This window comes from Enterococcus sp. 3G1_DIV0629 (assembly GCF_002141285.1).
GTDB lineage: Bacteria > Bacillota > Bacilli > Lactobacillales > Enterococcaceae > Enterococcus_B > Enterococcus_B lactis.
Window position 1 is genome coordinate 1 of the sequence record NZ_NGLI01000005.1, and the last position, 57,671, is coordinate 57,671.

A 57,671-nucleotide genomic window follows, 5' to 3' on the forward strand; every position below is an offset into this window, starting at 1 on the left:
ACCCGCTTTTAGTTTTTATGGGCCTATAGCTCAGCTGGTTAGAGCGCACGCCTGATAAGCGTGAGGTCGATGGTTCGAGTCCATTTAGGCCCATTTATTTTATTGGCCCGTTGGTCAAGCGGTTAAGACACCGCCCTTTCACGGCGGTAACACGGGTTCGAATCCCGTACGGGTCATGGAAGATACTTGATGAGTATCTTTTTCTTTTTATCTGAAAGAATGATTTTAAAAGGCTTAGCAGAGTTATCTTTATAGATGATTGTGCTAAGCTTTTTTGGATAAATCTAATGTAAAATATTTATATTTTTTAAGCAAAAAAATGAAAAAATACGAGCAGAAAACTGTTTTATCTGCTATACTTGGTTCGTTGCAAGTTCCCGAAAGGATCCGCAGGACGGAGATGCCTTGTAACCGAATTTAACTAGGGGGAATCATTATAATGGTAGAAAGACACTTATTTACATCAGAATCTGTTTCTGAAGGACATCCAGATAAAATCGCTGACCAAATCAGTGATGCAATCTTGGATGCAATTTTAGAACAAGACCCAACAGCACGAGTAGCGTGTGAAACATCTGTAACAACTGGGCTTGTTTTAGTATTTGGAGAAATATCTACGACGGCATATGTAGATATTCAAAAAGTCGTACGGGAAACAATAAAAGAAATTGGTTATACACGTGCAAAATTCGGATTTGATGGAGATACAGCAGCTGTATTGGTTGCGATTGATGAACAATCTCCTGATATTGCTCAAGGAGTTGACGAAGCACTTGAGATCCGGGATGAAGATAAAAAAGACGTATTAGATGAAATTGGTGCTGGCGACCAAGGGTTAATGTTTGGTTTTGCTGTAGATGAAACACCGGAATTAATGCCTTTACCAATCGCTTTGAGTCATCGTCTGGTACGCCGCTTGGCAGATTTGCGTAAATCAAATGAATTAACGTATTTACGTCCAGATGCAAAATCTCAAGTCACAGTTGAATATGATGATCAAGGACAACCTGAACGCGTAGATACAATCGTTATTTCAACACAGCATGATGATGCAGTAGATAATGAAACAATTCGTCATGATGTCATCGAAAAAGTAGTGAAGGAAGTTATTCCAGCTGAATTATTAGATGATCAAACAAAATATTATATCAATCCGACTGGCCGATTTGTCATTGGTGGTCCTCAAGGGGATGCCGGATTAACAGGAAGAAAAATCATTGTTGATACGTATGGCGGTTATGCTCGTCATGGTGGCGGTGCTTTTTCTGGTAAAGATGCGACAAAAGTTGACCGTTCTGCCAGCTATGCTGCACGTTATATTGCTAAAAACATCGTTGCAGCAGGGCTTGCTCGCAAAGCAGAAGTACAGCTAGCTTATGCGATTGGTGTTGCTCAACCTGTTTCGATCTCCATCAATACTTTCGGTACTGGAACGGTTCCGGAAGAAGAACTGATTGCTGCAGTGAGAGAAAACTTCGATCTTCGGCCAGCAGGAATCATCGAGATGCTTGATTTGCGTCGTCCGATTTACAAACAAACAGCTGCTTACGGTCATTTTGGTCGTACAGATGTGGATTTGCCTTGGGAACATACGGACAAAGTAGATGCATTGAAAGCAAGTTTAGCAAAATAAGCTATATTCAGCTGGAACGATCGCCGAATGGTGGTTGTTCCAGCTTTTTTTATGGCAGTGCACCTCTTGAAAAAGATAGTGAGTATTTATCTATTTTTAGATCCTGTCATGATGAAAAAGGAGGAATAAGATGAAAAAAGAAACAAATGTTGCTTTAGTCACAGTGAGTGTTTTCATTGCAACGTTCATGACGGCTATTGAAGGAACAATCGTAACAACCGCTATGCCAACGATTGTCGGCTCATTACATGGAATGGAAATCATGAACTGGGTATTTTCAATTTATTTGCTGACAAACGCTATGCTTACTCCGATTTACGGAAAACTTGCGGATAAAGTGGGGCGGAAACCAATTTTTATTTTTGGGACATTATTGTTTATTATCGGTTCGTTATTTTGCGGTTTATCTCAAAGCATGATCGGGTTGATTGCAGCTCGTGCGATTCAAGGGATGGGCGCTGGAGCAATGATGCCAGTAGCTTTGACGATCATTGGCGATCTTTATTCTATTGAGAAGCGAGCAAAAGTTTTAGGCTTGAATAGTTCAGCTTGGGGAATTGCCAGTGTTTTTGGACCGCTTGCGGGAGGATTCATCGTTGAAACGATCAGCTGGCACTGGATCTTTTTTATCAATGTGCCGATCGGAATTCTATTAATTATTTTGATTTGTCTATATTTAAATGAACCAAAAATCATACATGAGTCTAAACCAATGGATATTTTTGGTAGTTTTAGTTTGATGGCCATGCTTGTCTCATTGCTGTTAGGGTTCCAATTATTAGGAGACGAAGGAATGAGTCCGCTTGTTTCTGCTTTGCTGCTAGGTAGTATCGTACTGTTAGGTATTTTTATTTTTGCCGAAAAAAGAGCTAAAGATCCTGTCATCATGATGCATTTATTCAAAAATCCACTATTTGTTGTGGTCAACTTGGCTGCAGCATTGGCTAGTGGTTTTTTGATGGGAATCGATGTTTATATTCCTATGTGGATGCAAGGTGTATTAGGACTGAATGCAGCAATTGGTGGGTTGGTATTAGCACCATTATCACTAGTCTGGATGGTCGGTTCTTTCCTTGCAAGCAAGTGGATGACTCAAATGAAAACTCATTGGGTCTTGAGAATTGGATTACTGATCGCAGCTATTGGGGGCGCTTGGTTGTATCTTATGCCTTTCAGAAGTAACTATTTATGGTTTTTTGCTATATCAACAATCATCGGTATAGGCTTAGGTGTGACCATGACTACCTCGACTGTCAGTGCACAAAATAGTGTATCTCGTGATCAGCTTGGTGTAGCAACTTCTTTTAATACGTTAGTTCGAACAATTGGTCAAACAGTTATGGTTTCTATTTTTGGTTTATTGATAAATGGGGTAACTAAACGAGAACTTGCAGCAGCAAATTTAACAAATGATGCAGATATCATGAACAAACTGGTGAATCCACAAACGGCTAAATATATCGATGCGGATATTCTGTTACCATTAAGAAAAATTCTTTATGATGGGTTACATTCCGTTTATCTAGTTGGCTTGTTACTCGTGATCATTGCTTTGGTCTTAACGCTTTTCGTTCATGAAAAAAGTGGTAAAATAAAACAGTAGTTTCGGTCGAGACATGTACTTTGCCGAATCATTCAAATTTAAAGTTATTCAAAAATAACTTCTTACTAAGGAAGGCGAAAATATGGCATTTATTCAAGCAAATATTTATTCGAATGTATTAGAAATGGAAGTCAATCTAAATGTGATACTCCCACAAACAACTAAAAAGGTGATTGGCACCAGTTCAGAGCAAGCGACAACGGACATACCTGTTTTATATTTACTTCATGGGATGGGTGGCAATCATAGTGTATGGGAAAGACGTACGTCGATTGAACGTTATGTAGCAGACTACGGATTAGCTGTCATCATGCCATCTACTGATCTTGGCTGGTATACAGATACGGTTTATGATATGAAATATTGGACGTTCATTGCAGAAGAGCTACCTGAGATTTGTCATGAACTATTCCCGCAATTAACAAGAAAAAGGGAAAAAACATATGCCGCTGGATTATCGATGGGCGGATATGGCGCATTAAAACTAGGCCTTGCAAAATCAGAAAATTTCGCAGCAGTAATCTCTCTTTCAGGCGCTGTTTCTGTAGGGAACCGAATGGATGACCTTTTGATGGTACGTAAAGCAGCCTTTTGGGAAGGGATCTTTGGACCATTGGATCAAATCGAAGGTTCAAAGAATGATCCGCAATATTTGTTGAAAGAATTAGTAAAAAGCGGAAAACCAGTCCCAAGGTTTTATATGGCTTGTGGGGAATCTGATTTTCTTTATCAAGCAAATCAGGAAATGGTATCTGCTATGCAGGAACAAGGCTTAGCGGTCACCTTTGAACAAGGACCTGGCGATCATAACTGGGTCTTCTGGGATCAATGGATCCAACGTGCATTGGTGTGGCTGATGGAAGAAAAGTAAAAAAGAGACTTAAAAAGATAGCTCCTATAGAGATCACTTTGTTGGTGACCTTTATAGGAGCTTTTTTTATCGATCGTTTTCTCTTCTTTTATTTTGTTGGCATAAACCTTCAATATAGGTTTGTGCACTCGTTAGAAAGAGTGCTTTTTCATTCAATTCTGCATGGGACTGCATACTTTCTTTAAATCCCTCTAATTGATTTTCAACTACATAATTACGCATAAATAGAACTGTTTCTTTCAAAAATTCATTTCCATCCATAATCTTTTGCCGAAGCTGTTGTTCATGCTGCTGATCCATTAGCTGTCCAATCAATAAATTGTGGAGAGAGGCAATGGCCTGATGACTTTGGGTGACTGAAAATCCTTCACGAACAAGTAATTGGATCATTTGTTCCAAATGTTCTAATCGACTCGGAAAAGCGGGCACAGTATTGATTTCTAATTCTGCCCCACAAGGAAAACGTGTGTAAAGGTCATAGTAATTTTCCATATATTGCAGCAATTGTTCATTCCAGGGCAAAGTTGGATCTGGAAGCGCTAGTTCTTCTTCCATTGTTTCAGCCATTTTCTGCAAGAGCTGTTGTTTATTTTTGAAATACCAATATAAAGCAGGTGCTTGAACATGAATTCTGTTTGCGATGTTTCGCATGGAAAGCTGCGAAAGAGCTTGTGTTTCAGCCAGGATATCAAAGGCGGCCTGAATGATGATTGCTTGAGAAAGCTTTATTTCCATTTTATCAACCTCGTGTATTGCATTATCTTTTTAAACATGGTAAATTGTTAGTCGGTCTAATTTTACAGTGTTAAATTAGTCCTGTCAATTTAAACAAAGGGGTGTAATCTACGAATGAAATTAATCTTACGACATGCGAAAAAATATAAAGTAGCTGTTTTTATTTCCTTGCTGTCCGTAGCAGTCATGGTTGCAGCAGCATTATGGCAACCTAAGTTACTACAGCAAGTATTGGAAGCTATTATTACAGAAGATAATGATGAAATGAAAACAATCGGTATTTACCTGATCAGTCTGGCTTTGCTAGGATTAGCCGCAGGTGTAACGAACACGATTTTCTCTGCAAAAGTAGCTCAGGGCGTAAGTGCAGATATCCGAGAAGAAGCATTTCGAAAGATCCAGACATTTTCATTTGGGAATATCGAACAGTTCTCTGCTGGGAATCTTGTTGTTCGTCTAACAAATGATATCACGCAAATCCAAAATTTAGTGATGATTTCTTTGCAATCACTTTTTCGAATTCCATTCTTATTTATTGGTGCCTTCATTTTAGCTATGATCACGATGCCACAATTGTGGTGGATCATCGTAGCGCTTATCGTTACGGTATTTCTTATCACGGCACTTTCATTTACACGGATGGGTAAGCACTTCATGATCATTCAAAAACTGATTGATCGTGTAAATAGCATTGCAAAAGAAAACTTACTAGGGATTCGTGTGGTGAAATCTTTTGTACAGGAAGAAAACCAATTGAAGACATTCAGCAAAGTAAGTGAGGACTTAACAAAACACAACATCATAGTCGGTACATTATTTTCTGTGATGATCCCGTCCTTCATGCTGGCTGCCAATTTGGCTGTGGTTGGGGCGATCTTTTTTGTGAGCGATCTTGTTAAAGATGATCCTACGTTAATTGGTGGAATTGCTTCATTCATGAATTACTTGATGCAGATCATGATGGCGATCATTATCGGTGGAATGATGATGATGATGACTTCAAGAGCAGCCGTATCGCTGAAGCGGATTGCGGAAATTTTAGATGCTGAACCAGATCTTACTTATTTAGACGTTCCAGAACAAGAGTTGACGGGTTCTGTCACTTTTGACCATGTTTCTTTTCGTTATCCTGGTGAGGATACAGATACGCTTAAAGATATCAGCTTTTCTATCAAACCTGGAGAAATGGTCGGGATCGTCGGGGCGACTGGCGCCGGGAAATCCACACTAGCACAGCTGATTCCTCGTCTGTTTGATCCAACAGAAGGAAAAGTAGAAGTAGGTGGTGTAGATCTTCGCCAAGTAAATGAAAAGAGTTTAAGACAAACGGTGTCCTTTGTTTTGCAAAAAGCAATTTTATTCTCAGGAACGATTGCTCAAAACTTGCGCCAAGGAAAAAAGAATGCAACAGAAAAAGAGATGGAACATGCTTCTTCTATTGCTCAAGCAAAAGAATTCATCGAAAAGTTATCTGATCGTTACGAAGCACCAGTAGAAGAACGAAGCAGCAATTTTTCTGGTGGACAAAAGCAGCGACTATCCATTACTCGTGGTGTTATCGGTGATCCAAAGATCTTGATTTTAGATGATAGTACGAGTGCATTGGATGCTCGCTCTGAAAAACTGGTCCGAGAAGCACTGGATCGAGATTTGAAGGGAACAACGACGATCGTCATCGCACAAAAAATTGCTTCTGTTGTCAAAGCAGACCGCATCTTAGTATTGGATGAAGGTAGATTAGTCGGCGAAGGAACCCATGAAGAATTGGTAGCTGGAAACCGTGTCTATCAGGAAATCTTTGAAACTCAAAAAGGAACGGAGGAGTAAGTATGACTGATTTAATAAAAGCAAGTAAATTTTTCTATCACTATTTGAAGCGGTACAAACTCTCCTTTTTCTTTATCTTTATCACAGTAATTATTGCTACCTATCTACAAGTAAAAGCACCTCAGTATATCGGGGAAGCTTTCCAAGAATTAGCAAATTACGTAGGTGGCTTGATGCAAGGCGTAGACGATAAAAGCAAATTTGTTTCTGTGATATGGAAACTCTTGTTGTTTTATGTATTAGCTAGTGCAGCCAACTTTATTTATAGTATTTTGTTCACTCAAGTAGTAGGAAAGTCAACGAACCGGATGCGTATCGGTTTATTCAACAAATTGGAAAAATTGACGATTCGCTTCTTTGATTCTCATCAGGATGGTGAAATTTTAAGTCGTTTTACCAGTGACTTAGATAATATTCAAAATAGTTTGAACCAAGCATTGCTTCAAGTCATCACGAATGCTGTTTTACTTGTCGGAATCTTGATTATGATGTTTCGTCAAAATGTAGAATTAGCTTGGGCTACGATTGCTTCTACTCCAGTAGCTATTTTGATAGCTGTCTTGATTATCCGAAAAGCGCGAAAATACGTGGATCTTCAGCAAGATGAAGTGGGAAAACTGAATGGCTATATGGATGAAAAAATCAGCGGACAACGTGTTATCATCACAAATGGCTTACAAGAAGAGACGATTGAAGGATTCTTAGAACATAATCAAAGTGTTCGCGAAGCAACGTTCAAAGGACAAGCATATTCTGGCCTACTATTTCCGATGATGCAAGGAATGTCACTAGTCAATACAGCAATCGTTATCTTTTTCGGCGGTTGGTTAGCATTGAATGGCGATTTGGAACGTTCGGTGGCGTTAGGCTTAGTTGTGACATTTGTCCAATATTCACAACAATACTACCAACCATTGATGCAGATTTCTTCTGGGTACAGCATGATCCAATTAGCAATCACAGGGGCAAGACGATTAAATGAAATGTTTGATGAAAAAGATGAAGTCAAACCAGAAAACGGTAAAGCATTTGATGGAGTGGAACAAGGACTTGCCTTGCAACACGTAGATTTTGGTTATTCTCCAGAAAAACTAGTCTTGAAAGATGTCTCAATCAATGTGGACAAAGGAGAAATGGTTGCTCTTGTTGGACCAACCGGATCTGGGAAAACGACGATCATGAATCTGCTGAATCGTTTTTATGATGTCAATGATGGGTCAGTAGTCATCGATGGAATAGATATCCGAGAGTATGATCTAGATGCATTACGTAGACATGTAGGAATCGTTTTGCAAGAATCCGTATTGTTCTCTGGCACCATCAAAGACAATATCACATTCGGTAAACCAGATGCTTCAGATGAAGAAGTCATCAATGCAGCAAAACAAGCGAACATTCACGACTTCATCATGACGTTAGAAAAAGGGTATGATACAGAGATATCCGAAGAAAACAATTTGTTCAGTACAGGTCAAAAGCAGTTGATCAGTATTGCTCGAACGATCATCACAAATCCATCTTTATTGATTTTGGATGAAGCAACAAGTAATGTAGACACGGTAACAGAAGCAAGGATCCAAAAAGCAATGGATGAAGCAATCAAAGGAAGAACCAGCTTTGTGATTGCTCACCGGCTGAAAACGATCTTGAATGCAGATAGAATCGTTGTCTTGCGTGATGGGGAAGTCATTGAAGAAGGCAGTCATCACGAGTTATTAGCAGAAAATGGATTCTATGCGGAACTTTATCATAATCAATTTGTATTTGAATAAAGAGGTTGTGCAAAAGCTGTCCTGCATCAAGTAATAAGAACAGCCAATCAAAAACAGCTTCTCATGTTTTTGATTTGGTTGGACTTATTACCGCAGATGCAAGCTTTTGAGCACCGTGAATAAAGAGGTTGTGAAATCAACGCTCTAACCTGAGTATTAGAGAAAAAAACGCAAAACATATCATTTATGTTTTGCGTTTTTTATTTATCTTTTTTTCTCAATACAATATAAAATAGGTGGCTGGTTCTTTTGGTTGATAAACCGATAATTCAGCACATTATATGTTTCCTGTGGCAGTTTGGAACAAAAAGAGTCAACCATATCCAGTTCTTTTTCTCCGCCTTCATGACCATAGTAGACGACAAGGATCAATCGTCCGCGAGGCACAAGTCGTTTCAATATTTCTTCCATAGCTGTGCGTGTAGTCTCTGGCATAGTGATGATTGCTTTATCACTTTTTGGGAGATACCCTAGATTGAAGATCCCTGCTTTGAGATCTTGTTGTTCAGCTATCACTTCTCCTAACGTTTCGTGGCCTTGTAGAAACAATGAGACACGTTCTTCTAACTGATGCTGTTCTAGCTTTTCGCGAGTAGCATCGATTGCTTGTTGCTGGATATCAAAACTATAGACATGACCAGTTTTTCCGATGTGTTCTGCTAGAAAAACCGTATCGTGGCCATTGCCCATCGTTGCATCTACGACGTGATCTCCTGGTTGCAAGATTTCTTGCAGTAATGTATGGCTGAAATGCAAAGCAGTTTGCAACATCAGACACTCACCTTTTTCCGTACATCATATTTTCCTTGGAAGCTATCTCTGCGAAGAAGTTCTTCATCAATTGCATTCAAGACTTCCCATTTTTTCAAGCTCCACATTGGTCCAATCAAGGAATCCCACGGCGCATCCCCTGTCAAACGATGGATGATGATTTCTTTTGGTATCATTTCCAGCTGGTCGCAAATGACATTGACATAGTCAGGACGGCTCATTAATTGAAGTCGACCTTCATGATAATCTCGCAACATTCTCGTTTTGCGCATCAGATGCATCAAATGGAGCTTGATTCCTTGGATATCGGAATCTAAAATAGTGCGTCTGACATTTTCTTTCATCATTTCTAAACTTTCGCCTGGTAATCCGTTGATCAAATGCGTACAAACACGGATATTATGTTTGCGTAATTTAGCCACGCCATCTAAATAAGTTTGATAATCATGTGCTCGGTTGATCAGTTTTGAAGTTTCTTCAAAAGTTGTTTGCAATCCAAGTTCTACCCATAAATACATCCGCTCATTCAGTTCAGCAAGGTAATCAACTACTTCATCTGGCAGACAATCCGGTCGTGTACCAACTGATAATCCTACGACACCTGGTAAATTGACTACTTGCTCAAATCGTTCTTTAATTATTTCAACTGGCGCATGGGTGTTTGTAAAATTTTGGAAATAAACGATGTATTGTTGGACATGAGGCCATTTTTGATGCATCATGTCAATTTCTTTCTGGAATTGGATTGGAAGTGGGTCTTCAGGTGCAACGATCATGTCACCCGAACCAGATACACTGCAAAAAGTACATCCGCCATGGGCAACAGTCCCATCTCGATTCGGGCAGTCGAACCCTCCATCGATCGGCACCTTGAAAATTTTCCCGCCAAACTCATTTCGTAAAGCGTAATTCCAAGAATGATATCTTTTATTTCCTTCTGAATAAGGAAAAGTCATTAAAAGTCCTTCTTTCTGTAAGAGTTATCTATTTGTTTTCTTTTTTCTCTATACACTGGATAAGTCAGGCACAGCCAAGAAAGACTGAGTAAGTAGCCGCCGATGATATCAGTAGGAAAATGAACACCCAGATAAATGCGGCTTATCCCGACACTTACTATAATAAACACCATCAGTAATTGAAGCAATGTACGTAAGGTTCTTTTTTGAACAAAAGCTGGCAGCAGAAATAGGAAAGAGCCGTAAAGAATCATACTGCCTGCTGCATGTCCACTAGGGAAACTATAACTTGTTTCAACCACTAAGTGTGTCAATGAAGGGCGCTCTCGCATGAAAAATAGTTTGATCAACGGGTTGATGATTCCAGCAATTACAATAAATCCAGAAACGAACCAAAATGTTTCTGCCCTTTTTTTCTTATACCACATCCATAAAGCCGTACAAGCAAATAAAATGATGACGGTAAGAGGATTACCGAATTTAGTCATAAAGAGTTGGTAGCTGTTCAGATCAGGATAAGAAGCTCTGACAATGTCTGTAAACCACTGATCGAAACCAGAAAGCCACGACAGATGGAACTTTACGATCCAGCCCAAAATAAAAAACAGGACAAGAAAGAAGCTGCCAGTCACCTGAAATGATGTTTTATATTTCATACAATTCCTCCTTTGAAGCAATGACTTATTATAGCATTTTTGGTCCAGCGAAAAAAACGGTAAAGAGATAAAACCAATGTATGATCCCTCTTTGAATAACCAATATTCTTATAAAAAAAATAACTGTAACCGGAAAGACATTTTTTGGTAATACAAATGAAATGTTAGGAAAATAAAATCAGTGTTTTTCGAAATCCTTGTAAATAAGAACATAGACGTAGGAAGAACTTGAAAATGAACAGAAGTTGTTCATTACGGTAAATTACAATATGATTACAAAAAACAACAAAGCTCTTAAATAACTTTTAATAAATATTAAGAGAAGTTATAATTATTAATAATAGATAAATTGAAGTTGGAGGATAGAAGATGGAAAACATTGCAAGAAAAGAACGGAGACGTTTAGAACAGACCAAACGTTTTCGAAAAGCAAAACGAGGGGCAGCAATCGTGGGAACTGCGATGGTAGGCTGTTCTGTCGCTGCTCCATTAGTACAGCCGGTTCCTGTTCAAGCGGATGAAACACCTGTTCAGTTCGGCGCAAGAATCAACACAGCGGCATTTATCACAGAAATTGCTACTTATGCGCAGCCAATTGCTCAAGCTAATGATTTGTATGCATCAGTGATGATCGCACAAGCAGTTGTAGAAAGCGGTTGGGGCAGTAGTGCGTTATCGCAAGCACCTTATTACAATCTTTTTGGGATAAAAGGTAGCTATCAAGGACAAACCGTCTACATGGATACGCTTGAATTTTTAAATAATCAATGGGTAAATAAAAAGGAGCCTTTCCGACAATATCCTTCTTTTGCTGAATCGTTCAATGACAATGCCTATGTACTTAGAAATACTTCATTTGGCAACGGCTATTACTATGCCGGTACTTGGAAGAGCAACACGAAATCCTATACAGATGCGACAGCTTGTTTAACAGGTCGTTATGCAACTGACCCTGGTTATGCAAGCAAATTAAATAATATCATCACGACTTACGGATTGACCCAATATGATACACCAGCTAGCGGAAACGCGGGCGGTGGAGCCACTACAGGTGGGAATAATACTGGAAGTACAGGTAGTACTAGCGGTTCAAACAATTCTGGTAATACAAACTCAGGTTCAGCAACTTCGACCACTTATACTGTTCAATCTGGCGATTCTGTTTGGGGAATCTCCAATAAATTCGGTATTACAATGGATCAATTGATTCAATGGAACAATATCCAAAACAATTTCATTTATCCAGGACAAAAACTAACGATCAAGGGTAGCCAAGAAAATGGCTCTTCGACGAATAATTCTGGTAACAATACCAATTCTTCAGGAAATGCTGGTACATCAAACGGAGGACAAACAACCGGGGCGAAATACACTGTTCAATCTGGCGATTCTGTTTGGAAGATCTCAAATGATCACGGAATTACGATGGCTCAATTGATTGAATGGAACAATATCAAGAATAATTTTGTTTATCCAGGACAACAGCTGATCGTATCAAATGGCGGTTCTTCTAATACTGGCTCAAATACTGGCTCAAGTACTGGGAACACAAGTGGTTCAAATTCGTCTAACTCAAGTTCTTCTAATACGGCTTCAGGAACGAAATACACAGTGAAAGCCGGAGACTCTGTTTGGAGTGTCTCCAACAAATATGGAATTACGATGGCTCAACTGATTCAATGGAACAACATCCAAAATAACTTTATTTATCCAGGACAACAACTGACTGTTTCAAACAGTGGGTCAACAAACAGCGCATCAAGTAATACAGGTTCGTCAGCCAATACAAATAACAGCAGTTCAGCTAATACTGGCAGCAGTTCGTCTCAAGGCACTTATACAGTCAAGGCGGGTGAATCTGTTTGGAGCGTAGCAAATAAAAATGGCATCACGATGAATCAGCTGATCGAATGGAATAATATCAAAAACAACTTTATTTACCCAGGACAGCAATTGATTGTTAAAGGCGGCAATTCAACAAATACCAATACAGGTTCAACTACTTCGGCAGCGAAACCAAATACACCGAATACGTCTGCTACAACAAGTACATCATCCTCTGGTAATACAATGTATACCGTGAAAGCAGGCGAGTCAGTTTGGAGCGTAGCGAACAAACATCATATCACGATGGATCAGTTGATCGAATGGAATAATATCAAAAATAATTTCATCTATCCTGGACAACAAGTGATCGTGAAGAAAGGTTCGTCTCAAACAACAAACCAACAATCACCTGCTGGTTCGAAAACCTATACTGTGAAATCTGGAGAATCTGTTTGGGGCGTTGCTGACAGCCATGGTATTACAATGTCTCAACTAATCGAATGGAACAATATCAAAAACAACTTTATTTATCCAGGTCAAACATTGATTGTAGCTAAATAAAATAGCTGTTCAAAGAAATAACGATTGAATTCCACAAAAATATTTGTTACTATAAGGCTACTTAAATATGACAACACTTGAAAAGGAAGTAGTAAAAAGACTGAAGTTTCAGAGAGCACATGGTTGGTGAGAATGTGCACGGATGCTTTTGAACTCGCCTTTGAGTTGCCCTTGCTGAATATTCGAGTAAGCAAGTGGCGGTGACGGCCGTTACAACGTTCGAGGCCTTTTCATTAAGGTAAAAATAGGTGGTACCGCGTAGATTACGTCCTATAAAAAGAGCAATCTTTTTATAGGATTTTTTTATTTCTTTTGTGAAGTTTGAGAAAACAAAGTAAAAGAAAACAAAAAGAAACAGATTCTGCCGGTTTTTTTCGCTATAATAGAAACAAGCGTTTTTAATAGAACAGGAGGACAGAAAATGAGTTACAATCATAAAGAAATTGAGAAAAAATGGCAAAAATACTGGGCAAAAACGAATACCTTCAACACCCATGATGATCCTGAAAAACCAAAATTTTATGCACTAGATATGTTTCCCTATCCATCCGGACAAGGGCTCCATGTAGGGCATCCTGAAGGCTATACGGCAACGGATATCCTTTCCCGTGTGAAAAGAAGTCAAGGATACAACGTACTGCATCCAATGGGGTGGGATGCATTCGGTCTACCTGCTGAGCAATATGCGTTAGATACAGGAAACGATCCGGCTGAATTTACCCAAAAAAATATCGAAACATTCCGACGCCAAATCAATTCTTTAGGATTTAGTTATGACTGGAATCGCGAAGTGAATACAACTGATCCAGAGTATTACAAATGGACACAATGGATCTTTACGAAGCTTTATGAAAAAGGTCTGGCTTATGAAGCAGAAGTAGCGGTAAACTGGGTACCTGAATTAGGAACAGTTATTTCAAATGAAGAAGTGATCGATGGAAAAAGTGAACGTGGTGGCTATGACGTAGTCAGAAAACCAATGCGCCAATGGATGCTGAAAATCACTGCTTATGCCGATCGCTTATTGGATGATCTAGAACTAGTTGACTGGCCAGAAAGCATCAAGGAAATGCAAAGAAATTGGATCGGGCGTTCAGTGGGAGCAAATGTTGAATTTAAAGTGGCTGGTACGGATAAATCCTATACCGTGTTTACGACACGACCAGATACTCTATTCGGTGCAACTTACTCGGTTCTTGCACCTGAACTAGATCTTGTTAGAGAAATTACAACTCCTGAACAAAAAGCTGCTGTAGAAGCTTATATCGAAGAGACAGCGAAAAAATCAGATCTGAAGAGAACAGATCTTGCAAAAGAAAAAACAGGAGTATTTACTGGTGCTTACGCAATCAATCCAGTCAATGGCAAAGAAATCCCAATCTGGATCGCTGATTATGTATTAGCTTCATACGGCACAGGAGCAATCATGGCTGTTCCAGCACATGATGAACGTGACTTTGAATTCGCTCAAACTTTCGGACTAGAGATTCTTCCAGTTATTGAAGGTGGAGATGTTCAAAAAGCTGCTTACACAGAAGATGGTACGCACATCAACTCTGAATTTTTAGACGGTATGAACAAACAAGAAGCAATCGACAAAATGAATGAATGGCTAGAAGAAAATGGCTTAGGGAAAAAAGAAGTCAGCTATCGCTTACGCGACTGGCTATTCTCCCGTCAACGTTACTGGGGCGAACCAATCCCAATCATCCACTGGGAAGACGGAACAGTCACAGCTGTCCCAGAAGAAGAGCTACCATTACGTTTGCCTAAGACAAAAAATATCAAGCCAAGCGGTACTGGAGAATCTCCATTAGCAAATATTGAGGAGTGGGTCAATGTCGTTGATCCTGTAACAGGTAAAAAAGGCCGTCGCGAAACGAATACAATGCCACAATGGGCAGGAAGCTCATGGTATTACCTGCGTTATATCGACCCTCATAACAAAAAAGAACTAGCAGATTATGAAAAGTTGAAGCGTTGGCTGCCAGTTGACATCTACATTGGTGGAGCAGAACATGCGGTACTTCATTTACTATATGCACGATTCTGGCATAAGTTCTTATACGATATCGGTGTTGTTCCTACAAAAGAACCATTCCAAAAACTATACAATCAAGGAATGATCTTAGGCGAAAACAACGAAAAAATGTCAAAATCTCGCGGTAATGTAGTCAATCCTGATGATGTGGTTGAAACTTACGGTGCAGATACACTGCGCATGTACGAAATGTTCATGGGACCATTAGACGCTTCGATTGCTTGGAGCGAAAATGGCTTAGAAGGAAGTCGTAAATTCTTGGATCGTGTATGGCGTTTGATCGTTGATGAAAACAATAAAATGCGTGATCGTATCACTACATTGAATGACGGCAAACTTGATAAAGTGTACCATCAAACAGTAAAAAAAGTGACAGAAGACTATGAAAATCTTCATTTCAATACAGCAATCTCCCAATTGATGGTCTTTATCAATGAAGCCTATAAAGTGGACGCTCTGCCTTATGAATATATCGAAGGATTTGTTCAACTACTCGCACCGATTGCTCCTCACATGGGTGAAGAACTATGGTCAATCCTTGGAAATGAAGGTGGTATTTCTTACGCACCATGGCCAACATATGACGAAGCAGCACTTGTGGAAGACGAAGTAGAAGTTGTTTTCCAAGTAAACGGTAAAGTTCGTGCGAAAAGCAATGTTCCCCGAGACTTAGGGAAAGATGAGCTAGAAAAAGTAGCATTAGCTAATGAAACAGTGCAAGAATATATCGAAGGCAAAACAGTCAGAAAAATTATTGCGGTACCAAATAAGTTAGTCAATATCGTTGCTAATTAAATAACCTGATAAAAGCAGTTGGCAGAATCTCTGTCAGCTGTTTTTTTGTAAAAAATATGAATAGGGAAAATAGTTGACAAGAAAATAACAACGCCATATGATGTTCCATAGTATTTACAACCTGTCATAGTTGACTGTAAAAAATATAGAAATAAAAGTAAAAGAAAGGACGACAACAGGTGGGTTTTTATCAGTCTCTGCAACTAGATCCGTTTATTTTAAAACAAAAAATACGAGAAGCAACTTCTAGAAAAGAAAAGCGCATGTATATTTGTTCATTGTTTTTACGATCATTATTTATCGTATTATTTGCCATTTGTTTTATTATTTTCATTACAACATTGTTTGAATCGACGCATAAACCATACGCTGTGGTTTTATTCTGTATGTTGATGAGTATTCGTTTTGTTGATTTTGGTTATAAGATTTCTCATTCGATCATTAGTTTAGCAATCGTTATGCTCTCACTATTAATAGCGCCTTATGTCCAACTGATTAAATGGTCAGCTATGGGCGTGTTGATTCATTTTATTTTACTAAGTAGCATATTACTGGCAACTGCTAGTGATCCCAAAATGGGGAATGCTTCTTTGTACGGTTTTTCTTATCTTTTTATTGTTTATTCGTTACCTAAAGATTTGTTGAACAAGGATTTCTTTACACAAACAGGTAGCTTATTGTTTTTATTTTTTTGTTGGTTTTCAGTTATCCTTTATAGAAAACATCGAGAAAAGAATAGAGGCAAAAGCTTATTCAGAAAGAATTTTTTGAAAGATATTTATTCGCAACAAAAAATTTGGATGCTCAGCTATGCGTTTGGTATCAGTCTTTTGATTGTCGCAGGAGAATATGTCCCTTTTCAACGATTGATGTGGGCAGGGTTTGCATTTTCTTCTATTGTATCTAGCTATGGATTGATGTCGATTGGTTTCAAAGAACGAGCAGTAGACAGAATTATCGGCTCATTGATCGGATGTGCTTTATTTATTGGTATCAGCCAATTTATTCCATTTGCGTGGGTCGGTATATTGGGTGGACTAGCTTTAGGTATTTGTTCTACCTATAGATATAAAACAATTTTTAATTGCTTTGGTGCTTTGACAATCGCTGCAAGCTTATTTGGTGTTCCAGGAGCAGTAACGATCCGCATTTTTGAGAATATCCTTGGGGTATGTTTAGGAATCATGTATATTGGGGTGACTGAGATACTTATCCGCAAAATAAGAGAAAAACACGGTTTGAATCATTAGATGAGATCGAATAAAAAATAAGGAAAAAGTGAAGATACACATGGATGATAAATTGCTATCATTCCATGTGTATCTTTTTTTACGGAAAATCAGTGAAATGTTCTACGTTCATTATTCAAGTGATGATACACATTTTTTCCGTAATGCTACGGAAATATATATTTTGAATAGAAAACGCTTACAAGTTATGCTTGGTTTATAAAAATAAAAGGAGTGATTGATTTATGAAAAAAGCATTGATTATTTGTGCAGCAGGAATGTCATCATCGATGATGGCCTCAAAGACAACGGATTTCTTTAAGCAAAAAGGAGAAGAGGTACTCGTAGATGCAGTTTCAGCTACAGAAGGCGATAATATGATTAAGAATAGTGATTTTGATTTATTTCTGATCAGCCCGCAAACGACGATGTTTTTGGATAAATTCAAAAAATTAGGAGAATCTGTTGGAAAGCCTGTTGTTAGTATCCCTTTCCAAGCGTATGTCCCAATCCCTACAGGCATCCAGAAGTTAGCAGAGGTGATCGAAGAGAACATATGATGGAATAGGAGTGGATGATAATGAAACAGAAGGAAAAATTGCTGTTGAGATATTTGATTGATCACAGGAAGGAGTATGTCACCAGTCAACGTTTAGCTTCTGAATTGTTATTATCTGATCGGACAATCCGTAATTACTTGCAGCGGATCAAAGAGTTAGTAGAAAAAAACGGAGGTAAGATCATTGCTAAACCAGGTTATGGCTATCAACTGCACATTTTGCAGAGATTGACATTTGATCTGTTTTTGAGTCGGCAAGAAATAATACCCGGATATGCTAGAGAGCCTCAAGGATTTTATGAGTCGGAAGACCGACAAAAGTATATATTGAACCAACTGCTTTTGGAAGATGCCATTCTTTTTATGGATGATTTGGCAGAAGAGCTTTATATCAGTCGTTCTAGTTTGACAAAGGACATGCAAGAAATCAAAGAGCGATTGATTCCTTATTCACTAAAAATTGTTTCTAAGCATGGTCAAGGGATATGGATCGAAGGGGAAGAAAGAAATCGACGGCATTTTATCATGGATACTTTTTTCGGGAACCATTATGGGAATTCATTGAAAGAATATTTAGGACAAAGTCGCTTTTTCACAGACATCAGTTTTGAAGCGCTAGTGATCATCATTCTCGATGAAACAAGAGAAGCTAAGTTAAAAGTTTCTGATTTTATCATACAGAATTTGTCCTTACACTTGGCTTTGGGAATCAAACGTCTACGAGAAGGGTTTGAAATCAAGGAACTAGGTATCGAACAAGAAGTTTCTGATCGAGTAGAGTATCAAGTGGCGCAACGCATTGTTCAACGTATTGAGGTAATCGCAGATGTATCGTTTCCCCAAGAAGAAATAGCTTATTTGACTTTACACCTTATGGCTAAGTCAAATCATAGAGAAAATAAAAATGATCAGGAACTATCAAAGGAAGTAGCGATAGTTTTGAAACGATTGTCTCAGGAATTTTGTTTTTCATTAATAGAGGATCTCCAGCTTTTCAATGGACTGCTTGATCATTTGTCACCAATGATGATTCGATTGAGCCGAGGCATTCGCATTGAGAACCCATTAACTGAAGAGATAAAGAAAGAAAATCCCAAAGTTTTTGAAGCAGTAAAAACGCTTTTCAGCAACATGCCGGCTTTGAAAAACTATACCATCAATGAAGATGAATGGGCCTATTTGGCTTTGCATCTCATGGCGGCATTGGAAAAAGAAAGAGCTACGCATAAATTGCATGCGTTGATCATCTGCGCAACAGGCTATGGCAGTGCTCAATTATTAAAGAATCGTGTGATCAGCGAATTTGGAAAAAATATTACAGTGGTAAATGTAAAAGGCTATTATGAGATCAATGAAACAACTTTAAAAGGCATCGACCTGATTATTTCTTCTATTGATCTTTCGACAATGTTTTTTAAAATTCCAGTTTTACATGTCAGTATTTTTTTGAATGAAGATGATGTTCATAAAATACGAAAGGTAATTGGTGAATCCATACCCTATCATTCCTCAGATCGACCGATACCAGCATTTTCTCTACAGCAAAAAAAGCAGATTTACACCGAACAGCTGTCTGAAAAGTTTTTCAAGACTTATACGTACGAACCGAAAAAAGAAGAAGTTCTTCATGATTTGTTGCAGAAGCTGAGCATAAATGAAGAAGAAGGATATATAAGAGAAATGCGAAAGCAGATCCAGCAACGTGAAAGTATGGGACAAATCATATTCAGTGATACAGTGGCAGTCCCACATCCCGCTGTTCCAGTTGGAATCGAAACAAAGATAGCCGTTGCATTGATTCCTTCAGGGATGCAATGGAATCAGTATCAAGGAATCCATTTTGTTTTTCTAGTTTCGCCTTCTTATATCGAAAATGAAGGAATTACGGTCGTGACCAAAGCAATCGTTAGGTTAGTTGACCAGCTAAACGTGCAACAGGAAATCTTAGCTGAACCTATTTTTGAGAATTTCAGCAGTAAATTTATCAAACTGATCGAATAAGGAGGAAAACAGATGGCTGAAAAAATAAACAGTGAAACGCTACAAGTGACGTCTTTTGATATCATTTTTCATAGCGGAAATGCACGAACACTGATACATGAAGCATTTCGCTCGATGCGTAAGGAGATGTTTGAAGAAGTAGAAGAGAAGTTGCGACAAGCAAATGAAGAGATTCTTCATGCGCATCAATCACAAACTCAACTTCTGAAAGAATATGCTAGTGGGACAAAAATAGAAATGGAAATTATCATGGTCCATGCACAAGATCATCTGATGACGACGATGACATTATTGGAAGTTGCACAGGAAATGAATTATTTGTATCAAAAAAATAAATAGAAAGGAAGATTTATTGTGCAGGATACAGTAAAAAGGAAAATCGAATTAGAAAAAAAGCAACTTAGTTTGAAAAACATGTATTTCAATCGTTATCTGTTCGTACGCTATCTGACTGCCTTTTTCTTTTTCATGAACATGCAATGGATGATTCTGCTTCTATCAGCTAAAAGTTTAGGAAGCAGTTTACCAATAGTTCTACTTTTAGCTATTTTGCCTGCAGTAGGAGAACAAGTAAAGCTTTATCGAAAGCACCAAACGAATGTTCCATGGACAAAGCGGTATTTTTTGTTTCAGGGTGTCTGCAATATATTATTGATTCCAGTGTTGTTCACCTCAGGATTTACACTCTTGTATCCTTTTATGGCAAATAACAATAGAGGACAGCTATTTGTTTTCATTCTTGTTGTAAGCGGTATTTTTGTCAGTGTATTTATCCAGTATCGTTTAAAGAAAATTTCGCTCAATCATGATCAGCAGTATATCCGTATAAAACAATATGAAAAAGCGTTGTATTTAGGAAAGGAGAATAATTAATGTTTGATTTTTTGCAGAAATACCTGATGGGACCTATGGGGAAAATTGCGCAACTTAAAATCGTTCGGGCTGTCATGGCAGCGGGGATGGCTTCTATTCCTTTCACGATCGTAGGTTCGATGTTTTTGGTTTTGAATATTTTGCCATTACCGTTTCCATTTTTAGAAGGATTTTTTAATGCAACTTTTTTCAAAGTTAGTGACTTGTACATGATCGTCAATACAATGACGATGGGGATTTTATCTATTTACTTTGCCATTGTGTTTGCTTATGAATTAACGTCAATTGAACGAGATGAACAAAAGTTGAACGTTAATCCGCTCACGGGGGCATTACTATCTGTTTTTGCATTCTTTATGTGTATCCCTGAATTGATCATGACCGATGGTAAAATCAGCTTGATTGCTTCTATCAATGAGACAGAAACTGTAGTAAATGGGATACGGATAGGCTCTTTTGTCGAACGTTTAGGAACTTCAGGAATCTTTACAGCTATTATTATGTCGATCATTGCGGTCGAATTGTATTGTATGTGTGTCAAGAGAAATTGGGTCATAAAAATGCCAGATGTTGTTCCCCCAGGAGTTTCTCGTTCTTTCACCGCTCTGATCCCAACATTTGTCATTGCGTTTGTGGTGATGATCATCAATGGATTATTAGTTGCACTAGGAACGGATATTTTCAAAATGATTGCTATCCCATTTGGGTTTGTTACGCAACTGACGAATACGTGGCTTGGTGTCATGGTGATTTATTTCTTGATCCATGCATTGTGGATCGTAGGAATCCATGGAGCGAATATCATCACTTCTTTCTTGACCCCAATCGTATTAGCTAATATGGCAGCTAACGCACAAGGCGCAAATTATCCGTTGGCAGGAGAATTCAACAATTCTTATGTAACCGTTGGTGGATCAGGCGCGACCTTAGGATTGATCATCTTTATTGCATTTCTCGCGAAATCTGATCAGCTGAAAGTGTTAGGAAAAGCCTCTCTTGTACCAGGACTATTCAATATCAACGAACCAATTATTTTCGGGATGCCAATCGTCTACAATCCCTATTTAGCGGTTCCGTTTTTCTTAGCACCGATGGCTTCTGCTACACTCGCTTATTTTGCCATTCGGCTGGAAATCGTTAAACCGATGCTTGCACAGATGCCGTGGCCTTCACCAGTTGGAATTGGTGCATTTGTCGGCAGTGGGGGTGATTGGAAAGCGGCTGTGCTAGCTGTTTTTTGTGCAATCATCGCATTCATTATCTGGTTCCCATTTATTAAATTTTATGATAATAAATTATTGAATGAAGAAAGAGAAAAGGCAGCAGAATTAGCTAGTGAAAAGTCAGCTAACTGATTTCTAAGAAAATAGAGCGTGGGACAAAAGTAAAGAACACTTTTGTCTCACGCTCTAAACACGTATAAACGGCGGAAGCAGAAGCAACTCCTTCGGAAATAAGCTGAAATTCACAAAAATTTGAAAAGCAATTTTCGTGAATTTCAGCTTATTTCCGAAGGAGTTAAACGCTTCTGTCCCAGCCTCTATTTATTATAGTCAATATGATTCGAACGAAGTATCAAGGCAGAATACCGAGCGACTGAAGCAAACCTAGACATGTGAATATCAGATAAACGACTAGAAAAAATAGAGCAACCCTTCCGCCTAAGCGCGCGAAAAACTTAGTCTGATGCTTCCGACTCATCAAGTAAGAAAAAAGTAGCAGTAACCATCCAACAATCGATGCATCAACTGGCAAATGGAGATTTCTAAAAATAACAGCCCCCATTTTGCCACTTTGCAAATTCAAAGTTAGAAAAATGACAGAAAAAAGAGAAAGAAAAAAGATACCGTTTGCTAAGTTGAAAAATTTTTTCATAATAACCACCTTTATATTATTGAAAAAATAATAAACATATAGAAAAAATAGGAATAATAAAATATAATTAAAGTATACTAATTAATTAGTATAAATACTATAAATTTTGGAGGTTTTATTATGAAAAATAGTTTTTTTAAAGCTATTGTATTAACAACGTTTGTTTCAATTAATTTAGGGATGGGACCTGTAGTAAAAGCCCAAGAGGTTCAATTTGATACTCAGCAAAGTATGTCTTCAGAAATGCTGTCTAATTTAGAATTAGAAATGAATGAAAAAATTGCGCTTGATTTAAACAAATTTATTAGTGAGAATAAACTAAAAGTAACGATAGAAAATCCGACCGTAGAAATAAATGAAAACGTTATCTATAAAGGATATAATGAAGAAATAATAAAAGATAAAATTAGTGAAGATATAGAGCAATTTAAAGAAAATTTATATGAAATGACTTTAAACACAGAAAAGACAGATGCAGAAAAGAAAATCATAAATAATGGGAGTTATTATACTGCTCGAGTATGGTCTGGAGTTCCAGCAATAGGGCATGGTTACATAAATCAGGACTTTAGAGTAACTATTTCAGGCGGACGTGTGATAAGTACTAATTTTTTGGGGTCAAGTTATTCTAGCGGATTCTTAATAGGAACATGGTCACATAATCGTTCTTGGGCTGAAAATCGAGGAGGAGGAACTTTGTTGGACATATATATGAGAGGAACGTTGCGATATGGCATAGGAGATTTTTCATATAATTATCCGGCAACTTTTCTTGATAATTGTAGAGTCAGTGGTAACAGGCTAGTAAATGTTTAAAACAAAAGACATAGACGGGACGCCATGAAAAGTTTTCTTTTCATGGCGTCCCGTCTACTAGAATATAAATAACATTATTATTCAATCAACCGCTTCACGATTGCATAATCCCCTTCATAAGGTTCATCTACACCATTGATTTTTTGATAGGGATCAACCCCTTTTCCCGCAATGACGACTGAATCCTGCGGAGCACTTTCTGCTAAAGCACGTCGAATCGCTTCAGGACGGTCCATTTCATAATGAACGATCAATTCTGGATTAGTAATTGCTTCATTGATTTCTTCCGCGATTTTTTGCGGATCTTCAAATGCTGGGTCATCTGCCGTCAAAAAGGCAACGTCAGCTGTTTCTGATAGCACTTTTCCAAAATCATGTCGACGGGAGATTGCTTTGTTTCCTGGGCTGCCTAATACAACAATTACACGACCATCTGGATGTTCATTTTTGGCAAATTCCAGCAATGTTTTCAAACTTAGATAATTATGTGCGTAGTCCACATAGACATGCGCCCCATTTGATTGGATCAATTGATCCATTCGGCCTGGTACACGAGCTTCTTTTAATCCGGCTTGTGCATCTTGACTGGAAGCACCTGTTAGTGCTGCGGCAATGATCGCACTGGCTGCATTTTCTTGATTGAATCCTCCGGCCAGCAAAATATCATAAGCAGTATCGCAGATAGCTAAGTGATCTTGACGAGAAGATAAAGTAAACCCGTGGTTACCTTTGTCTGAATGAATCACTTGATAATTGCTTTCTTCCGAACGACCATAAGTGATCGTTGGGATCTGGAATAGATCGGCGGTTTCTTTAAGCAAATCAAAATAGTCACTTTCGTGATTCAAAACAACTGTTTTTGAGTTTAAGATCAATTGACGCTTGCAATAGAAATAGTCATCAAATGTCGGATGTTCGATCGGACTGATATGGTCAGGCGAGATATTCAAGAAGATTCCTACATCTAAAGTCAACCCGTACACACGTTGTGTTTTGTAAGCTTGGGAAGAAACTTCCATCACTAAATGAGTCATACCATTTTCAACTGCTTCTGCCATCATACGATATAAATCTAATGACTCAGGCGTTGTTAAATGGGATTTGAAATACGTTTTGCCATCTAGCGTTGTATTCATCGTAGAAAGCAATGCAGTTTTTTTATTCGTTGTGTGATCCAAGATTGCTTTAGTAAAGTACGCAGCAGTTGTTTTACCTTTTGTTCCAGTGAATCCAATCACTTTCAATTTATTTTGTGGATAGTCGTAAAAGGCCATAGCAAGAAGTGCCATTGCTTTACGGATATCCGTCACAATGATTCCTACTGCTGAATTTTCGTATGGCTGCTCTGATACGTAATATTGGATACCTTGTTTGATCGCTGAATCCAAATATTCTTCTTTGAAATTCATTCCTTTACAGAAAAACAGAGTAGAAGCATCAGCTTTTCTTGAATCATAACTTAACTGAAGAAATTCAGCTTTTTCTGGTACATCAAGATGCCAGCCTTTTGTTGAAACAAATTCTTTTAATAGATGTTCTTTTAATAGTAAATGACGGATGTCTTCTAAAGAGAAGCTCATTGATTGATCCCTCGCTTCATTCAATTTCTTGGTTTATTATAGCACACTCTTTTCAATATATCGTTTGATTCCGCTATGACAAAATCCAGCTTTATTCAAATTTTCTTGACACAGGGGACAAGCGGATGAGTATTTTCATAAACAATGAACTGACTGTAATAGATAGGAGAACGAACAGTGTTTCCCACAATCCAAAAACATAATAATTCAAAAAGACGATAAAGCTATTCGTAAGTAACAGTCCTTGCGGCATTGGAAGTCGAAAAAATTTGTGAAAAATAATTGGCGGTATCGTTATCCCGCCATTTGAGGCTCCGACGGTGTACAATGTGTAAACGCCAAGACTGAACAAAAGACTTCCTGAAATCAGTGAGAAGAAATGAGAGGAGAGCATTTCCACTTTTGGAACGATTTCTAAAACAACAGGAAAAAGCAGACTTCCCGCTACAGTTTTAAAAAATATTGATTTTCCTAATAGAATAGCGGCTAGAAGCAGCATCATAAGATTGATGCTCCAAACAGTAACTGAACGTTGGATAGAAAAGGCCGTTTCAACTAAATGTCCAATTGCGCCCACTCCGGCGGAAGCTATATCGTGAGGGAGCAAGAACCAATTCAATCCAACTGTGATAAAGAAAAGACCTAAAAATATAACGGGTAGTTTTTTTATTTCTTGTGTCATTGATATCTCCTATAAATGTTAGCCATAAAAGGCTGTATATTTCTTTACTTTACCAAAAAAACGAAACCGAATTCAAAAAAACATTCGTTCTTATAAAAGTTATATAAAATCGATTGCCAGTTTCTGTTTTACCAATTAAAATGATAGTAATGTTTTGTAGAAAGTTGGAATCTGACCGATGGATAATCAAAGAAAACCAGCATTAGATCAATTATCACCGCAAGAAAAAATGGCACGAGGCTCTGCCTGGATGACCGCCAGTAATATCATTTCAAGGTTGCTAGGAGCTGTCTATATCATTCCTTGGTATGCTTGGATGGGCGAAAATGCTAAGGCTGCCAATGGATTATTCAATATGGGGTACAATATATATGCATTATTTCTACTAATCTCTACAGCAGGAATACCCGCGGCGATCGCAAAACAAACCGCGCGATATAATTCGTTGAATGAATATGGCACTTCACGACGATTATTCATCCGTGCATTACAGATGATGGGCGGGTTAGGTCTTTTGTTCGCTTTGTTCATGTACATCGCCTCTCCTTGGCTAGCTCATGCTTCTGGTGGCGGAGAAGAACTGATTCCAACGATGCGTTCTTTGAGTATCGCTGTATTGGTTTTTCCTTGTATGAGTGTGATACGAGGGTATTTTCAAGGGAACCAAGAGATGATGCCTTATGCGCTGTCGCAGATCGTCGAACAAGTTGCACGTATTTTTTATATGCTGTTGGCTACATTCATCATCATGAAAGTCATGAATGGCGATTATGTGACGGCGGTCACGCAATCAACTTTCGCGGCATTTATCGGTATGCTAGCAAGTATCCTTGTCCTTTTGTATTTTTTGAAGAAACATCAAGCGTATACATCTGCATTTATCCACTACAGCGAAAACAAAGTAAATATTGCAACGAAGGAATTGTTGTTAGATACCATTAAAGAAGCAATACCGTTTATTATCGTTGGTTCAGGGGTAACAATCTTCAAATTAGTCGATCAATTCACTTTTATGAGGATCATGTCCGCATCTACTGAATATTCCAATGCACAGTTGCTAGATCTTTTTTCGATTTTTAGTGCCAATCCAGATAAGTTGACGATGGTAGTTATCGCATTGGCAACATCGATCGCGTCTACCGGGTTACCGTTGATTACAGAAGCTGTTACGTTGAAAGATCGAGTAGGACTGGCAAAATTGACGAGCGGAAATTTACAACTGTTTTCATTTTTTATGTTTCCAGCGACATTTGGTGTCATGTTACTTGCCTATCCGCTAAACACATTATTTTATACACCAGATTCTTTAGGAAGCAATGTACTGATCCAAGCAAGTTTTGTAGGACTCTTCTTAGGGTTATATATGCTAGTTTCCAACATGCTGCAAGGAATGTTTGAAAACAGGGCGGCAATCAGTTATTTGGTTGTTGGATTTCTGGTGAAACTACTTCTTCAATATCCAGCCATTCGTTTATTTGAAGTGTATGGCCCTTTATTAGCGACAATGCTCGGGTTTGCTGTGTCTTGTACCTTGATCTTAAAGAGGATCCATGAAGTAGCTCGCTTTAAACCAAGTTTTGTCTGGCGTAGGACATTACTGATCTTTATTCTTACCTTGATTATGCTTTTTGCTTCGTGGATCACAAAGATGATTTTTGGGACTTTCTTAAATGAAGATAGCAAATTCCAGTCTCTATTATTGATTCTTGCAGTAGCAGGCATAGGGGCATTGGTGTACGGTTATTTAGCTTTGAAAATCCGTTTGGCAGAAAGACTACTAGGACCAGGAATAGCGCGTTTACGACACAAATTAAAAATAAAATAAGTGAATGGGAAGAGCAGAATCAATGCTCTTTTGAAATGGAGGAAACGCATGCGTTTAGATAAATTTTTAGCAGATATGGGACTCGGTAGCCGCAAAGAAGTCAAAGGATTGATCAAAAAAGGAACGATTGAAGTCAATGGACAAGTGGTCAAAAGCGATAAAGCGCAAGTAAACGAGTTTGAAGATACGGTTACTTATTTAGGAGAAATCATTGCGTATCAAAAAGATTTTTATTATATTTTGCATAAACCTGCAGGAGTCATTTCTGCTACTCAGGATAATCATGATCAAACCGTAATCGATTTGTTGGAAGACCAGGATTATCGGGAAGATCTTTTTCCAGTTGGCCGATTGGATAAAGACACGGAAGGCCTCCTGATTTTAACGAATGATGGGGTATTTGCCCATCAGTTATTATCACCAAAAAAACACGTGGAGAAAGAATATCTAGCTGAGGTTAGCGGTATAATGACAGAAGAAGATATCCATTTATTTGCAGAAGGACTGATTATGGATGGCGATGAGCAGACATTGCCGGCAAAACTCCAAATTGATCAAGTAGATCAAGAGTCAGAAACTTCAATTATCCGTCTGATTTTGCATGAAGGGAAGTTTCACCAAGTCAAGCGAATGGTCAAAGCAGTAGGAAAAGAAGTCTTATATTTAAAAAGAATCCGTATGGGGAATTTTTGGCTTCCTAAAGATTTGAATAAAGGGCAGTATCGCCCCATGACCAAAGAAGAGCTAGAACAAGTGAGAGAAAAATAAGTGAATGGACAGCTAAAAGAATAAGCATTGTAGTTGTAGCGCCATCTGAAAAGCAGACTTGTCCGTCTGACTTTTGGATGGCTTTTTTGTGAAGGAAAGCAAAGATTAAGCGTAGAGGTTGTAATAGAAGTGGTCAGCTTCAAGAAATAAGAAGGAATTGACGAAAATTGCTTCTCAAATTTTTGTAAAATTTCGGCTTATTTCCGTAGAAGCTACTTCTGGAACACTGTTTGTTCAGAATAAGGGACTGTGACAAGACTTTTGTCACAGTCCCCATTGTTCCTTGTGACTCAGAGTTAGATAGTAAGGTCACGATCTCCCTAATACTCAGGACAAAACGCTGAATTCACAACCTCTGATAAACGGTGTTCTCCTGTCAACTCCTCGGTCACAAGTTATAATATTCATAAAATATGAGGAGCTATTTTGGTTTGGCTGTTCTTATTGCTTGATGCAGGGCAGCTTTTTCACAACCTCTGATAAACGGTGTTCAATCAGCTGACCCTCGGTATTAGCTCAAAAAACGGCAAAATATGAGGAGCTATTTTGCCGTTTGTTTCTCTAATACTCAGGACAAAACGCTGATTTCACGACCTCTTGGTAAACGGTGTTCAATCAGCTGACCTTCGGTATTAGCTCAAAAAACGGTAAAATATGAGAAACTATTTTTCCGTTTTTTTCTCTAATACTCAGGACAAAACGCTGAATTCACAACCTCTCCTATACTTTGTTTCATTTTCCCTATACTTTGTTTATTTATTCTCATTATTGAAAGCGCTATAATTACGTTGCGAATGAATCGAAAGGGGTTTTTAGATGAAAAAACGAAAGGGGTTCAATCATTTTTTTATGAATCTATGGCGTTATAAAGCACTTGTCCTGATGGCTGTACCGGGTATGCTTTGGATGCTTTTTTTCTTTTACATACCTGTAATGGCGAATGTCGTAGCATTCAAAAATTTTCATATTTCAGCAGATGGGTTCTTGGCTAGCCTGAGGGAAAGTCCTTGGGTGGGTTGGGAAAATTTCAAATTTTTATTTTCTTCGGACCAAGCATTTCTCATCACTAAAAATACAATTTTATATAATGTAACATTTATCCTTTTAAATCTGCTCATTTCAGTCGTATTTGCAATCATTATGAGCGAGTTGAGAAATAAACGACTTGTTAAAGTTTATCAAACGATGTCCTTGCTCCCTTATTTTCTATCTTGGGTCATTATCAGTTACTTCGTTTACGCCTTTTTAAGTCCCGACAAAGGAATATTCAACCAGTGGATTACTGGACACGGAGGAGAATCTGTCAATTGGTATAATGAACCGAAATATTGGCCATTTATCTTAGTGTTCATCGGTACATGGAAAGGGATTGGTTATAACAGCATCATTTACTTTGCATCTGTTATGGGAATCGATCCGACTTATTATGAAGCTGCTATGGTTGATGGAGCTAGCAAATGGCAGCAAATCAAACATGTGACGATACCACAACTGATTCCATTGATGACGATTTTAACGATTTTAGCCGTAGGAAACATTTTTCGAGCTGATTTTGGCCTGTTTTATAACATTCCTAGGAATTCCGGTGCATTGTACGATGTGACTCAAGTTTTGGATACGTATATCTACAATGGGCTGACGTCCACAGGAGATTTTGGTATGACGGCTGCTGCAGGACTTTATCAATCAGTTGTCGGTTTTGTCTTATTGATGATCACAAATACGGTCGCCCGTCGTTTTGATAGCGACTCTGCATTATTCTAAGGAGGAAAAAAATGAAAAAAAAGAAAGTGGAGAGAGTCCAAGTCCGTTCTTTCAATAAGACGACCAATTTTTTCTCTAATATAATGATTGCACTCTTTGCTATTTCCTGTATTTTGCCATTTATATTTGTTATTGCCATCTCTTTTACCGATGAGTCCATATTGTCGACGCACGGGTACAGTTTTTGGCCAGAAAAATTCAGTCTATTTGGTTATACGTACTTGTTCGATCAGATGCAGGATAAAATTTTCCAAGCGCTTTATGTTACTATGCTTGTCACTGTTTTAGGTACACTGATCAATAGCACGGCTACTTCTTTATATGCTTATGCGATTTCGCGGTCAAATTTTCCATTCCGTCGTTTTTTTACCGTTTTTTGTTTGATTACGATGTTGTTCTCACCCGGTATGGTAGCTAATTATCTTGTTATGACAAATCTTCTCCAGTTAAAAGATACGATTTGGGCATTGATCTTGCCAATGGCTGTCAGCCCCTTCAATATTATTGTGATGCGCACATTCTTTAAACGTTCGGTCTCTGATTCGATTATTGAATCGGCGCGGATCGACGGAGCTAGCGAACTTCGAATATTCGTTCAAATCGTTTTACCGTTAGCTGTTCCTGGTATCGCGACAATCAGCTTATTTGCCGCATTGGGTTACTGGAATGACTGGTTTAATGCTTTACTATACATTCAAGATGATAAGCTGGTTCCACTACAGTATCTTTTGATGAAAATCCAAAGTAATATTCAATATCTGACGCAAAATTCAGGAGCAGGAAGCCAATTGACAGGTGGGCTAGCTTCAGTTCCAGGAGAATCCGCCAGAATGGCGATCGTAGTTATCTCTACGTTGCCTATTGCGATCAGCTATCCATTTTTCCAGAAACATTTTGTCAAAGGTCTAACGATCGGTGGAGTAAAAGAATAAAGAAAAAAATATAAATCATAAAACTAGGAGGAAGAAAAATGAAGTTATGGAAGAAACTAGCCTTTACAGGTGTTTCAGTATTGTTGGTAGGTACATTAGCGGCATGCGGAGGTTCTGGTTCTAAAGAGAAAGCAGAAGCTAGCAATTCGGACACTTTGCAGATGTATCAAATCGGCGATAAACCGGATAATTTCGATCAATTGATGGAAGTGGCAAACAAACGAATCGAAAAAGAGATCGGTGCAAAAGTCAATATCAATTACATTGGTTGGGGCGATTACGAAAAGAAAATGAACGTCATCATTTCTTCCGGAGAAAATTACGATATCGCCTTTGCGAACAACTATGTTTCCAATGCTCAAAAAGGAGCCTTTGCTGATTTGACTGAATTAGCGCCCAAGTATGCTGAAAAAGCGTATAATGATTTAGACGAAGCTTATATCAAAGGAAATTTGGTGAATGGGAAATTATATGCCTTTCCAGTAAATGGAAATGTCTTTGCTCAACAAGTACTTACTTTTAACAAAGCTTTACTAGATAAATATGATCTTTCAATTGATGGAATCCAATCTTACGCTGATGCAGAAAAAGTTTTGAAGGAATTCCATGAAAAAGAACCAAACACGGCCGCTTTTGCGATTGGACAAGGATTCAAAGTCCAAGGAAACTTTGACTATCCTTTAGGGAACACTTTACCATTTGCTATTGATCTGGATGGAGATGATTCAAAAATCATCAATCAATACGACAATGAAACGTATATCGGACTGTTGCGTACGATGCATAGCTGGTACAAACAAGGACTCATTCCAAGTGACGCTGCAACGAGTAATAAGGACTATCCACTAGAAGGAAATACTTGGCTGATGCGTGGAGAAACACAAGGACCCTATGATTATGGCGACACGATTTTGACAAATGCAGCAAAACAAGAACTAGTTTCAAAAGCAATTACTGTTCCATTGAAATCTACAGCTCAAGCACAAATGGCAAATTTTGTCGTATCCAATACTTCAAAAAATAAAGAAAAATCAGTAGAACTTCTAGGGCTGATTAACAGTGATCCAGAATTATTGAATGGACTTGTTTGGGGAATCGAAGGAGAAGCATGGGAAAAAGTCGATGGTTCAGAGGATAAAATCAAATTGCTAGATGGTTATCAGCCAAACACACATATGTCTGCTTGGAATACAGGAAACAATAAGATTCTATATACACAAGAGTCCATTACGGATGACATGATTGCCAAACGCGACCAATCGATTGCTGAAGCAGAAACTTCACCGATTTTAGGATTCAGCTTCAACACGGACAGTGTGAAAACAGAATTAAGTAATATTTCAAATGTCATGAACCAGTATTTGGATGGATTGAATACAGGAACTGTTGATCCAGATGAAACATTGCCGAAATTAAAAGAAGCTTTAGATAAAGCTGGTTATGACAAGGTATTAAAAGAAATGCAAAAACAATATGACGAGTTTCGACAAGAACAATAATGAATAAAGACAAAGAGGTTGTGACAAAAACGTGTCGCAACCTCTTGTTCCGAATAAACGGTGTTCAAAAGCCAGTTTCTCGGTATTAAGCTAAATTTATGTAAAAATGTGGAAAGCCATATTTACAAAATTTTTCTTACTACTCGAAACTAAGCGGCTATTTCACAACCTCTTGGTAAACGGTGTTCAATCAGCTGCCCCTCGGTATTCGCTCACAAAACGGCAAAATATGAGGAACTTTTTTTTCGTTTGTTTCTCTAATACTCAGACCAAGGTGCTGATTGCCCAACCTTTTTTGTATAATGAGAAAGTAGAAACTTAATGTTTGGAGGAGAAGATATGTTAGGGAAGGTTTTGGAAGAGTTATTTATCCGGATGTGGGTCGTTATAAAACTAACCTTATATTTCTGGATATATACGTTTGTCGGCGGAATCATCTTTGGATTAGGTACAGCATGGAAAACAGTCAATGAATTATTTTATTTATATGGATTCGAGTATAAAGAAATCACGTTAAAAAGAGGCTGGAATATATATAAAAGAAATTTTTTAAGAGGAAATCTGCTATTTGGTTTATTTTTATCTAGTACTGCTTTATTGAGCTACAATCTATATCTATCTGTTCAAATCAAAGGGCTCATTTTTTTAGCTATTGATTTTATTTTGCTTTTTGCCTTATTTTGCCTATTTGCTACTTATCAATACAGTATGATTTTAGACAGTGAATATACGATCTCTATTCCTAATCTACTAAAGCTGAGTTTTATTTCGGTTTTTTCCAGCTTTTCGTCTTTTCTAAAAACAATTATTGGTAGCGGTGTAATTATAGCTGTGACTTGGCAATTCAAAGGATTGATCCTATTTGGTGTCATTGGTCTTTTGACGGTTTGGAATGGTACGATGACGAAACAGTGGCGTGAAGAGTTAGATAAACAGTTGGAAAGTTATGAATAGGATCCGGATTCTATTTTCAAAAGGAACCTTACTGAATCGGCTGTTAAGGAAATATGCGGTTATCATGATTGGTGTAACGATGACTGCTACTATTATTTTTAGTGTCCATACGTGGGATCAAAACCAAAAGCAGGCAGAAAACATGACAAGTGATGCCGTTCAAAGTACAAGCAGAATGCTGAATGACAAAACAACTTTGAGTAGGATCATTAAAAACCAACTCGTCGGTGATTCCGAAAAAATTGAAAATGTCACTACCTACTTAACAAAACCCATAGATCAGTATTTGATGTATGTATATGAGCAGCAAAACAGCACCGACGAATTAGTTTCTTTCCCAAATCAAATCAAAGATCTTTATATAAATTATGAAGAACTAAGTGCGGTATATATCGTGTTGAATCAGCTACCGGAGTATTATGAATCCTCTAGAGAAAACAAAGGCGGAGAAGTAAAAGCAGGAACACCAAAATTACTAGATGCCTTTTATATCAAGTTGCCTATCACACAAGGAGGAGCTGAGTCAGGCAGTATTTTTATCGGTTTCCAAAAGAAAGAGCTAGATACGATTTTAGAGAATCTAACGTCATTCAATGGACTCTCTTTATACATGATTTCTGGCACGACAAATCGATTGTATACGTTCCATGATAATAAAATAGCTAAAGAAACGTTTGGAAAACAAGAAACGATTATCTCAGAGAGTCTTCAGAAAAATTCACAATTGCCAATTGCTAATCTGAGAAAAAATAATTTTATCCAACATCAAGAACTGTCGGATGATTACCGAATATTAGCTGTATTAGATAAAAAAAGCGTAAAAATCGAAACGGGGAAAAACCTTGCACCGCTGATTGTCGGTATCATTGTTTTAGACAGTATATTGCTTATCTTTCTTTATAAAACATTCAAACGATATTCACAGCAAATATCCATCGTCATGCGGGCAATGGAGCAAACGGCAGCAGGGAATTTAGAAACACGGATTGATACAACAAAAACGGAATATGAACTAAAGGAACTTTCAATCGGTATCAACGAAATGTTGGATAGCATCAATCAATTTGTCGAAGACATCTACAAACTAGAAATCAAACAGCAAGATGCACATATGCGGGCGCTTCAAGCACAGATCAATCCGCATTTTTTATACAATACATTAGAATATATCCGAATGTATGCAATCAGCGAAGGAAGCGAAGAATTAGCAGATGTTGTATACGCTTTTTCCGCCTTGCTCCGAAACAACACAAATCAAGAGAAGACGATCTCTTTGAAAGAAGAACTGGACTTTTGCGAAAAATATGTCTATTTATATCAAATGCGTTATCCTAATCGAGTGGCCTATCATTTTATGATCGATCCTGATTTAGAAAAAATCGAAGTACCCAAATTTGTGATTCAACCATTAGTTGAAAATTATTTTAAACATGGTATTGATTTTACTCGATTTGATAATGCCCTAAGTGTCAAAGTCTTACAGGAAGACAAGAGGGTTAGGATTATCGTCAAAGATAATGGAAGAGGGATGACTGAAAAACGGCTAAAACAGGTGGAAGAAAAACTGTCTCATCCCAAAGTGGAACTTCACGAATCAATCGGTCTGCAAAACGTGAATGAACGTTTACGTGCCAATTTCGGCAGCAGTTATTACATGTCGCTTGAGAATAATGAGACAGGTGGACTGACTGTTTCTATTACATTCAAGGAGGGGTGAACATGTATCAGGTGTTATTGGTAGATGATGAATATATGATTTTGAATGGGTTGAAAAAGATAATTGATTGGAAAAGTTTAGGTTTTCAAATAGCAGCAACAGCGGAGAATGCCAAAGAAGGACTATCTGTCCTTGAACAACAGCGGATTGATCTAGTGGTAACGGATGTGACGATGCCAGAAATAAACGGACTGGAATTTATTGAAGCGGCTCAAAAAGAACATCATAATTTTGAATTTATGATTTTGTCCGGGTACCAAGAATTTGATTATTTGAAAGGAGGCATGCAATTAGGCGCGGTGAATTATTTGATGAAACCCGTGAATAAGTTCGAATTGATTGAAAGCCTCAAGAAAATAAAAACACGGTTAGACCAGCAAAATGAACAAAAAAATCAGCAAGAAATCTATCAGGAACTATTATTCAGTCAATGGTTGAATGAAGAGTTAGATGAGGCAAGTGAAGAAGAAATAATAGGACAAATCAGTGAGAAACAGCATAGAATAGTATTGATCCAATTATCAAGAATTCATGATCCTCTTATCAATACATGGTTGAAAGAACACCAGCCAATGTTTTACTATCAAAGAAATTACGGAGACCGTATATTGATTACGCTGTTGTTGGAGGCAGACGAAGTTGATGGATTCTGCTGTTTTATCCAAGAAAACATTCCTGATCAGGAATGGCTGATCAGTATCGGGGAAGAGACAGATTCGTCGGACAAGATCCCTGAAACATTTCAACAAGCAAAAGACAATCTACAGTTGCATCAATTTTATGGAGATAAAAACGAGCATGTTTTTTATGCAGTACAAGCAACAACAAAAGGGCAAACCATCGATTTTTCAAATTTCAGACGTGTGTTGCAAAATAAACGATTGGATGTTGCCCAAAAAATGATCACTGATTTTTTCGAACAATTTCAATTAGCAGCCATGATGCCGGAAGACATCCGGTACTCCAGCTTTTTACTGTTTATGGAGATTCAACGGGAATTGATTGATCTAGAAGATGAGGAATATTTACAAGGAATCGAAAAAATTCATCAGGCAAAAACGGTGCAAGAACTCCACCAGCTACTTCTGTCGTTCGTCCAAAAGCACCAGAGACAGAAAAAATACAGTGGCAATGTAGAAAAAGTAATCGAAATCCTGCATCAGCATTATCAAGAACCACTTACACTCAAAGAAGTGTCAGAAAGTTTGCATTTAAATGTCATGTATTTAGGACAGTTGTTCAAAAAAGAAACGAAAAAAAGTTTTTCAGCTTATTTGAACCATTTACGTATGGAAAAAGCAAAGCAGCTGCTTTTGCACAGTAATCAAAACGTCAATGAAATAGCAAGTGAGATTGGCTACAACAATACCACGTATTTCTCTAAATTATTCAAGAAGATTGTCGGCAGATCCCCTAAGGAGTATCGGGAAAAGAGAGGAAAATCCTAAAAGAAGGAGCGTATGGAATGAATCAATGTTCAAAAGTTTGTCTAGAAAGCTAACTTTTGAGAGTTCTTATTACTTGAGGCAGGGCAGCTTTTTCACAACCACTGAATCAGCTAACCCTCAGTATTAGCTCAACAAACGGCAAAATATGAGGAACTATTTTGCCGTTTGTTTCTCTAACACTCAGGTCAAAACGCTGATTTTACAACCTCTCAATAAACGGTGTTCAAAAGCTTGCATCTGCGGTAATAAGCCCAACCAAACGAAAAATATGAGGAGCTATTTTTGCTTGGCTGTTCTTATTACTTGATGCAGGACAGCTTTTTCACATCCTCTTGTTAGTTATCGTTTGATAAGGAAAAAGGCAAATCTTTTGATCGATACTTCTTAGGATGAGGGACGATACCTAATTGGTAAGAGATCTTGCCGCCTTTCAGCAAATCTTGATGGGTAAAATATAATTTCGTATATTCTTTGTCCATCCGATTGATTTTATGGATAAATTGCTGTTGTGGCCGATTAGGAGTGGCTTCAATCGTCAATTCCTTTCCATTTGACAAAAGCACAACAGCCTTGTCCATTAAAGGCATACCGATAACATATTCACCGGTTCCTGGTGTGACAGGATAGAATCCCAGACTATTGAAGATATACCAAGCAGCCATACTTCCGTTGTCCTCATCTCCAGGGTAACCCGTTGAAGAATCGTCGAAGGTTTGAGTCATCAATTGTTTAAGCAATGGCTGTGCCATTTCGGGTTGTCCAATATAGCTGAACAAGTATGGGTAATGAAAACTTGGCTGATTGGAGATAGCTAACTGCCCAAATTCTATCGCAGCCATCTCGCTCATTTCATGAATCTCAAAACCATATCCTCCTGTTTCAAATGTCGGAGACTGATTGCACAAATCAATGAGTCTTTCTTTGAATCTCTCACTGCCGCCATATTTTTCGATCAACCCTGCAAAATCATGATAAACAGCAAAGCTGCTTTGCCAAGCACTGCCTTCTGCATAATCTTGTCCCCAACGATGAGCAGAAAATGGTTCTCTGAATTTGCCATTTTTATCTTTGGAACGCATCCATCCTGTCTCATAGTCAAAAATATTTTGATAGTTCAATGATCGTTGCTGATATTTTTTCACCGTTTCATCCTCTGCTAGTACTTTGGCAACTTGACTAATACAAAAGTCGCTGTAAGCATAATCTAGCGTATGATTGACCGATTCATGGTAGTGATTAGGAACATAGCCGTATGTCAAGTAATCATCTGTCCCTTGTCGTCCATAATTTGGATGATTACTTTGAACTGTAGCGCCTTTCTTCATTGCTGTTAGAAATTCCTGCATCAAGTCTGGCCGAATACCTTTTACAGCAGCATCTGCAATGACTGCATCAATCAATGTCCCAGGCATTAGTCCACGTTCGTCAGGAGACAGCCATTTTGGCAAATAGCCACTTTCTCTATAGCTGTTCAAAAAACCTTCCAGTATTTCTTCGTACTTTTCTACAGCAATCAAAGAATAAAGAGGATAAACCGTTTTATACGTATCCCAAAACCCATTATTTGTATAGAGAACACCAGGTTTCACAGATCGGCTAGTCGTATCATAGTGGATTTTTTGCCCACTAGGATCCATTTCATAAAATGTTTGCGGAAATAAAAACACCCGATATAAATTATGATAAAACGTCCGCAATTGTTGTTGATCATGGTGTGTGAGCTGTATACGATCAAAATAGGATTGCCATTGTTTCTGGCTGTTAGTAAGGTAAGTCTCTTTGCTTTGATTTTGTTCTAGTTCCAGGTTATAAGCTGCTTGTTCCGGGCTGATAAAAGATGTCCCAAATCGGATGGTTTGTTTTTTTGTCTGTTCAAAATACAACGGGATCGAATCGCTATTTTTGTTGGAAACAGCTAGCTCATCAATTGTTAAAGGATATTCAAATCTCAATATAAAATAAAAAGAAAAATCAGGATCTTCTGAACCAGCAAAATGTGTGATTTTTCCTTCCACTGTGTAAGGATCTATAACAAAGAGCTGATGACGTCCCGGAAAGGATAAAAGTAAACCGCTATCATTTCTGCTGTAATCAATAGATAAGATTCCGCCATACATACTGGGTATCAATGTAGAACGGATGCCATAACGCAATTGACGGATCGACAGATGAGTCGGACAAAATATACTTTCTTCTGGGCGGTAAGAACTTTGAGCATGAAAAAGAGTATTTTCCTGTAATTTACCATTGATTGGCGTGAGCAGCATATGACTGAAATCGCCCATCCAAGGACTTGGCTGGTGGGTAAGTCGATAACCTTGAAAAACACGGTCCTCAGGATGAAACCACCAGCTGCCGTTTTGATCGGTCGTTTGCGGTGCAAAATAATTCATCCCAAAAGGAACGCCAGTGTAAGGCTGGCAGTTCCCGTTAGAAAAATTTGGCTGATTAGCTGTGCCATGTCTAGTATCTATTTGACCGATATTCATTTTATTTCTCCTTTGTTGATTGTCTTTTGATAAATGAAACTGGAAATTTGCTGTCGGAAGGACGTTCGTTTGTCTCTAACCAAGTAATCAAAGACTCTCCAGCAAGCTTGCCTAACTGTTCAAAATCTTGTGCAATGGTTGTTAACGGTGGATCAACAAGAGCGGCTGCTTGGATATCATCAAATCCGATGATTGAAAAATCTTCAGGAACATGATAATCATGCTGTCTCAAGAAATTCATCGTCTGGATAGCGACAACATCGTTTTCGCAAACAAAAGCGGTCACTTCATACTTAGTGATATAAGAAAGCAATTCATCGAATGTCGCGCTTTTGTCATCCAGCGAAGTGTGAAAAGCCAAACCAGCTTTGTCCAATGCTTCAAGGTAACCAAGGTAACGCTGACGTACGGATTGTGGATGAGTCTGTGCACCAAATAAATAAGCGATTTTTGAATGTCCCTGTTCGATCAAATGAGAAGTAGCGAGCACACCACCTTGGAAGTTGTCGGAAAGCACGGTAGGAAAAGGCAATTCATAGATTTTTTTATCCAATATGATAACAGGGAATTCCTTTAATGAAAGCTCAAAAAGCAAGTCAAGATGCTGTTCTGTATCAAAGGCATAATAAATCAATCCATCAAATTCATGGATGAGTTCTTTTGCCGTTTTATTTTGTAAAAAATCATGTGTCGTCATCATGACATCCATCTGTTTATCCTGCATCACAGGATTCAATCCCTTGGTAAAATCACCAACAGATAAATCAGCGACATATGGAAGAAGAAACAAAATCCGCCGTGTTTTTGTAGGAGAAGGAAGCATCTGCTCCGGAGAAGCTGATTTAACAAAACTGCCTTTCCCACGTACGCGATAAATCAGCCCTAATTGCTCTAATTCAGTCAATGCACGTTTGGAAGTGATTCTGCTTACTTTATAAGTATGGGAAAGTTCCTTTTCAGTTGGTAGTTGGCTATCCACAGGTAATTCACCAGTTAAAATAGCCGTTTGCAAATCATTAAATATTGTCTGGTACAATGGTTGATTCATATAAACACCTCTTAATGATATATCATATTTAAATAATACCATAATAGATGAAAAAGTAAATAAAAAGTTATTTTTTTGAAAGCGTAGACATAGAATGTCACAAGAGGTATAATCTTTAAAGATATATCAAATGAAAAGAGGAGATTTTTATGGTTTATAAAGATATACCAAAGTCGGTGCAAAAATTTATGGATGATATCACACAAAAATGCGGGAAAACCCATGCGGACTGGGCAATGAATTTTACAGCAGCATTTGCCAACACATTATTGACAACAGTCAAAAAGCAAAATGACGGTACTACTTTTTTATTGACAGGAGACATTCCTGCAATGTGGTTGCGAGATTCTACTGCACAAGTTCGTCCTTATTTAGTGATTGCAAAAGAAGATGAGGAACTAGCTGACATGATTAGTGGGTTGGTCAAAAAGCAATTTTTTTATATCAACATCGATCCATATGCGAATGCCTTCAATGAAGAAGCGAACGGTGCGGGACACCAAACAGATCACACAAAAATGAACGATTGGATCTGGGAAAGAAAATATGAAATTGATTCTTTATGCTACCCGATACAGTTGGCCTATCTTCTTTACAAAAATACAGGAAAAACGGACCAATTCAACCCAACTTTTATTGAAGGGATCAAAAAAATCTTAGGCGTGTTCGAAACAGAGCAGGATCATGAACACTCTCCTTATACATTTATACGAGATACGACAAGAAAAGAAGATACGCTGATCAATGCCGGACGAGGAGCCAAAACAACTTTTACAGGTATGACATGGTCTGGGTTCCGTCCTAGCGATGATGCTTGCCGTTACGGATATCTGGTACCATCCAATATGTTTGCGGTGGTCGTGTTAGGTTATGTGGAAGAAATTTTCCAAACGATACTCGATGATAAAGAAATTGTACAGAAAGCACAAATATTGAAGAAAGAGATCCAAGAAGGCATCCAAAATCACGGACGGACGGTTAATCAAAAAGGGCAAACGATTTATGCATACGAAGTAGATGGAATGGGTAATGCGACGGTCATGGATGACAGTAATGTGCCCAATTTGATCGCGGCACCTTATTTGGGTTACTGTTCGGAACAAGAGGAAGATTATCTTCAAACAAGAAGAACATTGTTGAGTAAAGAGAATCCATATTTTTATGAAGGAAAATACGCAAAAGGAATTGGTTCTTCTCATACGCCAAAAGAGTATGTTTGGCCGATTGCATTAGCTATGGAAGGAATGACAACACCAGATAAATCTGAAAAAGAACGGCTATTGAATTTGCTTGTGGCAACTGATGCAGGAACACATCTTATGCACGAAGGATTTGATGTGAACAATCCTGAAAATTATACGAGAGAATGGTTTTCTTGGGCAAATATGATGTTTTGCGAATTAGTCATGGATTACTTTGATATTCGAGTAGAAAAATAGGAGGTACTGTAAATGAAAAAGAAAGTATATATCATTTCTCATAGCCATTGGGATCGTGAATGGTACATGGCTTACGAACAGCATCACATGCGGTTGATTGAATTGATAGACGATCTACTAGAGCTATTTGAAGTTGATCCGTCTTTCAACAGTTTTCATTTGGATGGGCAAACGATTATTTTAGATGACTATCTTCAAGTAAGACCAGAAAAAAGACAGGCACTCCAACAAGCGATCAATGAAGGAAAATTAAGAATCGGACCATTTTATATCTTGCAAGATGATTTTCTGATCAGTTCGGAATCAAACGTGAGAAATATGCTGATTGGTATGGAAGAAAGCCGTAAATGGGGAAACCCCGTCATGTTAGGTTATTTTCCTGATACATTTGGAAATATGGGACAGACGCCTCAATTAATGAAACAAGCTGGTATTTCAGCAGCGGCATTTGGCCGTGGGGTAAAACCAATTGGCTTTGACAATCAAGTTCTGGAAGCAGAAAACTATTCTTCTCAATACTCAGAGATGTGGTGGAAAGGACCTGATCAAACAGCAATCTTTGGTCTGTTATTTGCTAATTGGTATAGCAATGGGAATGAGATTCCCGTAGAAAAAGAAGCTGCTCGTGTCTTTTGGAAGCAGAAATTAGCAGATGCAGAACAATATGCATCTACTGATCATCTATTAATGATGAATGGTGTTGATCATCAACCAGTACAAAAAGATATATCAAAAGCAATTCATCTCGCAAATGAGCTGTTTCCAGATTACGAGTTCATCCATTCTAATTTTACTGACTATCTGGAAGCAGTTCGACAAGAGTTGCCAGAAGACTTAGGTTTAGTAGAAGGAGAGTTGACAAGTCAAGAAACGGATGGCTGGTATACTTTAGCCAATACAGCATCTACTCGCGTTTACTTGAAGCAATGGAATACCAAGGTCCAACGGCAGCTAGAAAACATCACAGAACCACTTGCGACGATGGCTTACGAAGTTACAGGGATTTACCCCCACGATCAATTAGATTATGCTTGGAAGACATTAATGCAAAATCATCCTCACGACAGCATTTGCGGTTGTTCAGTTGATTCTGCCCATCGGGAAATGATACCTCGTTTTGAAAAAGCAGATGAAGTCGGAAAGTATCTTGCACAAGATTCTTTAGAACAACTGACCACAGCGATCGATACAACTGGATTTCCAAAAGACAGCTTTCCATTTGTCGTTGTAAATACTGCGGGAATGGATAAAAGCGGTGAAGCAGAAATAACCATTGAATTAGCAAGAAAAAGATTCGCTGAAGGAATACCTGAACAACTGTATCAAGAGTTAGAACAGTTGCCTAGACAGAAGTATCACGTAGAAACAAAAAGCGGGGCCACTATACCAGCTATTTTATCTGAAGAAACTGTCCAGTTTGGTTATGATTTGCCGAAAGATCGTTTCCGTGTGCCGTATATGGCAAGAACGATCAAGGTAACTTTACCAATAGAAAACATGCCGGCGTTTTCTTGGGAAACATTCGCGCTTGTAGAAGGGGAAGCGAAAGCAGAAGAAAAGGAAACAATGATCCGTCAGAGTGGACGAATCGTCGAAAACGCCCACCTGCGTTTGACGATTGAAAAAAACGGTACCATTACAATGGAAGATCGCAAAAACAAACGAAAATGGAATAACCTGCATATTTTTGAAGATATCGGTGATATAGGAAACGAGTATATCTTTAAGCAACCTGTCTATGATCAACCAATCCTATCCAGTAATCAAGAGGGCTCTGAAGTAAAAGTATTAGTAGATACACCAGAAATAGCCAAAATAAGTATTCTACAGGAAATGGAGATTCCAGTTTCTGCAGACGAGCGTTTAGAGAAAGAACAACGGATGGTTGTAGAATTTCGTTATCGAAAAGCAGAACGATCTAAAGAAAAACGGATCCTTCAACTAGAAACGATCATGACTGTCAGAAAAGATAGTAAAAAAATCGACTTTGAAACGACTCTTGATAATCAAATGAAAGATCATCGATTGCGTGTCTTGTTTCCTACAAAGTTACATGTGGAACATCACGAAGCAGATAGTATTTTTGAAGTAGTAAAGCGCCCAAACCATGTACCTAGGAGCTGGGAAAATCCCACGAATCCGCAACATCAACAAGCATTTGTCAATATTCATGATGAACAGTACGGTGTAACAGTTGGTAACTTTGGTTTGAATGAATATGAAGTAACAGCAGATGGACAAATCGCGGTGACGCTACTTCGCTGTGTGGGAGAACTAGGAGATTGGGGGTATTTTCCAACACCAGAAGCACAGTGTTTAGGTAAGCATCGGTTCAATTACAGCGTTGAACTACATGGACCAGAAGAAACATTCTCTACTTATTTGCATGCATACGCGGCACAGATTCCTTTTTCCACTCAACAAATCAAACATCATGAAGGAACATTGGCATCGAAACAACAATATTTAACGATAGAAAGTGAAACGTTTGCAATTACAGCTTTGAAACGGAGTAAGTTTAGTGATAAAGTAGTAGTGAGAGGTTTCAATATGTCTAGTCATTTAGGAAAGTTAGAAATAACTAAAGACAATCGAAAAACGGTCATATTGAATCTGCTTGAAGAACCAACGCAGCAATCGGTTGTCCCGATAATCCAACCTTATGAAATTCGGACAATCGGATTCGAGGAGGAAAACTAAATGTATGGCGGAATAGAAGCAGGCGGAACAAAATTTGTGTGTGCGGTTTCAGAAGGTGGAGAGATTTTGGAAAAAACAAGTATCCCTACCACAACACCAGAAGAAACATTGGATCAGGTATTTGAATTTTTTGATCGTTATGAACTGAAGGGAATCGGGATTGGCTCATTCGGCCCGATTGGTATCGACCAAACAAAAGATAATTACGGATACGTTTTGGCAACTCCCAAAAAAGGATGGGCACAATTTGATTTTCTCGGCACAATCAGGAAACGCTACAATGTTCCTGTTGCTTGGACGACGGATGTCAATGCGGCTGCATACGGGGAGCTGAAGCAAGGGGCAGCACAAGGGAAAAATAGTTGTATTTACCTTACCGTGGGAACAGGAATCGGTGCAGGTGTCGTGATTAATGAGGAAATTTTTTCAGGGATCGCACATCCTGAAATGGGACATATTTGGGTAAAACGCCATCCAGATGATCAATATGAAGGCACTTGTCCTTATCATAAAGACTGTTTAGAAGGATTAGCGGCAGGTCCGTCTATTGAGGCACGTATAGGGATCAAAGGGCAAGATCTGCCGCAAGATCATCCGATTTGGGATATTCAAGCTTTTTATATTGCTCAAGCACTGATCAACTATACGTTGACGTTAGCACCTGAAAAGATTATTTTAGGCGGCGGGGTAATGAATCAGGATCATCTCCTTCAAAAAATCCGTCAGCAATTTGTTGAATTGATGGGTGGCTACATGGAAACACCTCAAGTAAGTGAATATATCGTTCGTTGGGGACTGCCGAATGAAAGTGGGATTATCGGTAGTTTGCTGTTAGCAGAACACGAACATCAAAAGTAAGCAGACAAGTTACACAAAAAGAACGTAGTCTTATCAGCAGATAATGATAAGACTACGTTCTTTCTTCTTTCTATTTCCACAATCCGGGTAAAGCTTTACCAACTATTTTTTCTTGAGTAAATGGATGGATCATGTGCAGTTCTAATGCATGGAGCATCAGTCGTTCAGCTGGTCTATTTTGGTAGAGAGGGTCTCCAACGATTGGATGCCCTATATGAGCTAAGTGAACTCTGATCTGGTGCGTACGACCGGTTTCCAAAACACAATACACTTGTGTTTTTCCAGAAAGTATTTTGTCGACAGTGACATGTGTCAAGGCATTCTGACCATTTTTATCATCTACGACCCGTTTTCTCCGATCATGGCGATCGCGTCCGATTTTATTGGTAATAGTCCTATCTTTGGCGATTTTCCCCCATACGATGGCTTGATATCTCCGATAGATCATTTTTTGTTCCAACATTCTTCCAAGTATCGGCAAGACAAATGGGTTTTTTGCAAATAAAACAGCGCCGCTTGTTTCTTTGTCCAAACGGTGGACAACGTAAGGTCGTTGTTTTTTCGTATCGAGATAAGCAGCTAAGTGATTGAGCAAGGTACTGTTTTCTGTTGGTTCGTTTGGATGAGTTTTCATTCCTGCAGGCTTATCCACTATAATCAAATGTTCATCTTCATATAAAACACGGATGTGCTTCGCGTCTCCTAATTGGACTTCTTGATAATTATAATCTGTTTCTTCGAATAACAATGTGATCTGGTCATTGCCTTTTACTTCATGATGGAACAAAGCAGGTTGTTGATTGATCCAAACGTTTTTACGTATACGCAAAAAGTGCCGAACCTTTCTAGGAACTAACCATTCCTTTTCAAGCAAGTCGCGAATCGTTGTTTCAGGATGGTTCATAGGTAAAGTGATCGTGATTTTCACAAGTGTACTCCTTTCGGTAAAATTGCAGACTAATTGTACCATTTTTAAAACATATTTAAGAAAAAACTTACATTTTTCTGTTTATTCTTATGTTACTCTACTTGCACTAACGAAAAAAAACAAATCGAACTACAACTTAAGCAGGAAGAAAACACTCTTTCATTATGGTAAAATAAGACGATTGAATTGAATAGACAGGAGAAGAAGCGAATGGATTTTCAAAGCATTTTAGGAAAGATAAAAGCTGCTTTGATCAGTTTTTGGCGATGGATCAGACCATATCTCGGACAATTCCATCGATGGCGAAAGCGCATTTGGAAAAAATATCATGTGAACAAATTGATTTTGCTGATTGGTTTGATCTGCGTCTTAGTGACAAGTATCTACCTTTTTATTTTAGCCAAACAAGCAAATGTCGAAACGTTAAAATCTGGATTAAGCCAATCGACAGTCATTTATGATAAGAAAAATGAAGAAGCTGGCACACTGTACGCCCAAAAAGGGACATACGTAGAATTAAACGCGATTTCTCCCTATATCCAAGATGCGGTGATCTCGACAGAAGATAGGAATTTTTACGAACATCACGGGTTTGATATCAAAGGAATCGCCCGTGCGGCTGTTCGGATGGTTTTGTCTGGCGGAACATCAGGGGGCGGAGGAAGTACGATTACTCAGCAGCTTGCCAAAAATGCTTATCTGACATTAGATCAAACATTTGATCGAAAAGCGAAGGAATTATTTTTGGCAATCGAGATCGAAAAGAAGTACAGCAAAGAAGAAATCTTGACCATGTATCTTAACAATGCCTATTTTGGCAACGGGGTATGGGGTGTCCAAGACGCTTCCAGAAAGTATTTTGGAGTAGATGCAACGAATGTTACGCTATCTGAGGCTGCTACTTTGGCAGGAATGCTGAAAGGTCCTGGTATTTATAATCCGATTGATCACCCAGAAAATGCGAATGATCGGAAAAACACAGTACTAAGCGTAATGGAAGAAAACGGAAAAATCACAAAAGAACAAGAACAAGCAGAAAGCCAGACAGACATCAGTGCTTATCTTCATGACACATACGACAATTCAGATTCTGGTTATCGTTATCCTTATTATTTTGATGCAGTGATCGATGAAGCAGTTAACGAGTATGGTCTTGATGAAGAAGATGTCATGAATAAAGGCTATAAAATCTATACAGCTTTAGATCAGGATTACCAAAAGCAATTAGAAGCTACTTATCAAAATAATGCATTATTCCCAGCAAATGCTTCAGATGGTGCCATGGTCCAATCTGCTTCAGTAGCTTTAGATCCGAATACAGGCGGTGTACAAGCATTAGTAGGACGAAGAGGAGATCATGTCTTTAGAGGATTCAGCTTTGCTACACAGATGCGCCGTTCTCCAGGATCAACGATCAAACCATTAAGCGTGTATACACCAGCGTTGGAAGCTGGTTACAAGCCTTCTAGTGTCTTGAAAGATGAACCGCAAAGTTATTACGATGCGCATAATTTTGACGGGACATATCAAGGAGAAGTACCGATGTATCAGGCTGTTGCACAAAGTTTGAACTTGCCTGCTGTATGGCTTTTGCATGAGATCGGTTTACAAAAAGGCTATGATAAAGCAGAAGAATTCGGCCTGCCTTTAGCAAAATCTGATAAGTATTATGGCTTAGCTCTTGGCGGATTAGAAAAAGGAGTATCTCCATTGATCATGGCGGGTGCTTACAGTGCATTTGCCAATGAAGGTCAGATGTATACGCCGCATCTCATCACGAAAATCGTTGATTCAACTGGAGCGGTGATCATCGATAATACAAACAAAAAGCCAAAACAGGTCATATCAAAGGAAACAGCCGATGAAATGACCAGCATGCTTCTTGGTACATTCTCAAATGGGACAGCAGCAGCTGCGAATCCTGCAGGTTATACGATAGCAGGGAAAACAGGAACCACAGAAACTAATTTCGATGCCACGAAAGCAAATGACCAATGGATGATCGGGTATACGCCAGATGTAGTGATTTCGACATGGATGGGGTATGAAGAATCTAGCAAGCTGCATTATTTGGAAGGGACAAGTGGAAATGTTGTCGGGAAAGTCTTCAAATCAGCGGCAGAAGGTATCCTTCCTTATACTTCCAAAACAGGATTTAGTGTAGCTGATGCCTATGCCACAGGAGGGCAAGTGGTAGCAGCAGATCAAGTTGGAAAAACAGGCAATTCTAATGGAGAGTCTGGAAATTGGCAAGATAACTTGAATCAATACGGTGAACAAGCAAAAGAAGGATTGAAGAATTTCGGCGATATGGTGAAAGAAGGCGTTCAGGGAATTGGTGAAGCGGCTAAAGATCTCTGGCGGAAATATCAAGGAGAGTAGACCCTTTGAAAACGAATAACCCCATGTTACAATAGAGAGTAACTACTAAAAGAAAAGAGGGCATAACATGTCAAACATCTACGATAGCGCGAATCAGATCGAACGTGAGATCCGTGAATTACCAGAATTCAAAGCGTTGAAAGAAGCGTACGAGAAAGTACAAGCAAACGAAGAAGCACACAAGCTGTTCAAAGACTTCCAAGCGATGCAAATCGAATTACAAGAAAAACAAATGAGTGGACAAGAATTCAGCGACGAAGATGCAATGAAAGCACAAGAAATGGCTGTGAAAATCCAATCAGAAGAAGTAATCAATGATTTAATGCAAAAAGAACAAGGGTTCAGTACGATCATCAATGACTTGAACCGGATTATCATGACGCCAGTTCGCGACCTTTACAGCGAATAGAACTATTTTATGAAACAACAGAGGTTGTGAAAGAGACGTTCAGCCTTGAGCGATGACAAAATTGCTTCTTATTGCCGATAGACTGTCTCTTGAACACCGTTTACCAAGAGGTCGTGAGCCTACCGTTTAACTCTGAGTGACAAGGAACAATTTCAAAAAACAGCTTCTCATGTTTGATGACTATTGTGATTTGTAACCGAGGAGTTGGCAGGAGAACACCGTTTATTCAGAAATAGGAGAGACGACAAAAGTCTTGTCGTCTCTCCTTTTTTTGTCATTCATTTTTCAAACGGTAAAAATAGCCCTCTTGAGCTAACAGCTCTTCGTAAGTCCCCATCTCAACGATTTTTCCTTCATCGATCACGACGATTTTATCTGCCTCTTTGATCGTTGAAAGCCGATGAGCCACAATAAAAGTAGTGGGTGTTTCTGTCAGGTAATTCAGGGCCTGCTGGATTTTTTTCTCTGACTGGTTATCTAAAGCTGAAGTTGCTTCATCTAGCAAAATGATTTTCGGCTGACGTATCAATGCTCGTGCAATGGAGATACGTTGTTTTTGGCCACCAGACAGCTTGTTGCCATGTTCGCCTACTAAGGTATCCAGACCATCAGGAAGCTGGTCAATCAGTGAAGAAAGTTGCGCAGCTTCGATGACTTCATCTAAACGTTCTTTTGATACGTTTTTCAAGCCATAAGTAATGTTCTCTTTGATCGAAGCGGAGAACAACAAAGTGGTTTGAGGAACAACGGCTAAATAATTACGCACACTTCGCATATCCAATTCATCCAAAGGCTGATTATCTAGGAAAATCCTCCCTGAAGACGGCTGGATAAATCCAATCAATAAGTTAAGGAGTGTAGATTTTCCAGAACCAGATGGCCCAACAAAAGCAATTGTTTCTCCAGCTTTCACCTCTAGAGAAAAATGATCGATAATCGGCTTGAGTGAGTCCGGGTAATGAAAAGAAACATCCTCAAAACGAAAATTTCCATCCAAATGTTGGATTTTTTTCTTACCGTGATAAGTTTCTACATCGCCAGCAATCAACAGTTCACCAATAGAAGTAATAGATTCCATGCCTTTTGAAATCGTAGGAATCAGTGTGATCATTCCAGAAACGGAATTGACGATCGTTGTGAAATATGTCTGATACATCACGACATCACCTGGTTGAATACGCCCTTGTAAAGCTAATATCCCAGTGAAAATCAAACAAATCAGTTGAAATATCTGAAAACTAGCCCAGCTGACTGATCCGAAAACAGATTGCAGGATATCTAAGTGGAATCCTTTTTCATAGATTTGGGTAAAATGCTTATTTAAGCGAGTTGTTTCGTGTTTTTCTAACCCATGAGCTCGAGCTATCGGTGCTAATTCGATCACTTCGATCACTTTTGCAGAAGTCTCTTCCATTTCTTGCCGGAAATCTGAATTGGACTGTCTGATCCTTTTCCGGAAAAAAAGAGTAACTAACGCGGCGAGAGGGACAGTCAATAAGAAAAACAAGAAAACAACAGGACTTCTATAAAGCGTGATACCTAAAGCCACGAATAAATTGACAGCAATGTTCAATCCGCTGACAAATACTTGAGAGGACAACGTTTGGATGGCTTCTACATCACGGATGATCTTTGATTGGATCCGGCCAGATTGCAATTCTTTTTGATAGGGAATAGAAAGTTCTTGGATTTTCTTGATAAGAGTCGCTCTTAGTCCAGCTTCTACTTGCCGGATCGAAGTGCTATGGTATTTTACATGAAAATAATTCGTCAATATATTTTGACCGATCAGACAAGTCATCAAAAAAGCGTTGAAATAAATCGCCTGCAATTGAGAGGAATCTTTTGATGAAGCTGCATTGATTACATTGGCAATAGCGATCGGCATTAACCAAGATGGAAGATGTTTGATAATAAAAAAGAGTCCTGACATGGCAAAGCGCCAATAATTCCCCTGATAAAGATGCAGCAATGTCTGAAAAGCATTTGCATGATATTTTTGATAACTTTTCTGTATTCGTTCCTCCATAATCTTCTCCTTAACAATCTTGGTAAATAAACTGCAAGTGTTCTATTGCTTCAGGAACATAAATCTCAGGAGTAGCTTCAAGAGTGGCGTACATTAGAGGACGCTCATATTTGATATAATGCAGTACCGGGCGGAAATCTAAACAGCCTTTGCCAACAGGAACCATGCGGATCTTTCCATTTTCCATGATGTAGTCTTTGAGATGAAGCGCTGTAATACAACCCTGTAAATTGTCCAAGGCACCTCGGATCACTTTCTCCTGATCAGCATGATTTTCTTTGTGAATCAAATTCGCACAGTCTAAAATGATTTTTAAATTTGGTGAAGCTACTTCATCAACTAAACGTTTGGCTAACTGATAGTTATAGATTGGATGATTGATTCCTGCTTCAACAGCAACAGTTACGCCAAAATTTTCTGCATGAGCGACTAATTCAATGACAGAATTTCTAGCGATCTGATAAGCTTCTTCAGTAAAATTTTCTTTTGTGTAACCGACAGAGACACTACCAGTTTCCGTAGCGATCATCTTGGCTTGATAGGCAGAGCACAGAGCAATTTGCTGTTTGAAAGTTGCTAATGCTTGTGCACGAACTTCTTGATTTTTGCTGGATAGGTTGATATAGCATCCTAAAATGGAAAGTTCGATATTGTTTTTTTGGAAGTATTCACCAAAATAGGCAGCACTCCCAAGTGTCATGTCAGTTAATTTAAGTTGTTCAGGAAATGCTTTTTGCGGTGCAAATTGGATATGTGACAAGTGAAGCTGTGATACTTTTTGAACGATTTCTTCACGATTTCGAACATCTAAATCATGGGCACGGATGCCTAAATTTAATGGAAACATCTCAAACTCCTTTTTGTAAATAATCAGCAAGAGGCAGACGGGATTCTTTTATCAATTCAGCAATTATTCGGGCAACTTTATCAGCGCCTTCTGGACTAAAGTGGGTATTATCCTTTAGTCCCTCTGGGTAATTTTCACAACTATTAGGCATAAGATGCAGATAGAATTTTTTTGTCTCTTCTTTTGAAAAGGTCTGGAAACATTCTTGTGATCTTGAGAAAACATCTAAAAGCGGAATATGGTGTTTCTCAGCAAATGCACGCATCGCTTTTGGATAGTCTCCAAGTATATCTGGATTCAATGTTCCATTTTCTAAGTAATCTCGTCGCGTCACAGATGTCAGCAAGACCATTTGGACGTTCGCTTTTTTTGCGCATTCAAAAAATATCTGCAGATTTTTTAAATAGCTACCGAAGGGAAGCGTACCTCTTTCTTCTTGGATTTTCTGGTCGTTATGTCCAAATTGTACAAATAAGAAATCATTTGGCTGAAATTGTGAAGCTAAACGGGCTAACCTTCCTTCCTGGATAAATGATTTGGTGCTGCGTCCATTCTTTGCTTGGTTATTGATCTGGATCTCAGGTGAAAAATAAGCAGAGATTTTTTCTCCCCAACCTGTCTCGGGACGCTTGTTTTCATCTTTTTCTGCCGCAGTAGAATCACCGGCAATATGGATAGTAGGCATGTTATCTCTTCTTTCATAAAGGTTTATAGGCAATGAAGCAGAACAGCAAGAGAAGAAGACGGAGCAAATTTGTTCCGTCTTCTTCTCTAAAACGTGGATAAACGGATTCCGTTATTTCGCTATCCTGTTTCTGATTCGTTACTGTTACTATTAATCAATTAGGCAAAAAAGCCAAAGTAATTTTTAGCATTTGTATAACTAATCGCTTGAACTAGACTTCCTAAAAGTTGTTCATCCTCAGGTGCTTCTCCTCGCATAACCATTTCGCCTAAAAATTCACAAAGAACACGACGGAAATATTCATGTCTAGTGTAAGAAAGGAAACTTCTTGAATCCGTCAGCATGCCGACAAAATTCCCCAAAGCACTACCATCAGCAAACTGTGTCAATTGACCGCGCATACCAGCTCGAGTATCGTTGTACCACCATCCAGAACCTAACTGCAGTTTTCCATTCTGTTCTTTTTGGAAACAGCCCATCAAAGCTAAAATCGCAGGGTAGTCATTTGGATTCAGTGAATAGAGGATCGTTTTTGGCAACTGATCCGTTTCTTCTGCACGATTCAATAATTTTTGCAGAGGAATAGTCAAAGAAAGATCATTCATTCCATCATAGCCGGTATCGGGTCCTAATTTTTCCAACATTTGTGTATTACAATTACGATAAGCATGAATGTGTAGCTGCATCGTCCAATTATGAGAATGATAGAAGTGGGTCAAACGTATCAGTGTTTCTGTACGATAAGCATCGATTTCATCTGAAGATAATAGTTTGTTAGCTCGTGCTTTTTGAAAAATCTCTTCTAATACTGTTTCATCCGCTTCTTTATAGCGTAAGGTATCTAAAGCGTGGTCGGAAACACGACATCCATGTTGATGGAAGTATTCTATCCGCTGCCCTAAGACTTCGATCAGTTCTTGATAGGTGGTGATCGTTTGGTCAGCTGCTTCTTCCAGTAGTGTGATCCATGCATTAAATCCTTCTTTTTCAATATTGAGTGCTTTATCTGGACGGAATGAAGGGAGAACTTTCAAATCTGGTTCTTCATGAGCAAGCAATTGATGATAGTGTAAGTCATCTGCTGGATCATCTGTCGTACAAATCACTTCTACATTTGATTTTTTCGCGATTTCCCGTCGACGGAAATCAGGAGTTGCCAAAATTTCATTTGCTTGTGCCCAAATTTTCTCTGCGTTTTCTTCATTTATCAATAAGTCAATATCGAAGAAACGCTTCAATTCAAGATGTGACCAACTGTAAAGCGGATTTCCGATAATTTTTGGTACGGTTTGACACCAAGCTAAAAATTTTTCAAAATCAGAAGCATTTCCTGTGATTTTTTCTTCAGGCACGCCGCAAGCTCGCATCAAGCGCCATTTGTAATGATCGCCTCCTAACCAAGCTTCTGTCAGATTGCTGAAATTGTTGTTTTCGTAAATTTCTTTTGGATCTAAGTGACAGTGATAATCAATAATGGGCATATTTTTTGCGTAAGAATGATAAAGCTTTTTCGCCCAATCGTCTTTTAATAAAAAATCATCAGATAAAAACATAAATCTTCCTTCTTTCTTTTTATACTGTTTTATGAAAATCAAAGTGTTACTCCGTTTTTAAAAATGGCAATTTCTCGAACGTCATTTTGTTCATTTTTCGTTTCTTCTCCACTAGCTACAGCGATGATTTTTTGAACAAATGATTCTAAGATCACTTCCATTGGCTGGTCTAATAAGACGCCTGCATTAAAGTCCATCCAATGACCTTTGCGTTCAAAAAGAGTCGTATTCGTAGATACCTTGACCGTTGGGACATATGAGCCAAACGGAGTCCCTCTTCCTGTGGTAAACAAGACCAACTGGCAATCGGATGAAGCAAGAGCAGAGGCAGCTACAAGATCATTCCCGGGAGCTTGCAATAAACTAAGCCCTGGTTTTCTGATTTTTTCGCCATATTGCAGCACATCAACGACAGGAGAGCTTCCTGATTTTTGCGTGCAGCCTAAAGACTTATCTTCTAATGTAGTGATCCCACCTGCTTTATTACCAGGAGATGGGTTTTCGTAAACTGGTTCCCCGTAAGACAAGAAATACTGTTTGAAGTCATTGATCAAGTCAACGATTGAACCAAAAACTTTTTCATTTTCCGCTCGTGCCATCAATACTTGTTCTGCGCCAAACATTTCTGGCACTTCTGTTAAGATCGTGCTACCTCCTTGAGCAATCAAGTAATCAGAAAATGCACCAAGCAAAGGATTGGCAGTTATTCCCGATAGACCATCAGAACCGCCGCATTTCAAACCGACATTCAACTTAGAGAGCGGGACTGATATTCGCTGGTCGTTTTCGGCCGCAGTTAAAAGTTCTTCTAGTAGAGCTACGCCTTGTTCGATCTCATCATAGACATCTTGAGCCACTAGAAATTTCACTCGTTCTTCATCATATTCACCTAAAATTTTTTTGAATTCAGGAACGGTATTGTTCTCGCAACCTAATCCAAACACTAAAACTCCGCCAGCATTTGGATGGTTTACCGCGTCTGCTAAGATTTCTCGAGTATTTTGATGATCTTTTCCAAGCTGTGAACAGCCGTAGGGATGCTTTAAAATCGTAATATGGTCAAACTGTCCCAGATCCGGATGTTTTTCTTTGAACTGTTTGACGATCAGTTCAGCAATACCATTCACACACCCAACGGTAGGGACTAAGAACAAGTCATTACGAATCCCTACTTTTCCATTTTTTCGTAAGTAGCCTTGAAATGTTCGGTTCTCAAAAGGATAATGACTTGGATGGACATCTTTTTCATATCGATAATCCAATTCACCAGAAAGGTTGGTTTTTACATTATGAGTATGCAGCCATTGACCGGCAGTTACGTCTGTCGTCACATGCCCGATTGGATAGCCATATTTGATTACGTTGTCTCCAGCTTTCAAATCACTCAATGCAATCTTGTGACCTTGCGGGATATCTTCAAGAGTGGTGATCGTTTGCTGATCAATCGTCAGTTGTGTTTGCTTTGGGATAGGTGTTAATGCGACAACAACACTGTCTCGTTGGTTTAGTTTCATTGTTGGTTGCAGGGTTTCAAGCATGGACCATCGTTCCTTTCAATTCTTGTAATACTGCTCGGACACCTTTTTGATCGATTTTTGTAGCCATTTCTTGAACAGTATCTGCCACATTCGGTAATTGAGACAAATCTTCTCCCCAAAGCGCAGCGTTTTGCAATAATCGAAGAATAGCTGTTTCATTATCAGACCAAGCATCAGCAAATTCGTTTATCGTCTTTTCATCATCATGGGGCTTTACTTGATCGCCTCGATACATAAGAAGTAACGTAGCTAGTGAAACAGAGATTAGCGGTGGTACCTGATTTTTTTCTTCGATATACTTCTTGAAGACCGGAAGCAGACGGGTGCTGAATTTTGAAACACTATTTAATGAAATCGCTTCTAATTTGTGATGGGCAAAAGGATTCAAGAAACGTTCTTTGATTTGATCAGCATAAATGGCTAATTCATCTTTAGGTAAAGAAAGCATAGGAATCAATTCTAGATCGAATAGCTGATCAACATAAGCGGAGAATAAAGGATCTTTCATTACTTCTTCTACAGTTTCCAATTCCGCCAACAAAGCAAGAGGGACCATCGCTGTGTGCGGTCCATTAAGCAAATGCACCTTACGTTCACGATAAGGAGTCATATCATCTGTGATGATGACATTCAAGCCAGCCTGTTTGAATGGTAGTTGATTCTCCAACTCTTTAGGCCCTTCGATTACCCAAAGCATGAATGGTTCCGCTTTGACCATCAATTGATCTTCATAGTTATGTCGTTGATTGAAAACATCGGCATCCTCACGAGGATAACCTGGGACGATGCGGTCAACTAAACTACAACAGAAAACATTTTCTTTCTCTAACCACTCAATAAAAGCAGGTTCTAAATCCCATTTTTCTGCGTAGCGTAAAATGATTTCTTTTAGACGTTCACCGTTTCTGTCAATCAATTCACAAGGAATAATTGTAAAACCAGCTTTGTTTAATTCGAAACGTCGGTATAAAAAGGCTGTCAGTTTGCCCGGGAAGCTCTGTGGTGGCGTATCTGTTCGTTCATCAGTCTCCACAAATTGGATTCCTGCCTCTGTTGTATTGGAAACAATATAGGTCAAGTCGTCATTTTCTGCTAGAGAAAGATAAGCATCCCATTCATGATAAGGATTGATCATTTGTTCTACTATGGTGATAATCTCGGAAGTATCAACGATTTCGCCATTGCTGAGTCCTTGTAAAATGACCGTATATAAATTGTCTTGCTGGTTCATCATATTCCCAAGACCTTGTTCTAAAGGCTGAATGATGGCGACATTTCCTTTAAACAATTGTTGGTTATTCAGTTGCTGAATCTGCCAATCAACAAATCCGCGCATAAAATTGCCTTCGCCGAATTGAAGAACTTTTACGGGAGCCTCGTTTTTTTTCACTAATTCTTTTGTCAGTTTATTCATAGATTACTTCCTTTCTGTGTTATGCACACGTTAACATTTTTATATAAAATTACTTGCAGTTTACAAGTAATTGATCGACTCACGAAGCATCAGTAAGGTGGAGAGCTCCATTTTAGATTGTTCGATCGGCCTGTCTTCAATCAAATCCAGTAAAAGCTTTGTTCCTACTTGACACATTTCTTTCAACGGTTTGTGTACTGTAGTAAGCGGTGGATTAAGATAGGAGACGACTGGAGAATCATCGAACCCAATCAGAGAAATGTTCTGGGGAACACGAAGACCAGCTGAATGTACAGCTCTCAATGCACCAATCGCTATGTCGTCGTTGCCACAAAAAACCAGAGTAGGCAGGTCAGAAAGCGATAATAGGTACTCCATGTTTTGGAGGCCGCTTTCTAAGCTGTAGTCTCCTGTTAAAAAATAGGCTGGATTGGCAGGGATGCTTGCTTTTTTTAGACTGTCCAATACACCTTTTTCCCGTTCTTTTGTCGAACGAAAGTTTTTCTTCCCACCAATATAAGCGATCTTCGTATGTCCGCACCCAATACCGTAATCTACTGCCTGCATAACACCGGCCGCATCATCGGCAGTAACATTGATAACCGCTGGATCATTGATGTGACGATTGACAACGACGAAGGGAAACTCTTTTTCTTTTAGATAATCGATAAAAGGCTGATCTTCATCACTTTGACTCATAACGATTAGACCATCATAACGTTGCAAATTGATTTCTGTTAAATCAACAGCATCGATACTTTCGACAGATAAGCTGTAGTTTG

The 57,671-nt window shown here is 38.6% G+C and carries 44 protein-coding genes, 2 tRNA genes, 1 riboswitch and 1 other annotated feature (1 of these 48 running past the window's edge); of the genes, 29 read left to right on the top strand and 17 right to left on the bottom strand.

What is annotated here, in order from left to right; translation table 11 throughout:
- Nucleotides 1-19: 19 nt before the first annotated feature.
- The 5 genes from A5816_RS15220 to A5816_RS15245 all read left to right on the top strand — a co-directional run bounded on the left by A5816_RS15220 (nt 20) and on the right by A5816_RS15245 (nt 4,107).
- Nucleotides 20-93: transfer RNA gene (locus A5816_RS15220), tRNA-Ile, on the top strand.
- Between the two features lie 11 nt (nt 94-104).
- Nucleotides 105-176 (top strand) — tRNA-Glu (locus A5816_RS15225).
- 186 nt (nt 177-362) lie between these two features.
- Nucleotides 363-442: riboswitch (SMK box riboswitch) on the top strand.
- Nucleotides 440-1,633 carry a methionine adenosyltransferase gene (gene metK, locus A5816_RS15230; RefSeq protein WP_002292731.1) on the top strand — a complete coding sequence of 398 codons (1,194 nt, stop codon included), beginning with the start codon at nt 440-442 and terminating at the stop codon, nt 1,631-1,633. Its footprint overlaps the riboswitch before it by 3 nt.
- 130 nt (nt 1,634-1,763) lie before the next feature.
- Complete coding sequence (locus A5816_RS15240; RefSeq protein WP_086311690.1) at nt 1,764-3,236, top strand: MDR family MFS transporter; 1,473 nt, start codon at nt 1,764-1,766, stop codon at nt 3,234-3,236.
- Between the two features lie 82 nt (nt 3,237-3,318).
- On the top strand, nt 3,319-4,107 hold the full coding sequence (locus tag A5816_RS15245; RefSeq protein ID WP_002374137.1) for an alpha/beta hydrolase family protein: 789 nt from the start codon (nt 3,319-3,321) through the stop codon (nt 4,105-4,107).
- Nucleotides 4,108-4,173: 66 nt separating this feature from the next.
- Here the strand turns inward: A5816_RS15245 and A5816_RS15250 are convergent, their stop codons facing one another.
- Nucleotides 4,174-4,842, bottom strand: a complete 669-nt coding sequence (locus A5816_RS15250; protein WP_002374139.1) for a TetR family transcriptional regulator — start codon at nt 4,840-4,842, stop codon at nt 4,174-4,176.
- 114 nt (nt 4,843-4,956) lie between these two features.
- Here A5816_RS15250 and A5816_RS15255 point away from each other — a divergent pair, with 114 nt between their 5' ends.
- Nucleotides 4,957-6,669 (top strand): ABC transporter ATP-binding protein, encoded by a 1,713-nt coding sequence (locus A5816_RS15255; RefSeq protein ID WP_002329921.1) that lies wholly within the window; start codon nt 4,957-4,959, stop codon nt 6,667-6,669.
- A gap of 2 nt (nt 6,670-6,671) precedes the next feature.
- Nucleotides 6,672-8,441 (top strand): ABC transporter ATP-binding protein, encoded by a 1,770-nt coding sequence (locus tag A5816_RS15260; RefSeq protein ID WP_002374145.1) that lies wholly within the window; start codon nt 6,672-6,674, stop codon nt 8,439-8,441.
- 204 nt (nt 8,442-8,645) lie between these two features.
- On the opposite strand, the gene A5816_RS15265 is transcribed toward A5816_RS15260, so the two are convergent.
- From A5816_RS15265 to A5816_RS15275, 3 genes are read right to left on the bottom strand one after another with little or no spacing between them, the layout of a single operon-like run.
- Nucleotides 8,646-9,212, bottom strand: a complete 567-nt coding sequence (locus tag A5816_RS15265) for a class I SAM-dependent methyltransferase (RefSeq protein WP_002320153.1) — start codon at nt 9,210-9,212, stop codon at nt 8,646-8,648.
- On the bottom strand, nt 9,212-10,168 hold the full coding sequence (locus tag A5816_RS15270; RefSeq protein ID WP_002285909.1) for a TIGR01212 family radical SAM protein: 957 nt from the start codon (nt 10,166-10,168) through the stop codon (nt 9,212-9,214). The genes A5816_RS15265 and A5816_RS15270 overlap by 1 nt, the downstream gene beginning before the upstream one ends.
- Complete coding sequence (locus A5816_RS15275; RefSeq protein WP_086311691.1) at nt 10,168-10,824, bottom strand: phosphatase PAP2 family protein; 657 nt, start codon at nt 10,822-10,824, stop codon at nt 10,168-10,170. Before A5816_RS15275 ends, A5816_RS15270 begins: the two co-directional genes overlap by 1 nt.
- Nucleotides 10,825-11,193: 369 nt before the next feature.
- On the opposite strand from A5816_RS15275, the gene A5816_RS15280 reads away from it, so the two are divergent.
- The 8 genes from A5816_RS15280 to celB all read left to right on the top strand — a co-directional run bounded on the left by A5816_RS15280 (nt 11,194) and on the right by celB (nt 22,065).
- Nucleotides 11,194-13,212 carry a LysM peptidoglycan-binding domain-containing protein gene (locus tag A5816_RS15280; protein ID WP_086311692.1) on the top strand — a complete coding sequence of 673 codons (2,019 nt, stop codon included), beginning with the start codon at nt 11,194-11,196 and terminating at the stop codon, nt 13,210-13,212.
- Between the two features lie 69 nt (nt 13,213-13,281).
- Nucleotides 13,282-13,488: a binding site (T-box leader), on the top strand.
- Nucleotides 13,489-13,633: 145 nt separating this feature from the next.
- The gene (gene leuS / locus A5816_RS15285) at nt 13,634-16,048 is read left to right on the top strand and encodes a leucine--tRNA ligase (RefSeq protein WP_086311693.1); all 2,415 of its coding nucleotides are present in this window, start codon (nt 13,634-13,636) and stop codon (nt 16,046-16,048) included.
- A 179-nt stretch (nt 16,049-16,227) separates the two neighbouring features.
- Nucleotides 16,228-17,298 carry an FUSC family protein gene (locus tag A5816_RS15290; RefSeq protein WP_086311694.1) on the top strand — a complete coding sequence of 357 codons (1,071 nt, stop codon included), beginning with the start codon at nt 16,228-16,230 and terminating at the stop codon, nt 17,296-17,298.
- Nucleotides 17,299-17,522: 224 nt separating this feature from the next.
- The gene (locus A5816_RS15295) at nt 17,523-17,837 is read left to right on the top strand and encodes a PTS cellobiose transporter subunit IIB (protein ID WP_002297720.1); all 315 of its coding nucleotides are present in this window, start codon (nt 17,523-17,525) and stop codon (nt 17,835-17,837) included.
- 20 nt (nt 17,838-17,857) lie between these two features.
- Nucleotides 17,858-19,837, top strand: coding sequence for a transcription antiterminator (locus A5816_RS15300; RefSeq protein WP_086311695.1), 1,980 nt, complete (start codon nt 17,858-17,860; stop codon nt 19,835-19,837).
- A 12-nt stretch (nt 19,838-19,849) separates the two neighbouring features.
- The gene (locus tag A5816_RS15305) at nt 19,850-20,176 is read left to right on the top strand and encodes a PTS cellobiose transporter subunit IIA (RefSeq protein WP_002285954.1); all 327 of its coding nucleotides are present in this window, start codon (nt 19,850-19,852) and stop codon (nt 20,174-20,176) included.
- Between the two features lie 15 nt (nt 20,177-20,191).
- Complete coding sequence (locus A5816_RS15310) at nt 20,192-20,710, top strand: hypothetical protein (protein WP_086311696.1); 519 nt, start codon at nt 20,192-20,194, stop codon at nt 20,708-20,710.
- On the top strand, nt 20,710-22,065 hold the full coding sequence (gene celB / locus A5816_RS15315) for a PTS cellobiose transporter subunit IIC (RefSeq protein WP_086311697.1): 1,356 nt from the start codon (nt 20,710-20,712) through the stop codon (nt 22,063-22,065). The genes A5816_RS15310 and celB overlap by 1 nt, the downstream gene beginning before the upstream one ends.
- A 220-nt stretch (nt 22,066-22,285) precedes the next feature.
- Here celB and A5816_RS15320 read toward each other — a convergent pair whose 3' ends face one another.
- Nucleotides 22,286-22,585 carry a hypothetical protein gene (locus tag A5816_RS15320; RefSeq protein ID WP_086311698.1) on the bottom strand — a complete coding sequence of 100 codons (300 nt, stop codon included), beginning with the start codon at nt 22,583-22,585 and terminating at the stop codon, nt 22,286-22,288.
- A gap of 120 nt (nt 22,586-22,705) precedes the next feature.
- Here A5816_RS15320 and A5816_RS16620 point away from each other — a divergent pair, with 120 nt between their 5' ends.
- A complete protein-coding gene (locus A5816_RS16620) occupies nt 22,706-23,401 on the top strand; it encodes a hypothetical protein (protein WP_256926106.1) in 696 nt (231 codons plus the stop codon).
- 77 nt (nt 23,402-23,478) lie between these two features.
- Here the strand turns inward: A5816_RS16620 and A5816_RS15330 are convergent, their stop codons facing one another.
- Together A5816_RS15330 and A5816_RS15335 are read right to left on the bottom strand one after the other, a co-directional pair.
- Nucleotides 23,479-24,981, bottom strand: a complete 1,503-nt coding sequence (locus A5816_RS15330; RefSeq protein ID WP_002374169.1) for a UDP-N-acetylmuramoyl-L-alanyl-D-glutamate--L-lysine ligase — start codon at nt 24,979-24,981, stop codon at nt 23,479-23,481.
- A 91-nt stretch (nt 24,982-25,072) separates the two neighbouring features.
- On the bottom strand, nt 25,073-25,663 hold the full coding sequence (locus tag A5816_RS15335) for a YitT family protein (RefSeq protein ID WP_002374172.1): 591 nt from the start codon (nt 25,661-25,663) through the stop codon (nt 25,073-25,075).
- Nucleotides 25,664-25,841: 178 nt separating this feature from the next.
- Between A5816_RS15335 and A5816_RS15340 the strand changes: the two genes are divergently transcribed.
- The 8 genes from A5816_RS15340 to A5816_RS15380 all read left to right on the top strand — a co-directional run bounded on the left by A5816_RS15340 (nt 25,842) and on the right by A5816_RS15380 (nt 36,570).
- Entirely contained in the window at nt 25,842-27,488 is a 1,647-nt protein-coding gene (locus A5816_RS15340; protein ID WP_002310827.1) for a polysaccharide biosynthesis protein, read from the top strand.
- Between the two features lie 48 nt (nt 27,489-27,536).
- The gene (locus A5816_RS15345; RefSeq protein WP_086311699.1) at nt 27,537-28,256 is read left to right on the top strand and encodes a pseudouridine synthase; all 720 of its coding nucleotides are present in this window, start codon (nt 27,537-27,539) and stop codon (nt 28,254-28,256) included.
- 816 nt (nt 28,257-29,072) lie between these two features.
- The gene (locus A5816_RS15350; RefSeq protein WP_086311700.1) at nt 29,073-30,020 is read left to right on the top strand and encodes a sugar ABC transporter permease; all 948 of its coding nucleotides are present in this window, start codon (nt 29,073-29,075) and stop codon (nt 30,018-30,020) included.
- Between the two features lie 11 nt (nt 30,021-30,031).
- On the top strand, nt 30,032-30,952 hold the full coding sequence (locus A5816_RS15355; protein ID WP_002374176.1) for a carbohydrate ABC transporter permease: 921 nt from the start codon (nt 30,032-30,034) through the stop codon (nt 30,950-30,952).
- 38 nt (nt 30,953-30,990) lie between these two features.
- Nucleotides 30,991-32,451 carry an ABC transporter substrate-binding protein gene (locus tag A5816_RS15360; protein WP_002374178.1) on the top strand — a complete coding sequence of 487 codons (1,461 nt, stop codon included), beginning with the start codon at nt 30,991-30,993 and terminating at the stop codon, nt 32,449-32,451.
- Between the two features lie 339 nt (nt 32,452-32,790).
- Complete coding sequence (locus A5816_RS15370) at nt 32,791-33,405, top strand: YesL family protein (RefSeq protein ID WP_086311719.1); 615 nt, start codon at nt 32,791-32,793, stop codon at nt 33,403-33,405.
- On the top strand, nt 33,398-35,122 hold the full coding sequence (locus A5816_RS15375) for a sensor histidine kinase (RefSeq protein ID WP_086311702.1): 1,725 nt from the start codon (nt 33,398-33,400) through the stop codon (nt 35,120-35,122). Before A5816_RS15370 ends, A5816_RS15375 begins: the two co-directional genes overlap by 8 nt.
- Nucleotides 35,123-35,124: 2 nt before the next feature.
- Nucleotides 35,125-36,570 (top strand): response regulator transcription factor, encoded by a 1,446-nt coding sequence (locus A5816_RS15380; protein WP_086311703.1) that lies wholly within the window; start codon nt 35,125-35,127, stop codon nt 36,568-36,570.
- A gap of 335 nt (nt 36,571-36,905) precedes the next feature.
- On the opposite strand, the gene A5816_RS15395 is transcribed toward A5816_RS15380, so the two are convergent.
- Entirely contained in the window at nt 36,906-39,059 is a 2,154-nt protein-coding gene (locus A5816_RS15395; protein ID WP_086311704.1) for a GH92 family glycosyl hydrolase, read from the bottom strand.
- Nucleotide 39,060: 1 nt separating this feature from the next.
- Nucleotides 39,061-40,107 (bottom strand): substrate-binding domain-containing protein, encoded by a 1,047-nt coding sequence (locus A5816_RS15400; protein ID WP_086311705.1) that lies wholly within the window; start codon nt 40,105-40,107, stop codon nt 39,061-39,063.
- 149 nt (nt 40,108-40,256) lie between these two features.
- Here A5816_RS15400 and A5816_RS15405 point away from each other — a divergent pair, with 149 nt between their 5' ends.
- The 3 genes from A5816_RS15405 to A5816_RS15415 are packed head-to-tail and all read left to right on the top strand — an operon-like array spanning nt 40,257 to nt 45,104.
- Complete coding sequence (locus A5816_RS15405) at nt 40,257-41,546, top strand: glycoside hydrolase family 125 protein (protein ID WP_086311706.1); 1,290 nt, start codon at nt 40,257-40,259, stop codon at nt 41,544-41,546.
- A gap of 12 nt (nt 41,547-41,558) precedes the next feature.
- Nucleotides 41,559-44,246: an alpha-mannosidase gene (locus A5816_RS15410; protein ID WP_086311707.1), complete on the top strand. Its 2,688-nt coding sequence runs from the start codon at nt 41,559-41,561 to the stop codon at nt 44,244-44,246.
- Complete coding sequence (locus A5816_RS15415) at nt 44,247-45,104, top strand: ROK family protein (protein WP_002373210.1); 858 nt, start codon at nt 44,247-44,249, stop codon at nt 45,102-45,104.
- Nucleotides 45,105-45,174: 70 nt separating this feature from the next.
- Here A5816_RS15415 and A5816_RS15420 read toward each other — a convergent pair whose 3' ends face one another.
- Entirely contained in the window at nt 45,175-46,032 is an 858-nt protein-coding gene (locus A5816_RS15420) for an RluA family pseudouridine synthase (protein WP_025478393.1), read from the bottom strand.
- A gap of 210 nt (nt 46,033-46,242) precedes the next feature.
- Here A5816_RS15420 and A5816_RS15425 point away from each other — a divergent pair, with 210 nt between their 5' ends.
- Both A5816_RS15425 and A5816_RS15430 read left to right on the top strand, forming a co-directional pair.
- Nucleotides 46,243-48,414 carry a PBP1A family penicillin-binding protein gene (locus A5816_RS15425; protein WP_086311708.1) on the top strand — a complete coding sequence of 724 codons (2,172 nt, stop codon included), beginning with the start codon at nt 46,243-46,245 and terminating at the stop codon, nt 48,412-48,414.
- A gap of 67 nt (nt 48,415-48,481) precedes the next feature.
- Entirely contained in the window at nt 48,482-48,823 is a 342-nt protein-coding gene (locus A5816_RS15430; protein ID WP_002285994.1) for a YlbF family regulator, read from the top strand.
- A gap of 274 nt (nt 48,824-49,097) precedes the next feature.
- On the opposite strand, the gene A5816_RS15435 is transcribed toward A5816_RS15430, so the two are convergent.
- The 7 genes from A5816_RS15435 to A5816_RS15465 form a co-directional block, all read right to left on the bottom strand.
- Nucleotides 49,098-50,852 carry an ABC transporter ATP-binding protein gene (locus tag A5816_RS15435; protein WP_002343148.1) on the bottom strand — a complete coding sequence of 585 codons (1,755 nt, stop codon included), beginning with the start codon at nt 50,850-50,852 and terminating at the stop codon, nt 49,098-49,100.
- Between the two features lie 10 nt (nt 50,853-50,862).
- Nucleotides 50,863-51,699 carry a sugar phosphate isomerase/epimerase gene (locus A5816_RS15440; protein ID WP_086311709.1) on the bottom strand — a complete coding sequence of 279 codons (837 nt, stop codon included), beginning with the start codon at nt 51,697-51,699 and terminating at the stop codon, nt 50,863-50,865.
- 1 nt (nt 51,700) lies between these two features.
- Nucleotides 51,701-52,384, bottom strand: coding sequence for a rhamnogalacturonan acetylesterase (locus tag A5816_RS15445; protein ID WP_086311710.1), 684 nt, complete (start codon nt 52,382-52,384; stop codon nt 51,701-51,703).
- Nucleotides 52,385-52,542: 158 nt separating this feature from the next.
- A complete protein-coding gene (gene uxaC, locus A5816_RS15450) occupies nt 52,543-53,937 on the bottom strand; it encodes a glucuronate isomerase (RefSeq protein ID WP_086311711.1) in 1,395 nt (464 codons plus the stop codon).
- Nucleotides 53,938-53,975: 38 nt separating this feature from the next.
- A complete protein-coding gene (locus A5816_RS15455) occupies nt 53,976-55,475 on the bottom strand; it encodes a UxaA family hydrolase (protein WP_010733456.1) in 1,500 nt (499 codons plus the stop codon).
- Nucleotides 55,468-56,889, bottom strand: coding sequence for a tagaturonate reductase (locus tag A5816_RS15460; RefSeq protein ID WP_086311712.1), 1,422 nt, complete (start codon nt 56,887-56,889; stop codon nt 55,468-55,470). The genes A5816_RS15455 and A5816_RS15460 overlap by 8 nt, the downstream gene beginning before the upstream one ends.
- Nucleotides 56,890-56,949: 60 nt before the next feature.
- Nucleotides 56,950-57,671, bottom strand: the 3' portion of a protein-coding gene (locus A5816_RS15465) for a LacI family DNA-binding transcriptional regulator (RefSeq protein WP_086311713.1). Its footprint extends 271 nt past the window's final position; the window shows 722 of its 993 coding nt (coding positions 272-993); its start codon lies off the right edge, out of view; it ends in the stop codon at nt 56,950-56,952.

Coding starts and splice junctions, on each gene's coding strand:
- metK (WP_002292731.1), top strand. CDS start 440: ATGGTAGAAAGACACTTATTTACATCAGAATCTGTTTCTGAAGGACAT.
- A5816_RS15240 (WP_086311690.1), top strand. CDS start 1,764: ATGAAAAAAGAAACAAATGTTGCTTTAGTCACAGTGAGTGTTTTCATT.
- A5816_RS15245 (WP_002374137.1), top strand. CDS start 3,319: ATGGCATTTATTCAAGCAAATATTTATTCGAATGTATTAGAAATGGAA.
- A5816_RS15250 (WP_002374139.1), bottom strand. CDS start 4,842: ATGGAAATAAAGCTTTCTCAAGCAATCATCATTCAGGCCGCCTTTGAT.
- A5816_RS15255 (WP_002329921.1), top strand. CDS start 4,957: ATGAAATTAATCTTACGACATGCGAAAAAATATAAAGTAGCTGTTTTT.
- A5816_RS15260 (WP_002374145.1), top strand. CDS start 6,672: ATGACTGATTTAATAAAAGCAAGTAAATTTTTCTATCACTATTTGAAG.
- A5816_RS15265 (WP_002320153.1), bottom strand. CDS start 9,212: ATGTTGCAAACTGCTTTGCATTTCAGCCATACATTACTGCAAGAAATC.
- A5816_RS15270 (WP_002285909.1), bottom strand. CDS start 10,168: ATGACTTTTCCTTATTCAGAAGGAAATAAAAGATATCATTCTTGGAAT.
- A5816_RS15275 (WP_086311691.1), bottom strand. CDS start 10,824: ATGAAATATAAAACATCATTTCAGGTGACTGGCAGCTTCTTTCTTGTC.
- A5816_RS15280 (WP_086311692.1), top strand. CDS start 11,194: ATGGAAAACATTGCAAGAAAAGAACGGAGACGTTTAGAACAGACCAAA.
- leuS (WP_086311693.1), top strand. CDS start 13,634: ATGAGTTACAATCATAAAGAAATTGAGAAAAAATGGCAAAAATACTGG.
- A5816_RS15295 (WP_002297720.1), top strand. CDS start 17,523: ATGAAAAAAGCATTGATTATTTGTGCAGCAGGAATGTCATCATCGATG.
- A5816_RS15300 (WP_086311695.1), top strand. CDS start 17,858: ATGAAACAGAAGGAAAAATTGCTGTTGAGATATTTGATTGATCACAGG.
- A5816_RS15305 (WP_002285954.1), top strand. CDS start 19,850: ATGGCTGAAAAAATAAACAGTGAAACGCTACAAGTGACGTCTTTTGAT.
- celB (WP_086311697.1), top strand. CDS start 20,710: ATGTTTGATTTTTTGCAGAAATACCTGATGGGACCTATGGGGAAAATT.
- A5816_RS15320 (WP_086311698.1), bottom strand. CDS start 22,585: ATGAAAAAATTTTTCAACTTAGCAAACGGTATCTTTTTTCTTTCTCTT.
- A5816_RS16620 (WP_256926106.1), top strand. CDS start 22,706: ATGAAAAATAGTTTTTTTAAAGCTATTGTATTAACAACGTTTGTTTCA.
- A5816_RS15330 (WP_002374169.1), bottom strand. CDS start 24,981: ATGAGCTTCTCTTTAGAAGACATCCGTCATTTACTATTAAAAGAACAT.
- A5816_RS15335 (WP_002374172.1), bottom strand. CDS start 25,663: ATGACACAAGAAATAAAAAAACTACCCGTTATATTTTTAGGTCTTTTC.
- A5816_RS15340 (WP_002310827.1), top strand. CDS start 25,842: ATGGATAATCAAAGAAAACCAGCATTAGATCAATTATCACCGCAAGAA.
- A5816_RS15345 (WP_086311699.1), top strand. CDS start 27,537: ATGCGTTTAGATAAATTTTTAGCAGATATGGGACTCGGTAGCCGCAAA.
- A5816_RS15350 (WP_086311700.1), top strand. CDS start 29,073: ATGAAAAAACGAAAGGGGTTCAATCATTTTTTTATGAATCTATGGCGT.
- A5816_RS15355 (WP_002374176.1), top strand. CDS start 30,032: ATGAAAAAAAAGAAAGTGGAGAGAGTCCAAGTCCGTTCTTTCAATAAG.
- A5816_RS15360 (WP_002374178.1), top strand. CDS start 30,991: ATGAAGTTATGGAAGAAACTAGCCTTTACAGGTGTTTCAGTATTGTTG.
- A5816_RS15370 (WP_086311719.1), top strand. CDS start 32,791: ATGTTAGGGAAGGTTTTGGAAGAGTTATTTATCCGGATGTGGGTCGTT.
- A5816_RS15375 (WP_086311702.1), top strand. CDS start 33,398: ATGAATAGGATCCGGATTCTATTTTCAAAAGGAACCTTACTGAATCGG.
- A5816_RS15380 (WP_086311703.1), top strand. CDS start 35,125: ATGTATCAGGTGTTATTGGTAGATGATGAATATATGATTTTGAATGGG.
- A5816_RS15395 (WP_086311704.1), bottom strand. CDS start 39,059: ATGAATATCGGTCAAATAGATACTAGACATGGCACAGCTAATCAGCCA.
- A5816_RS15400 (WP_086311705.1), bottom strand. CDS start 40,107: ATGAATCAACCATTGTACCAGACAATATTTAATGATTTGCAAACGGCT.
- A5816_RS15405 (WP_086311706.1), top strand. CDS start 40,257: ATGGTTTATAAAGATATACCAAAGTCGGTGCAAAAATTTATGGATGAT.
- A5816_RS15410 (WP_086311707.1), top strand. CDS start 41,559: ATGAAAAAGAAAGTATATATCATTTCTCATAGCCATTGGGATCGTGAA.
- A5816_RS15415 (WP_002373210.1), top strand. CDS start 44,247: ATGTATGGCGGAATAGAAGCAGGCGGAACAAAATTTGTGTGTGCGGTT.
- A5816_RS15425 (WP_086311708.1), top strand. CDS start 46,243: ATGGATTTTCAAAGCATTTTAGGAAAGATAAAAGCTGCTTTGATCAGT.
- A5816_RS15430 (WP_002285994.1), top strand. CDS start 48,482: ATGTCAAACATCTACGATAGCGCGAATCAGATCGAACGTGAGATCCGT.
- A5816_RS15435 (WP_002343148.1), bottom strand. CDS start 50,852: ATGGAGGAACGAATACAGAAAAGTTATCAAAAATATCATGCAAATGCT.
- A5816_RS15440 (WP_086311709.1), bottom strand. CDS start 51,699: ATGTTTCCATTAAATTTAGGCATCCGTGCCCATGATTTAGATGTTCGA.
- A5816_RS15445 (WP_086311710.1), bottom strand. CDS start 52,384: ATGCCTACTATCCATATTGCCGGTGATTCTACTGCGGCAGAAAAAGAT.
- uxaC (WP_086311711.1), bottom strand. CDS start 53,937: ATGTTTTTATCTGATGATTTTTTATTAAAAGACGATTGGGCGAAAAAG.
- A5816_RS15455 (WP_010733456.1), bottom strand. CDS start 55,475: ATGCTTGAAACCCTGCAACCAACAATGAAACTAAACCAACGAGACAGT.
- A5816_RS15460 (WP_086311712.1), bottom strand. CDS start 56,889: ATGAATAAACTGACAAAAGAATTAGTGAAAAAAAACGAGGCTCCCGTA.